Annotated in this window: 70 protein-coding genes and 1 pseudogene; 14 read left to right on the top strand and 57 right to left on the bottom strand. The window is 61.9% G+C overall.

Going from position 1 to position 47,445, the window contains the following annotated elements:
• From NKI61_RS20205 to NKI61_RS20155, 11 genes are all read right to left on the bottom strand, one after another.
• Positions 1-1,198 (bottom strand): hypothetical protein (locus NKI61_RS20205; RefSeq protein WP_352840446.1); only part of this gene is annotated, 1,198 nt, incomplete at its 3' end.
• Complete coding sequence (locus NKI61_RS20200) at positions 1,198-2,532, bottom strand: hypothetical protein (protein WP_352840444.1); 1,335 nt, start codon at positions 2,530-2,532, stop codon at positions 1,198-1,200. The genes NKI61_RS20200 and NKI61_RS20205, both read right to left, overlap by 1 nt.
• Before the next feature lie 25 nt (positions 2,533-2,557).
• The gene (locus NKI61_RS20195; protein WP_352840442.1) at positions 2,558-3,214 is read right to left on the bottom strand and encodes a hypothetical protein; all 657 of its coding nucleotides are present in this window, start codon (positions 3,212-3,214) and stop codon (positions 2,558-2,560) included.
• The gene (locus NKI61_RS20190) at positions 3,211-3,960 is read right to left on the bottom strand and encodes a hypothetical protein (protein WP_352840440.1); all 750 of its coding nucleotides are present in this window, start codon (positions 3,958-3,960) and stop codon (positions 3,211-3,213) included. The genes NKI61_RS20195 and NKI61_RS20190 overlap by 4 nt, the downstream gene beginning before the upstream one ends.
• A complete protein-coding gene (locus NKI61_RS20185; protein WP_352840438.1) occupies positions 3,960-4,499 on the bottom strand; it encodes a hypothetical protein in 540 nt (179 codons plus the stop codon). Before NKI61_RS20185 ends, NKI61_RS20190 begins: the two co-directional genes overlap by 1 nt.
• Positions 4,500-4,511: 12 nt before the next feature.
• Complete coding sequence (locus NKI61_RS20180; RefSeq protein WP_352840436.1) at positions 4,512-4,973, bottom strand: hypothetical protein; 462 nt, start codon at positions 4,971-4,973, stop codon at positions 4,512-4,514.
• Complete coding sequence (locus tag NKI61_RS20175; RefSeq protein ID WP_352840434.1) at positions 4,973-6,733, bottom strand: hypothetical protein; 1,761 nt, start codon at positions 6,731-6,733, stop codon at positions 4,973-4,975. The genes NKI61_RS20180 and NKI61_RS20175 overlap by 1 nt, the downstream gene beginning before the upstream one ends.
• Before the next feature lie 3 nt (positions 6,734-6,736).
• On the bottom strand, positions 6,737-6,958 hold the full coding sequence (locus NKI61_RS20170; protein WP_352840431.1) for a hypothetical protein: 222 nt from the start codon (positions 6,956-6,958) through the stop codon (positions 6,737-6,739).
• 2 nt (positions 6,959-6,960) lie between these two features.
• On the bottom strand, positions 6,961-7,413 hold the full coding sequence (locus tag NKI61_RS20165; protein WP_352840429.1) for a hypothetical protein: 453 nt from the start codon (positions 7,411-7,413) through the stop codon (positions 6,961-6,963).
• Complete coding sequence (locus tag NKI61_RS20160) at positions 7,410-10,595, bottom strand: phage tail tape measure protein (protein ID WP_352840427.1); 3,186 nt, start codon at positions 10,593-10,595, stop codon at positions 7,410-7,412. Before NKI61_RS20160 ends, NKI61_RS20165 begins: the two co-directional genes overlap by 4 nt.
• A 4-nt stretch (positions 10,596-10,599) precedes the next feature.
• Positions 10,600-11,262 (bottom strand): DUF6441 family protein, encoded by a 663-nt coding sequence (locus NKI61_RS20155; protein ID WP_352840425.1) that lies wholly within the window; start codon positions 11,260-11,262, stop codon positions 10,600-10,602.
• A 57-nt stretch (positions 11,263-11,319) separates the two neighbouring features.
• Between NKI61_RS20155 and NKI61_RS20150 the strand changes: the two genes are divergently transcribed.
• Complete coding sequence (locus NKI61_RS20150; RefSeq protein ID WP_352840423.1) at positions 11,320-11,733, top strand: hypothetical protein; 414 nt, start codon at positions 11,320-11,322, stop codon at positions 11,731-11,733.
• Positions 11,734-11,916: 183 nt separating this feature from the next.
• Here the strand turns inward: NKI61_RS20150 and NKI61_RS20145 are convergent, their stop codons facing one another.
• From NKI61_RS20145 to NKI61_RS20135, 3 genes are all read right to left on the bottom strand, one after another.
• Positions 11,917-12,423, bottom strand: a complete 507-nt coding sequence (locus tag NKI61_RS20145; RefSeq protein ID WP_352840422.1) for a hypothetical protein — start codon at positions 12,421-12,423, stop codon at positions 11,917-11,919.
• Positions 12,420-13,076, bottom strand: coding sequence for a hypothetical protein (locus tag NKI61_RS20140; protein WP_352840420.1), 657 nt, complete (start codon positions 13,074-13,076; stop codon positions 12,420-12,422). Before NKI61_RS20140 ends, NKI61_RS20145 begins: the two co-directional genes overlap by 4 nt.
• A 66-nt stretch (positions 13,077-13,142) precedes the next feature.
• Complete coding sequence (locus NKI61_RS20135) at positions 13,143-13,517, bottom strand: hypothetical protein (RefSeq protein ID WP_352840418.1); 375 nt, start codon at positions 13,515-13,517, stop codon at positions 13,143-13,145.
• Between the two features lie 55 nt (positions 13,518-13,572).
• On the opposite strand from NKI61_RS20135, the gene NKI61_RS20130 reads away from it, so the two are divergent.
• The gene (locus NKI61_RS20130; RefSeq protein WP_352840417.1) at positions 13,573-13,806 is read left to right on the top strand and encodes a ribbon-helix-helix protein, CopG family; all 234 of its coding nucleotides are present in this window, start codon (positions 13,573-13,575) and stop codon (positions 13,804-13,806) included.
• Here NKI61_RS20130 and NKI61_RS20125 read toward each other — a convergent pair.
• The 40 genes from NKI61_RS20125 to NKI61_RS19930 form a co-directional block, all read right to left on the bottom strand.
• Entirely contained in the window at positions 13,803-13,925 is a 123-nt protein-coding gene (locus NKI61_RS20125) for a hypothetical protein (protein WP_352840416.1), read from the bottom strand. The two genes, NKI61_RS20130 and NKI61_RS20125, sit on opposite strands and share 4 nt — an antisense overlap.
• Positions 13,926-13,987: 62 nt before the next feature.
• A complete protein-coding gene (locus NKI61_RS20120; protein WP_352840414.1) occupies positions 13,988-14,398 on the bottom strand; it encodes a phage pre-tape measure protein in 411 nt (136 codons plus the stop codon).
• Positions 14,399-14,413: 15 nt separating this feature from the next.
• On the bottom strand, positions 14,414-14,923 hold the full coding sequence (locus NKI61_RS20115) for a phage tail tube protein (protein WP_352840413.1): 510 nt from the start codon (positions 14,921-14,923) through the stop codon (positions 14,414-14,416).
• 121 nt (positions 14,924-15,044) lie between these two features.
• A complete protein-coding gene (locus NKI61_RS20110; RefSeq protein ID WP_352840412.1) occupies positions 15,045-15,500 on the bottom strand; it encodes a hypothetical protein in 456 nt (151 codons plus the stop codon).
• Positions 15,500-15,859 (bottom strand): hypothetical protein, encoded by a 360-nt coding sequence (locus NKI61_RS20105; protein WP_352840410.1) that lies wholly within the window; start codon positions 15,857-15,859, stop codon positions 15,500-15,502. The genes NKI61_RS20110 and NKI61_RS20105 overlap by 1 nt, the downstream gene beginning before the upstream one ends.
• Positions 15,856-16,179 carry a hypothetical protein gene (locus NKI61_RS20100; protein ID WP_352840409.1) on the bottom strand — a complete coding sequence of 108 codons (324 nt, stop codon included), beginning with the start codon at positions 16,177-16,179 and terminating at the stop codon, positions 15,856-15,858. Before NKI61_RS20100 ends, NKI61_RS20105 begins: the two co-directional genes overlap by 4 nt.
• A gap of 7 nt (positions 16,180-16,186) precedes the next feature.
• Positions 16,187-16,798: a hypothetical protein gene (locus tag NKI61_RS20095; RefSeq protein ID WP_352840407.1), complete on the bottom strand. Its 612-nt coding sequence runs from the start codon at positions 16,796-16,798 to the stop codon at positions 16,187-16,189.
• A complete protein-coding gene (locus NKI61_RS20090) occupies positions 16,798-17,184 on the bottom strand; it encodes a hypothetical protein (protein ID WP_352840406.1) in 387 nt (128 codons plus the stop codon). Before NKI61_RS20090 ends, NKI61_RS20095 begins: the two co-directional genes overlap by 1 nt.
• Before the next feature lie 4 nt (positions 17,185-17,188).
• The gene (locus tag NKI61_RS20085; RefSeq protein WP_352840404.1) at positions 17,189-17,401 is read right to left on the bottom strand and encodes a hypothetical protein; all 213 of its coding nucleotides are present in this window, start codon (positions 17,399-17,401) and stop codon (positions 17,189-17,191) included.
• Positions 17,402-17,411: 10 nt separating this feature from the next.
• Positions 17,412-18,065 (bottom strand): FkbM family methyltransferase, encoded by a 654-nt coding sequence (locus tag NKI61_RS20080; RefSeq protein ID WP_352840402.1) that lies wholly within the window; start codon positions 18,063-18,065, stop codon positions 17,412-17,414.
• Positions 18,062-18,268: a hypothetical protein gene (locus NKI61_RS20075; protein WP_352840401.1), complete on the bottom strand. Its 207-nt coding sequence runs from the start codon at positions 18,266-18,268 to the stop codon at positions 18,062-18,064. The genes NKI61_RS20080 and NKI61_RS20075 overlap by 4 nt, the downstream gene beginning before the upstream one ends.
• Positions 18,265-20,985: a methyltransferase domain-containing protein gene (locus NKI61_RS20070; RefSeq protein ID WP_352840399.1), complete on the bottom strand. Its 2,721-nt coding sequence runs from the start codon at positions 20,983-20,985 to the stop codon at positions 18,265-18,267. Before NKI61_RS20070 ends, NKI61_RS20075 begins: the two co-directional genes overlap by 4 nt.
• A 6-nt stretch (positions 20,986-20,991) precedes the next feature.
• A complete protein-coding gene (locus tag NKI61_RS20065; protein ID WP_352840398.1) occupies positions 20,992-22,014 on the bottom strand; it encodes a major capsid protein in 1,023 nt (340 codons plus the stop codon).
• A 60-nt stretch (positions 22,015-22,074) separates the two neighbouring features.
• Positions 22,075-22,407, bottom strand: coding sequence for a head decoration protein (locus NKI61_RS20060; RefSeq protein ID WP_352840397.1), 333 nt, complete (start codon positions 22,405-22,407; stop codon positions 22,075-22,077).
• Between the two features lie 42 nt (positions 22,408-22,449).
• Positions 22,450-23,751, bottom strand: a complete 1,302-nt coding sequence (locus NKI61_RS20055; protein WP_352840396.1) for a S49 family peptidase — start codon at positions 23,749-23,751, stop codon at positions 22,450-22,452.
• The gene (locus tag NKI61_RS20050; RefSeq protein WP_352840394.1) at positions 23,751-24,020 is read right to left on the bottom strand and encodes a hypothetical protein; all 270 of its coding nucleotides are present in this window, start codon (positions 24,018-24,020) and stop codon (positions 23,751-23,753) included. The genes NKI61_RS20055 and NKI61_RS20050 overlap by 1 nt, the downstream gene beginning before the upstream one ends.
• Complete coding sequence (locus NKI61_RS20045; RefSeq protein ID WP_352840393.1) at positions 24,010-25,653, bottom strand: phage portal protein; 1,644 nt, start codon at positions 25,651-25,653, stop codon at positions 24,010-24,012. The genes NKI61_RS20050 and NKI61_RS20045 overlap by 11 nt, the downstream gene beginning before the upstream one ends.
• Before the next feature lie 6 nt (positions 25,654-25,659).
• Entirely contained in the window at positions 25,660-27,642 is a 1,983-nt protein-coding gene (locus tag NKI61_RS20040) for a terminase gpA endonuclease subunit (RefSeq protein WP_352840392.1), read from the bottom strand.
• A complete protein-coding gene (locus NKI61_RS20035) occupies positions 27,563-28,075 on the bottom strand; it encodes a hypothetical protein (RefSeq protein WP_352840391.1) in 513 nt (170 codons plus the stop codon). Before NKI61_RS20035 ends, NKI61_RS20040 begins: the two co-directional genes overlap by 80 nt.
• A complete protein-coding gene (locus NKI61_RS20030) occupies positions 28,059-29,390 on the bottom strand; it encodes a site-specific DNA-methyltransferase (RefSeq protein WP_352840390.1) in 1,332 nt (443 codons plus the stop codon). Before NKI61_RS20030 ends, NKI61_RS20035 begins: the two co-directional genes overlap by 17 nt.
• Positions 29,391-29,771: 381 nt before the next feature.
• Complete coding sequence (locus NKI61_RS20025) at positions 29,772-30,083, bottom strand: hypothetical protein (protein WP_352840389.1); 312 nt, start codon at positions 30,081-30,083, stop codon at positions 29,772-29,774.
• Positions 30,084-30,135: 52 nt separating this feature from the next.
• Positions 30,136-30,375: a hypothetical protein gene (locus NKI61_RS20020; protein WP_352840388.1), complete on the bottom strand. Its 240-nt coding sequence runs from the start codon at positions 30,373-30,375 to the stop codon at positions 30,136-30,138.
• Positions 30,372-31,091 (bottom strand): hypothetical protein, encoded by a 720-nt coding sequence (locus tag NKI61_RS20015; RefSeq protein WP_352840387.1) that lies wholly within the window; start codon positions 31,089-31,091, stop codon positions 30,372-30,374. The genes NKI61_RS20020 and NKI61_RS20015 overlap by 4 nt, the downstream gene beginning before the upstream one ends.
• Complete coding sequence (locus tag NKI61_RS20010) at positions 31,088-31,537, bottom strand: hypothetical protein (protein ID WP_352840386.1); 450 nt, start codon at positions 31,535-31,537, stop codon at positions 31,088-31,090. Before NKI61_RS20010 ends, NKI61_RS20015 begins: the two co-directional genes overlap by 4 nt.
• Positions 31,534-31,968: a helix-turn-helix domain-containing protein gene (locus NKI61_RS20005; RefSeq protein WP_352840385.1), complete on the bottom strand. Its 435-nt coding sequence runs from the start codon at positions 31,966-31,968 to the stop codon at positions 31,534-31,536. The genes NKI61_RS20010 and NKI61_RS20005 overlap by 4 nt, the downstream gene beginning before the upstream one ends.
• The gene (locus NKI61_RS20000) at positions 31,965-32,300 is read right to left on the bottom strand and encodes a hypothetical protein (RefSeq protein ID WP_352840383.1); all 336 of its coding nucleotides are present in this window, start codon (positions 32,298-32,300) and stop codon (positions 31,965-31,967) included. Before NKI61_RS20000 ends, NKI61_RS20005 begins: the two co-directional genes overlap by 4 nt.
• On the bottom strand, positions 32,297-32,635 hold the full coding sequence (locus tag NKI61_RS19995; RefSeq protein WP_352840382.1) for a helix-turn-helix domain-containing protein: 339 nt from the start codon (positions 32,633-32,635) through the stop codon (positions 32,297-32,299). The genes NKI61_RS20000 and NKI61_RS19995 overlap by 4 nt, the downstream gene beginning before the upstream one ends.
• A complete protein-coding gene (locus NKI61_RS19990) occupies positions 32,632-34,110 on the bottom strand; it encodes a DnaB-like helicase C-terminal domain-containing protein (protein WP_352840381.1) in 1,479 nt (492 codons plus the stop codon). The genes NKI61_RS19995 and NKI61_RS19990 overlap by 4 nt, the downstream gene beginning before the upstream one ends.
• A complete protein-coding gene (locus NKI61_RS19985; RefSeq protein WP_352840380.1) occupies positions 34,107-34,673 on the bottom strand; it encodes a hypothetical protein in 567 nt (188 codons plus the stop codon). Before NKI61_RS19985 ends, NKI61_RS19990 begins: the two co-directional genes overlap by 4 nt.
• On the bottom strand, positions 34,673-35,014 hold the full coding sequence (locus NKI61_RS19980; RefSeq protein WP_352840379.1) for a hypothetical protein: 342 nt from the start codon (positions 35,012-35,014) through the stop codon (positions 34,673-34,675). Before NKI61_RS19980 ends, NKI61_RS19985 begins: the two co-directional genes overlap by 1 nt.
• A complete protein-coding gene (locus tag NKI61_RS19975) occupies positions 35,011-35,373 on the bottom strand; it encodes a hypothetical protein (protein WP_352840378.1) in 363 nt (120 codons plus the stop codon). Before NKI61_RS19975 ends, NKI61_RS19980 begins: the two co-directional genes overlap by 4 nt.
• Positions 35,370-35,729 carry a winged helix-turn-helix domain-containing protein gene (locus NKI61_RS19970; RefSeq protein WP_352840377.1) on the bottom strand — a complete coding sequence of 120 codons (360 nt, stop codon included), beginning with the start codon at positions 35,727-35,729 and terminating at the stop codon, positions 35,370-35,372. The genes NKI61_RS19975 and NKI61_RS19970 overlap by 4 nt, the downstream gene beginning before the upstream one ends.
• The gene (locus NKI61_RS19965; protein ID WP_352840376.1) at positions 35,722-36,540 is read right to left on the bottom strand and encodes a DUF6551 family protein; all 819 of its coding nucleotides are present in this window, start codon (positions 36,538-36,540) and stop codon (positions 35,722-35,724) included. The genes NKI61_RS19970 and NKI61_RS19965 overlap by 8 nt, the downstream gene beginning before the upstream one ends.
• A 3-nt stretch (positions 36,541-36,543) precedes the next feature.
• Positions 36,544-36,894 (bottom strand): hypothetical protein, encoded by a 351-nt coding sequence (locus NKI61_RS19960; RefSeq protein WP_352840374.1) that lies wholly within the window; start codon positions 36,892-36,894, stop codon positions 36,544-36,546.
• A 24-nt stretch (positions 36,895-36,918) separates the two neighbouring features.
• Positions 36,919-37,488, bottom strand: a complete 570-nt coding sequence (locus tag NKI61_RS19955; RefSeq protein ID WP_352840373.1) for a hypothetical protein — start codon at positions 37,486-37,488, stop codon at positions 36,919-36,921.
• 12 nt (positions 37,489-37,500) lie between these two features.
• Entirely contained in the window at positions 37,501-38,001 is a 501-nt protein-coding gene (locus NKI61_RS19950) for an HNH endonuclease (protein WP_352840372.1), read from the bottom strand.
• A gap of 52 nt (positions 38,002-38,053) precedes the next feature.
• Positions 38,054-38,452, bottom strand: a complete 399-nt coding sequence (locus NKI61_RS19945; RefSeq protein ID WP_352840371.1) for a hypothetical protein — start codon at positions 38,450-38,452, stop codon at positions 38,054-38,056.
• Between the two features lie 344 nt (positions 38,453-38,796).
• Entirely contained in the window at positions 38,797-39,003 is a 207-nt protein-coding gene (locus NKI61_RS19940; RefSeq protein WP_352840370.1) for a hypothetical protein, read from the bottom strand.
• A 148-nt stretch (positions 39,004-39,151) separates the two neighbouring features.
• The gene (locus tag NKI61_RS19935) at positions 39,152-39,304 is read right to left on the bottom strand and encodes a hypothetical protein (RefSeq protein ID WP_352840369.1); all 153 of its coding nucleotides are present in this window, start codon (positions 39,302-39,304) and stop codon (positions 39,152-39,154) included.
• Positions 39,305-39,437: 133 nt separating this feature from the next.
• Entirely contained in the window at positions 39,438-40,133 is a 696-nt protein-coding gene (locus NKI61_RS19930) for a hypothetical protein (protein WP_352840368.1), read from the bottom strand.
• A gap of 167 nt (positions 40,134-40,300) precedes the next feature.
• On the opposite strand from NKI61_RS19930, the gene NKI61_RS19925 reads away from it, so the two are divergent.
• Positions 40,301-40,555 (top strand): hypothetical protein, encoded by a 255-nt coding sequence (locus NKI61_RS19925; protein ID WP_352840367.1) that lies wholly within the window; start codon positions 40,301-40,303, stop codon positions 40,553-40,555.
• A 5-nt stretch (positions 40,556-40,560) separates the two neighbouring features.
• On the opposite strand, the gene NKI61_RS19920 is transcribed toward NKI61_RS19925, so the two are convergent.
• A complete protein-coding gene (locus NKI61_RS19920; protein WP_352840366.1) occupies positions 40,561-40,794 on the bottom strand; it encodes a hypothetical protein in 234 nt (77 codons plus the stop codon).
• A gap of 93 nt (positions 40,795-40,887) precedes the next feature.
• On the opposite strand from NKI61_RS19920, the gene NKI61_RS19915 reads away from it, so the two are divergent.
• A complete protein-coding gene (locus NKI61_RS19915) occupies positions 40,888-41,493 on the top strand; it encodes a LexA family transcriptional regulator (RefSeq protein ID WP_352840365.1) in 606 nt (201 codons plus the stop codon).
• Positions 41,494-41,496: 3 nt separating this feature from the next.
• Here the strand turns inward: NKI61_RS19915 and NKI61_RS19910 are convergent, their stop codons facing one another.
• Positions 41,497-42,186, bottom strand: a complete 690-nt coding sequence (locus NKI61_RS19910; protein WP_352840364.1) for an HNH endonuclease — start codon at positions 42,184-42,186, stop codon at positions 41,497-41,499.
• Between the two features lie 136 nt (positions 42,187-42,322).
• Entirely contained in the window at positions 42,323-42,649 is a 327-nt protein-coding gene (locus NKI61_RS19905) for a helix-turn-helix domain-containing protein (RefSeq protein ID WP_352840363.1), read from the bottom strand.
• A gap of 165 nt (positions 42,650-42,814) precedes the next feature.
• On the opposite strand from NKI61_RS19905, the gene NKI61_RS19900 reads away from it, so the two are divergent.
• The 10 genes and pseudogenes from NKI61_RS19900 to NKI61_RS19855 form a co-directional block, all read left to right on the top strand.
• Entirely contained in the window at positions 42,815-43,036 is a 222-nt protein-coding gene (locus NKI61_RS19900) for a hypothetical protein (protein ID WP_352840362.1), read from the top strand.
• Positions 43,033-43,311: a hypothetical protein gene (locus NKI61_RS19895; protein WP_352840361.1), complete on the top strand. Its 279-nt coding sequence runs from the start codon at positions 43,033-43,035 to the stop codon at positions 43,309-43,311. The genes NKI61_RS19900 and NKI61_RS19895 overlap by 4 nt, the downstream gene beginning before the upstream one ends.
• A complete protein-coding gene (locus tag NKI61_RS19890) occupies positions 43,311-43,721 on the top strand; it encodes a hypothetical protein (protein ID WP_352840359.1) in 411 nt (136 codons plus the stop codon). Before NKI61_RS19895 ends, NKI61_RS19890 begins: the two co-directional genes overlap by 1 nt.
• Positions 43,721-43,930: a hypothetical protein gene (locus NKI61_RS19885; RefSeq protein WP_352840358.1), complete on the top strand. Its 210-nt coding sequence runs from the start codon at positions 43,721-43,723 to the stop codon at positions 43,928-43,930. The genes NKI61_RS19890 and NKI61_RS19885 overlap by 1 nt, the downstream gene beginning before the upstream one ends.
• Entirely contained in the window at positions 43,930-44,145 is a 216-nt protein-coding gene (locus NKI61_RS19880; RefSeq protein ID WP_352840357.1) for a hypothetical protein, read from the top strand. The genes NKI61_RS19885 and NKI61_RS19880 overlap by 1 nt, the downstream gene beginning before the upstream one ends.
• Before the next feature lie 73 nt (positions 44,146-44,218).
• The gene (locus tag NKI61_RS19875; protein ID WP_352840356.1) at positions 44,219-45,277 is read left to right on the top strand and encodes a hypothetical protein; all 1,059 of its coding nucleotides are present in this window, start codon (positions 44,219-44,221) and stop codon (positions 45,275-45,277) included.
• Positions 45,277-45,804, top strand: coding sequence for a hypothetical protein (locus NKI61_RS19870; RefSeq protein WP_352840355.1), 528 nt, complete (start codon positions 45,277-45,279; stop codon positions 45,802-45,804). Before NKI61_RS19875 ends, NKI61_RS19870 begins: the two co-directional genes overlap by 1 nt.
• A 2-nt stretch (positions 45,805-45,806) precedes the next feature.
• Positions 45,807-46,709 carry a recombinase RecT gene (locus tag NKI61_RS19865; RefSeq protein ID WP_352840354.1) on the top strand — a complete coding sequence of 301 codons (903 nt, stop codon included), beginning with the start codon at positions 45,807-45,809 and terminating at the stop codon, positions 46,707-46,709.
• Positions 46,709-46,969, top strand: coding sequence for a hypothetical protein (locus NKI61_RS19860; RefSeq protein ID WP_352840353.1), 261 nt, complete (start codon positions 46,709-46,711; stop codon positions 46,967-46,969). Before NKI61_RS19865 ends, NKI61_RS19860 begins: the two co-directional genes overlap by 1 nt.
• Positions 46,962-47,445 (top strand): annotated as a pseudogene (locus tag NKI61_RS19855) (hypothetical protein); the annotation flags it as partial. The gene NKI61_RS19860 and the pseudogene NKI61_RS19855, both read left to right, overlap by 8 nt.

Genomic DNA, 47,445 nt, shown 5'->3' with positions numbered 1-47,445 from the left:
CCGAGAACGCTCCGGGGTCTTCGCTCGCCGCCGCCAACTCCCTTCGGCAGGAACTGCAATAGGCAGCACTACTGGTCGCGGCTCCGGACACCTCAATCGAATTGATATAATTCGTCGGATTGGCCGTCGTCGGATGTGCGCCGCTATCAAGATGCGCCGCAATCCACAGCGTGTTTCCAGATCCCCACGTTGGCGTGACGTTAGGTGGATCGATTGTCGAACTGAACGCAGCCTCGACAGCGCCATTGGCATTCGTGATGCGATAGGCGTTGGCAGCAGAATCCCGTGTACCGGTGGTCGTGACGATCCGCTGGGTTGCTCCTTCGGTCCCGTCAGAGACCTTCTTCAGCACCAGGCTCTTTGATCCGTTGGTCGCCACCTGCGTCCAGCCCGAGGGCAGCGTGAAGGCCGTATTGCTCGCCCAGCAATGGAAGATGATAATGAGCAGGTCGCCCGACTGGACACCTGCCGGCATGTTGATGTCGTGGTTGGTGACAGCCGGGGTAAACGCCGTCAAGGCGGTAGAGGCAACGATAGGGCCAGCCCAGGAGGATGCATCGACGAACTGGTCGATGACGATCGAGAACGGCCCCGCATCGGCGTTGTTGAACCAGAGGGCGATGCCGAATGTGGCCACGCCGGAAACGTTGGTGAAGGGGTCCGGCGTCGAGCCGGAATATTCGACGTTCCAGGCCGCCCCGTTGCTGCTGGTTTCGAAAAGATAGGTCGTGCCATCAGCCGATGTCGTCAGTCGGATGTAGTTCGGCCCTGCCTGCGTTCCGGCGGCCGCCGCACCACCGTCTGATGTCGTGTGGCCGCTATCCTTGTTCCAGCCATTGGGCGGCGTGCCATAGACCTTGTATTTGTGCAGGCCAGTGGTGCCGTCTCCACGCAGGCCGACGATGTGGAAATCGTTGGAATTCTTCAGCCCGAAGCCGACCATCGCCAGCTTGCCCTGCTGGGACAGCCGGGAGAAGTCCGGCGTGTAGCGGAAGGTATATTGCCGCCCAGCCTGGATCGTCGCCAGCGGGAACACGAACTTGCCGAACGATCCCGGCTTGACTTGGCCCTTGATCGTGGTGTCGCCGGTCGATGTGGTGGTAACGACCGGGGGATCGACAAAGCCGCCATCGCCGTCGCCGCTTGACCCTGACCACGCTCCGGGTCCGCGACGGCTGACCAGATAGGGCGCAAGCATCAGTTCGCCGCGCCCTGGAAGCCTTCGACGGTCGGCGTGAAGGTGGTCGAGCTCGCGCTCGACGTTGCCGCCTCCAAAGCCTGCAACTGCCACCAGATCGTTTGTGCGCCAGAACCAGGCGTGGTGATGATGCGCGCGCCTTCATCGGGGACCAGCACCGCTGCCGCGCCGTCCGAGAAGGTCCGGAACGTGCCCGACATAGTGCCGATGAAACCAGCCTTCTTGTTGGAAAAGGCCAGGTTGTCACCGCCGACGACGCCGGAACTTGCGGTCGGATCGGAATTGTAGAGCCACACCCTGACCGCCTTGCCGGCAAAGCCGGTGTCGTTCGAATCGAGCCGGAAGCGCTCGATGGTCAAGGGCTCATTGTTGAGATCGGCCACGGTGATGACGTTGGCCGTGACCGAGCCCGGCGTCGCGCTGTTGGAGACGGCATCATTGGCCGTGTAAGGCGTCTGGTTTGCCGCGCGGGTCAGTGCGGTGCCGGCTGCCACGATGAACTTGGTCTTGACCTTGCCGATGAGAGCCGTGCCGGCAGGAAGGGACCCGAGAACGATGGTGCCCGAAGTGATCAACAGTTTGACAATGCCGCGCAGATAACGCTGGATCGTCCCATCGGCATCAGTGATGACGGCAGCACCAGTGGTTGCCCCCAGAACGGCCACAGCAGGGTCGTCAGAGGCAAGCGTGACACGCTGGACAGTTGCGGCGACGGCACCGGCTCCTGCCGCTACGCCAGCCTGCCCGACGATCAGATTGACCTTTGCGCGGTCGCTCTCGTCCCAGTCGTCCAGAACGGACAGCGATGCGATGGCCGCGTCGTCTGAAGCCAGTGTGACCGCGAGCGAGTTCGCGGCTGTCTTGGTGCCGAGAGACGCGGGAACCAAGGCGATCAATGAGGTGATGCGTTGCGCGATGCGCTGAAGCCTGCCGTTCAACCCGCTCGATGCGGTATCGGAAGCTGGCGCGGTTTCGGTGAGCGAGCCAATCCCGCCCTCAACGCCGTCCAGATAACCGGCCAGCGTCGTGCCAAGATCGGCGTGAAGCGTGTCGAGTTTCGTGTTCGAAGACCCGATCAGGGTTTCGATGCCATCGACGTAGCCAGCCAATGTGTCGAGCTTGGTGTTTGTCGAGGCTATGGCGGTGACAGCAGGGTCGTCGCTGGCCAGGGTGACGCGCTGCACGCCCGCCGCGACGGCACCGGCGCCGCCAAGTGCATCGGTTGCCGAGCCATCGGCACCGAGCGAGACCTTGACGCGCTGATGCTTTACGCCGCCGATGTCGTCGGCAGCAACGTCGTCTCCCGTTCCCGGAAGGGTTACGTTATCAGCCATATTGGCATTCCTTCAGTGTTGGGCTTCAGGCGGTCAGGCCTGGCAGCAGCGAGTTGGCCACCGGCGCGGTGAGCGTGATCCTGCGATAGTACAAGCCATTGTTCGACGACGCTTCGAAGCCGCCGAGGATCGCCCGCATCATCGGCTGCATGACATTGGGTGTCGTGTCGACCAGCGCGTCGGCACCATCGATCGACATGGCGATGAAGCTGGGCGTGTAGGTGACGGCTATCTTGTGCACGCCAGGGCCGAAGTCGGTATCGGTGTCGACGCCTCGGTAATCCGAGCCTGAAGCATAGGTCCGCATGAACCCTGGAAACGTGCGCTCGATGTCGAAGCTGTTGGCGTCGGTGTCCTCTTCCATGTAAAGCGGGACGTCTCGATCACCGGCCGAAAGCGATTCCCATTCGATGTAGATCGTCCCGCCAATGGCGACGAACTCGGCGAGATCGGCGAGCCAGCCGGCAAGCGAGAAGATCGATCCAGCGGCATCGTGGTCGAGGATTTCCAAGCCACTGGCGCCGACACGCTCCGGCTTGTCGATGATGTCGGCCAGCGTCACCGGCGAGCCGTTCAGCGTATAGACCTCGTTGATGAAATCGAGCGACCACGAATTGGTGATCCCGCCACCGCCTCCCGACGAGGAACGACGGAGCGGCTGGGCTGCTACACCGGGCATCATGGCGCTACGTCCTGTCTTTTGAAGAGCACCCAGAACTGGCCTTCAGGATAAAGGCCTTCCTCGACAATGATTTTCGTGCCGATGGCGGCATAGGTCTTGCCAGCGATCTCGACCGTCATGCCGGCAACCGACAGCGATGCCGTCTCGGCGCTCTGGATGGTGGGAATGCCAAATCCGGGGCCGCTTGACTGGCCTGTCTCCCACATCTCAATCGTGGTTTCGCCGCCCGGCGAGGAGAACGGGCCGCCCGGCACGAAGCCTTGCGCCTTCAGAACGACGTTGCCCGCAAGCCCATCGGTGAAATGCTCGCCAGAGTGACCGGGAACAGTCGGCACCAGCGCCTCGCCCTCTTCGCCGGGCGCAAAGCTGAAGAACGGCGCCTTGAGGCCCGCACCATCAATCCCCTGCCATTGCCAGCGGGAGAAACCGTATGGCCCCGGGAGAGCCGGCTCGCCACTGACCGCTACTTCGCCAGAAATCTCATGCCACGATCCACCCGAGAACCGAAGAAATTCACCGAGCCCACCGTCAGTAGGATAGGAGTAGGTCGCCAGCGTCGTCGAATAAAAACTGAACGGGGCGATATAGGCTGGGCCACCGCCCGGCCCTATCTCCACATCGAAGATCGTCGCCACCGATATGGCGATGTTTGCGGCGATATAGGGCGAACCCCAATGCACGTTGACGATCTGCTGGAAGGGATCGAGTTCGACCGGATTGGCCAGCGAGCCATAGGGGCCAGGCATCAGGCGGTCACGTCTTCAGCGAGGCGGCCGATGAGATCCCAGACACCATCCTCGATAAACTTGCAGGTGACGACCGATCCCGGCCCAGCGGTCTGATTGAGAAAGCCTTCATAGCCGTTGACGGTCACGTCCGTCGAATCGGAAAAGATCAGCGTCCCGTCGCCGATCTGGCGAAAGCTGACCTCCATGTCGGCAAGTGCGGTCGCCGGCAGGTCGATGGTCAGATCGCTTGCGTCCTCATAGCGCCAGTATCGGTTGCTGTCGGTGTTCGAGACTGCATAGACGCCATCGGTCGGTGCATCGAGCGCTCCGACGATTGACGGGCGGAAGTTCGCTTGCGGCAGGGTATAGGGACCAAGCACCGTGGCGTCGGCCAGATAGATCGTCATCTGGGTGCCGACGACTGTGATGTTCGAAATGCCGGTCGCCACCGGCGGGTTGTCCTCGAGCTCGGTGATCCGCTCTTCGTGACCCTCGAAGTTGTCATCGACTTCGTCGGGGGTGAGGTTTGAGCCCTTGTCCCTGCGATAGATTGTCATCTGGTGATCCCGTCAGGAGGCTTCGGTGGTTTCGGAAGGCGCCTTCGACCAGTCGAAGTTGAAGCGCACATAGATGCCGGTCGTCCGGTTGCGGAACATGATCTTGGTCGCACGCTCGACCTCGACCCACTGCTCGGAATCATCAGGATTTTCGACCCGAAGCTTTTCGACGGCGCGGTCGACGTAATCGTAATCGATGATGACAATGCCATCATCCGGGTCGTCTGCCGGGTCTTCCGGCGGCCAGTTGACGGTCGTGCCCGGATTGGTCTGCTGCTCGGGCGTTGTCAGCGTGAACCGGGACGCCTTGCCGAAGCGGAAGTGCGCTTCGCCGCCAGCGTCCGGCTTGACCTTGGACAGCGCCCGCTTGAGCACGCCATCGCCATTGCCGCGGCTGTCGGTGATGGAAATCCGCGCGCCGCTGGAATTGTGGCCGGCGCGCCAAGGATTGGAAAGGCCCCTGATCTCGACCATCAGGCTGCCTCGAGGTCGATAGTCTTTGGCACAGCGAGCACGCTCACCTCAAGCGGATAGTTGGTGATGAACGGCCCGCCCTTGAGCACCTTGAAGTCGCCATCCACCTCGGTGAACACCTGGTTCAAGGCCTCGATCGCGGCCGAGATGTCCGGCCTGAAGGCGCCAAGCACCGCCTTTTGCGTCGGCAGCGGGTTGACGATGGTGATCTGCTCGACCAGCGTTGCCGGGTCCATCACGAGGAAGTCGACGCCGTCATCGTTCGGCGGCACCAGCAGATAATCCTCCGAGAGCGTGACCTCGCCCGCGATCGGCATCACGGTGCGCCCGGCATACGCCTGGTAACCGTCGTCGACATAGCCTTCCCCGACATACGTCGGATCGCCGGGAACGGTGGTAACCGTGTTCCCCTTGCCGACCGTGCAGCCGATGGTGAGCGAGGCGATCGACGAGCCGTTCGACGAGGTGATGGCATAGCCGATGATCTTGCCGGTGGCCTCGCCGCCGGGAATGCGGGGGTCGACGACGCGGGCATTCATGCGGCAGGACAAGGTCTCGACGAGGCTGGCGGTCAGTTTTGCCGAGAACGATATCTGCACCGCGCGCGAGCGCTCGAGGATGATGCGCCGCGCGCGGCAGATCAGGAAGTCGATGCTGCGCCGGCCGCGCTCGGTGGTGAGATAGGCGCGCTTGCGGACATCGACGATCGGCGGCGTGCCGTCGGGAAAATCCGTGGTCGGCTCATCGACCGGCTCGTCGGCATCGCCGGACGCCTTCATCTCGGTCAGATCCTGCCCTTCCGGGTCGGTCAGGATCGCCTGGCAGTCGGCGACCAGTGTGAAGGACAGCGTCTCCTGCCGGTTGCGGGAAACGTCATAGTTGGCCTTGAACACCGGCTTCATGGTCCAGACCGGAAACTGCCCGGTGCCGTTGGTCATGACGATCTGGTGATAGTCCTGCGGCACGACGAAACCGTCGGTGCGCACGATCGAGCCGTCGCCAAAGGACCAGCCGCCGCCAATGCGGTCATCCTTCTCCGGGTAATCCTGCATCAACCCGTCGCCGGTCAGCGACTGGATCGAATGGCCGCTGCCCGATCCGGCCAGCGAAAAGGCGGCGAGCAGTTGCGGTGTGAAGTCGACGGTGCCGGTCGCGACCTGCGCCCAATTGATCTCGGCCGACACCTTGATCGAGCTCAGCGGCGGCTCGCCGGGATCGACCGACAGGCTTTCCTTGATGAACGCGTCGCCGAAGTCGATCAGCCCATCCTCGCCATTGAGGATGTCAGAAGCTGTCACCCCCAGATCGACGCGGCCGATGTGCCAGGCGTGGGTGTAGCCCTCGAGCACGGTGTCTGGATCCTCGCGCGCATCGGCGTTGATGAACATCGGATCCCAATTGGGCGCGACCTTCATCGCATCGGACAGCGCCCGCTTCAGCGCATCATAGGCGGACGGCCGCGCCAAGAAATTCAGGGTGACGGCATTGCCCTGGATTTGCTGCGGCACGCCTACGAGACGGCCGAACAGCACCGGAATGACGCCGGCGGTCGGGTTGCTCTCGTCCTGCCAGGACAGCCAGGCCCATTGCTTGCGGCCGGGCGCCAGCAGGCCGACGCGCGGGTTCCTGACCGTGACGTCGAGGCTGGCGAAGCCGCCTTCCTTGTGTGGCAGCGAGATCGAGACGATGTCCTCGTCCATGACCTGGTGCTCGATGCCGAAGGTGGTCTCGGTCTCGTCGACCCAGGCGAAGAACCACATGGGTTAAGCCTGGCCAAAGGGGCGGGGATTGCGCGGGTTTGCATGGGCATGCATCGCCAGCGCCTCATCAGGCGAAAGCTTCAGTTCGGTTTCACCGATGCCGACGGCTGACAACATGCATGCATGCTCGATGAGTTGGAGACCATGCTCCCGAGCCCACGCAGCTTGCTCCTCAACGGTTTGTGAAAGGAGCAGGGCTTGCCACAGATCGCCAAGGTTTTTCATTGTCATACCTCTTCGAGATCGAGCGACCAGGCTTCGTCGCCATCCCACTCCACAACGCTCTTGCGGAATCCCACGACGCGCATGGTCAGGCGAGGCCGGTAGAAAGTGAAGGCCCCGTCGATGCGCGTTCCCGGTTCGGCGGTGTTACCGGCGACGTCGCGCTCCGGCGACCCGGTGGCGGTGAGATAGGACAACTCCACCACGCAGTCGACGGTAAGCTCCATGCCCGGCCAGATGCCCGACAGCGCGGGCTGCTGCTGGTCGGTGCAGGAGATGTTCGACTTGTATTTCCGATAGGTCCCGTCGGCGAGGTCGATCAGCGTGCCGTTCACGGTGCGGGCGAGCTGCGCCGCGCCGTCGACCGGCTCAAGCGTCTGGGTGATGTTGCGCGCGCTGTAGGGCGGCACGCCGATCGGATCGAGGCGCAGTTCAGTGAGGTTGTCTTCACTGATCATTTGCCAGGCCTCCGGCCAGCCGATGTCAGCGCCGCACCGATAGCGTATTGCTGGAACTTCATCACCGGGTCATTCTCGCCGATCAGATCGACGACATCCTGCAGGGTCGGGCCGTACTGGAGTTTCACGGCGACCATCTTGCCGGAAAGGCCCATCCCGCCGGTCAACGGAGCCTTGACGCTACCGCCGCCAGCGAGGCGCTGAACAGACATCGTGCGATCGAACCCACCCACCGCGCCGCCAATGGAGAAACCGCGCAGCGACTTCCAAAAATCCTTCGGCAGCGCCATGCTGTTCAGTGCGTGGAACAGGCCCGGACCGTAGTAAGCCACGGCCTTCGCCTTGGTGATGAACTCGCCCAGCGATGCCCAGATCGGAATGCTGTCGCTGGTCGCGGTGCCGCGACCGGTGCTGAGATGACCGCCCTCGGCGAAACCGCCCTGCGAGCCGCCGCCCGACGAGGAGGATGAGGACGACGCTTGCGAGCGCAGGCGTTGGGCTTGGGCGACTGCCTCGCGCAAGGCCGCAATGATCGAGGCGATTTCCGAACGGATTCGACCGGCAAGGCTGCTGATCACCGACGACAGGTTGGCAAAGCCGCCCTGGATCAGAGCGCCAAGGCCGGAGAAAATCTGAGAAAAGACCGACGGCAGCGCGGTGAACGGGCCTGAGATTGCTGCCGCTGCCTGCTGGGCGCCGCTGGTGTCAATGCCCGAGAGAGCGCTGTTCACCCCGCTAACGGCTTCCTGCGTGGCGGCCGGCATCTTCTGGACGTCGACGATCACGCCGTCGACCGCCGTGCCGATCGCCGAACCGAGCCCGCCGCCGACATCATCGGTCGGATTGAGCGCATATTTCAGACCGAGCGCTGCCTCATCCGCGGCAGGCTTGATGCGCTGGATATCCGTGACGATCCCATCCACGGCAGGCGTGATGGAGTTGGTCGTCAGCGATTCCGGAACGGTCCGGATATGGCTGGCGATGTCGTCGGCAACCGCCTTGACCTTGGCGCCGGTGGCCTTTGCGCTCTCGCCTACGCCATCCAGTGCAGCCTTCGACTTCTCGGCGCTGGTGGCAACGCCATTGACGACATCGAAGACTTCCTTGGAAAGCTGGCCGCCAGCACCGCCGCCTCGGAAAACGGTGATCTGATGGCCAAGGTTTTCGACTTTCTTGGCTGTGTCGTCGAGCGCGGCATTCGCCTTGGTCGCGGCCGCTACGGTCTCGTTGCCATATCCAGCAATGCTGAGCGCCGCTTGCTTGGCCGCAAATTCGCTATCGGTGAGCTTGCCGGTTAGCAGGCCGATGAAATTGGCACTTTCACCGGCGTCCTGCGTCAGCTTATGGGCGTTTTCGGTGATGTCGAGGAACTGTTGAGCCAGCTTGCCGAGTTCTGGATTGGCAGCGCCAATCTTGGCGACTTCCGCGCGGAACGCCTCGACGTCCTTTGTGCCTTGAAACTGCTTGAAGACCTCGAACAATTGATCGGCGGCGTGAGGCAGAAGGCCGTCGAACTGCTGGATCGAGTTGACCGCCTCGTCGATCGCGCTGCTGAGGCCCTTGCCGGCCGCTTCCTGCGACAGCCTGGCCTGGATAAGAGCAGCATCCTTGACCTGCTGCGACATCTCGGCGACCTTGCGGCCCGCCTGGTCATAGGCGCTGCCGACTTTGCCGATAAGTTCTTCATGGACGCGCAGCGCCGTTGTGGCTTCGCTGGTGCGCGTTGCCCACAGCGCGATTGTCACACCGACCAGCGCCAAGGCTGCAATGATCGGATTGGCACCCAAGAACAGCAGCGCCGTCGAGAGCAGCCGAAAGCCACCGACCAGCGCAGCGACACCCTGCAGCGTCACGCCGAACGCGCGCGTCATCAGGCCAAGACCGAACAGCAACGGGCCGATGGTCGCAACGACACCGGCAATGATCGTGCCGAGGTTGAGCATTTCCGGGCTGAGTTGCGCAAGCGCTGTCGTCCAGTCGGTAAGCTGGATGACGATGGTGGTGGCAAAGTCGAGGAAGCCTGAATCGCCGATCGCGATGCCCAGATTGCCAAGCGATTCGATTAGCTTACCGAGTTCACCGTTGAAGCCCTTGACGCGGGTTGCGGCGATGTCGGCTGAATCCGTGTTCTTCAGCTTGGCCATCATGGAGTCGATGCCCTTGCCGCCTTGCGTCATGAGAGCAATGGCAGTGCGAAGGGCGTCGGTGCCGAAGATGGTGGAAACGGCGTCGTTCAAATCTTCCTGCGAGAGCTTGCCGAGCTTGTCCTGAAGCTCCTGCGCGATCTCCGACATCGACTTCATCTTGCCGGATGCGTCGAAGAATTTGAGCCCGAGCTTTTCCATCATCGCCGCCGCCTGCTTGGACTGCGGGACGAGGCGCGTCAGGAATGTCTTGAACGAGGTGCCAGCGTCGGAGCCGGATGCGAACGACGAAGCCGTCGCGGCCAACACCGCGTTGAACTGCTCGAAGTTGACGCCAAGCGCGCCAGCCGCGCCGCCGGCCTGCCCGATGGCCAAGCGGTAGTCGTCAAAACTGAGCTTGGACTGGATGGTCGCGCCGGTGATCTGGTCGACAACGGCAGGCAGTTGCGACGCGCTCAGTTTGAACTGATTGATGACGTCGCCGATAACTCCTGCCGAAGCAGCCAGTCCTGTATCGTTGGCCGCCGCGAGGTCGACCATTGCCTTTGCAGCGCCGCCCATGATGGTCTGAAATTCGATGCCGACCTTCGCAAGTTCCGTCATGCCCTCGGCTGCTTCAGTCGTAGAAAAGACTGAAGCCACGCCCAGCTCTTTTGCCTTGTCCCTTGCTTCGTTCAACGCCTCGCCGGCGATGCCAGCGTTGACAGCGAAGCTGTTCATCGCCTTCTGGAAATCGCCGGACACCTTCAGGACGCCCGCGCCAACACCGACGATCGGAAGCGTCAGCGATGTTGTCAGTGACCTACCGACATCTTGGATCTGCTTGCCTGTCTTGGCAAACTGCACACCCAGCGACTTTATTTGCGCTTCGGCCTGCTTCAAAGAACTGAAAAAACCCGGAGGCAGCCCCTTGGTCGCAGCTGCGGCGGCCTGCAGATCCTTGAACGCCTTGCGGCCGGCGGCGCCGAATTCGGCCAATTCGCGCTTGAGTTCGGCACCGCCGTCAAGCTGAATTCTTTGTTTGATCGTTCCGGCCATTTGGCTACTCGTCGATGAAATGTTGGTAGTAGTAGGCAGCGAGCTTTGCGGCGTTAGCCTTGGTGATCGCGCGGAGATGGAACTTCTGCTTGATGTCGACCTGGCGGATGCCGACGAAGAGCGGGACGGCAACGCGCGGCCCGGAACCGGACGCGCCTTTGCGCAGCTTGGCGTTGGTGACCTTGCCGAAGCTTCCAGACTTCTTCGCTCGGGCCGAGACGCCCATGCGTGCTGCTAGCAAGGGCGGTTTGCCCGGTCGCCGGATTGGAAAGAGCGGCCCGATCTGGCTGATGTAGAGTGATGGCGTTATACGCTTTCGGCCAATGCGCTTCGGCGTTGACGGCAGCGGCAGCCAAAGCGTCGGATCGCCGTGGATGACGCCGCCGGTTTCGAAGATGTCGGCATAATCGATCTTGTGGCGAACCATCGCGGCCGCATCGGCCGAGACCTTGCCCCCGCTCGGATAGGCATCAGACCGGAAGGAATTAGCCCATGCCCGGCTGAAGCCAGCCGAGATGATATTGGCCCTGCCTTCCACCTTGATGTTGTTGGCAACCTGCCGCATCGCCATGGTCGCAGCCTTGGCGATTGGCTTGTATTTGCCCTTCATCGCCTTGATCCAAGCGTCGCTCGGATCATCGACTTTGATGCGCAAACTGCCTGCCATCAGTTGCCCTCATCGAGATTTTGCTGAATCTTGCCCGCTGCAAAAGGGGGTAAGGCAATGAAATTGGTGATTCTGCTTGTTCTGTCGGCGCTCTTGTCCGGCTGTTCGAAGGAAAAGACGCCGGGCGATCTCGGACGTTATGCGGCCTTGAACGAGGTGGCCTTTGGCACTCTCACAAATAAGGACAACTACCGCGCCGGTCAGTTCATGGCCGCGTGGTACAAGGCATGCCAGATGGCCAGAGACGAGATGAAGGGCTCTCCCTTCCTGAAAACAATCGGCGATGACGCGCTCAATATGTCCAAGGCCAATGAGGAATTTACCGCCGCCTATGTGGAGGGACTGCATAGCGACCTCTCGATAGCGGCAAGGAAGCCACTGCAGAGATTTGTCGTTCAACAGTGGTGGCACTCTGGAACGGGTTGCGCGACCATCCTCAAAGAGACACCATCATGGGCTCTCGAAAGATGATCGCGCTGTTGCCTGCCTAGGCAAGCCTCGCCTCGCCAGGCCTCGACCGGCCTTACCAGACCTCGCCTTGCCTGCCTCGCCAGGCCGGGCCATAACTGACCGCGCCCAGCCTCAACTCGCCTTGCCTGCCATGAAATCCCGAAGGACGCGAGGTTGTAGGGAACTCTCGCCGTAACCCTGATTTCAGTTCTTATATTTAATGCTTTTTTCGGCCTCGTCTATGACATCGAACAAGCCCGCAAACTCTTTCAGATCCTTGTAGCGCCGCCGCCATGCCTGCAACTCGCCCCAGGCGCGCTGAAGCACAAGCTTGCGCGTCTTGGTCTGGCTCATCGCGTGCGAGGCTTCGCGATAGTGCGGCGCCGACGGCTCATTGACGTGCACGAACATTTTCGTTCGAACTGCCGGCTTGACCCTCTCCTCATCAACGTAGATTGCCACCACGGACCTGATCAGGCCGCGCGCCTGCGCCAGTCGATGTTGCTCTGCCGCTGCGCCATCGTCCCACTCGAAGAATGAGTGCAGCGGGCTGTTATCGTGCCTGGCGTCCGCAAGAACGTCCTGCGGTGTCAGTTCGCCTTTGAACTGCTTGCGCAGCAATTCCAGATGCTCGCCGACTGCCTTTGCATTGGGATGAGCGCCGGACTGGAACCGGGCGCCCTCGCTGAATTCGTAGCCGCCGATCCTCATTTCAGCGCCTCCAGATCGCGTTCCGTCGCGACATGGAACAGCCCATACTGACCGTCTTTTTCGGGGCGCCATTCGCCGACACCGACCGCGAAGCCGCCGGTGTTCAGCAGGTTGAGGATTTGCGCCTCGCTGAGAACGTTGGCGTTGTAGCGCACCAAGATTTTCGTGTGCCACTTCGGAAACTCGGCCCGATAGCGAAGGTCTGCCGAGCCCATGCCGACCCTGACCATGTCCTCGCGCATCTGCGGCGCGCCGCCCTCGATCCTGACAAGATTGACCCGCGACAGTGAGCCGGCGAAAGCGCCTTTGATGTCGGCATCCTCGCCGAGAATATGGAAAGCCTGCCGCGCCTGAATTTTGGTGATGCCAGCGACCGACGTGCCGGCGGTGACTGCAGCAGCCTTGAAGGCAACAGAGGGGAAGCCATAGCCGCCATCGGCGAGGCGGTACATAGATGCCTCGAAATCCGACTTCGGGTCTTTCGCTTCCCGCGCGCCCTTGGGCGCCTTCGTCTGCTTGTCGAGCATTTCCTTCTTGGCCTTGCTCGACCATGCGTGGACGATCAGCGGGCTATCGCCGATCAGCGTCACCTCCATCAATCCGACGTTGAGCGGAGGCAGTTCGATTCCGACTTCCTTTTTGGCAATGGCCATTTCAGTCTCCATTCGCGCTTAACCGCCCTGCCAGAGGCGGAATTGGTGATGGTCAGAAAGAGGCTGCTACCGTTCGTGCAGCGGTCGAAGATCTAGGCCGACGGTCGAGAGCACCTGCAGTGCCCTTGTCTCCGGCGACGGGATGGTTTCCCATGTTGATCCGGTCTCGCTCCCAACCTTTCGCAGCGGGAAATGGAAGTGCGCGGCGAGCGTGTTGCAGGGCACCCACCGAGAAGCTTTGAGCCGGTCTTGGCCGGGATAGATGTCTCCCATGAGGATCAGCCGCTCGAAATAAAGCCACTCATTGTAGGCTTGGAGCAGATCCATTCGTTCCACCGCCGGGACTGGGGAAGCTATAACCGCGGCCGGCAATGCGACGAGCGGAATTGCAGAAAGGGTTGAGAGCGCGGCGCGGCGCGTGATATTGGCTTGAGCAGCCATGGTGAGCCTCCAAACAGGTTCGCTTCGGTTAGGGCCGCTTTGGTGGTGACACACCTTGGCGGCCCGACTATTTCGTGATATCAGCAAACTCATGTCTAAGTCAACTGGTGATATCACGAAACGCAAACGTCCTCCTGCGGCGGGCACTCCTGTCCTTGTCCGCCTTCAGCCTGACTTGCTCGGCCCTCTCGACAAGGCCGCAGCCGAGCTTTCCGAAGCCTCCCGCCCCGAAGCCATCCGTCGCATCATCAAAGACTGGTTGATCGGCCACGGCTATCTGACGCACTAGCCCTTCCCGAGTTTGTCGATCAGCTTGTTGACGTCCTTGTGATCGCCGCGCGCCGCCGAGAAACCATCGGCCAGGGACTGAGCTCGTGCGCGCTTTTTCACCCGCTCGGAAAAGTACATCCGACCGACGAGTTCGCGCGGGGTACACCGCCAGAGACGGGCCTCGTCGTGCCCGCGCTCGATCAGTTCCGTGATGGTTTCCGCGATTTCAAAGCCGGCACCGTGGGCGATGCTGCGCCGCCGACCGTGCCCAGCAGAGCGGTCAGCGTTGCCATGAAAGGGCCAGGGCCGCGCGGCATGGTCACCCGGATGATGGCAGCCAGGAGTTCGGCCTTTTCGTCGAGCGCCAGATTCTTGGCATTGGCCTCGTCGATGTTCGACACCCCAGCTGCAATCAGCGCGGCAAGGATCTCATCTGACATCGACAGCAGATGGTCTATGTCCCACTTGCCCGTTGCCCACATCTTGCGGAGTTCGGGGAAGCGGGTCAGCAGACCGACAATGCTTTTGGCGGCAACACCGCAGACTTTCACTTCTGCGCCGCGAACCTCGACAGTTTCGGTCAGCGGCGCAATTGACAGCAGATCAGGCATAAAGGCTCCTTTGGTTTACTCGGCGTCCGTCACGGTGATGGTGCCGAAGGACGTGCCGGCGGTGGATTCAACGGAAAGGATTTCGCCGGTGATTTCGACCTGACCCCAATCGTCGCCGATCAGCGACAGGCTTCCGGACGGGCCGAACGAAACAGACGGCATCGAGACAGTCACCTGGTTGCCGATGTCGTTGGTGCCGGTGAAGGTCAGGGCGCCGGTGATCTCGCTCTCTTCGAACATCTCGAAGACGCCAGAGGTGGGATCGCCGCCAAGCATGAGCAGGGCAAGATTGTCGGCCGTGATTTCATCCAGCACGATGCGGATGGTCAGGGTCTTCGACAGGGTAACGGAACGATCCTTCTGCTTCACGCCAGCACGCGACGAGAAGTGATCGAGCTTTTCGATTTCCGGCGTAATCTCGACTTCGGGCGCATTGCCAAGGTCGCGCGGCGAACCGCCGGTCTTGGTGAACGACAAGGTGCCCTTGCCGACGAAGTAGTTGAGAACGTTAGGTGACGTGGCCATAAAAGTAGCTCCTTCGGTGGGACGGACGTGTCATCGCGACAGGCCAGGAAAATGTGCAGTTTCCATCGGTGGGACTGGCAAGCCTCACGGCTGGCCTTTGACGCCGCTGCACCGGCGAATTTCAGATTGTTCCGTCGACCACGCGGCCGGGGAACAGGATGTATGGAATGGAAAAAGACATGCCCATTTCGCCCATCATCGAGCGACCCCACGCGAGCGAGGTCTGCGAGGCAAGTAGGCGGGCGCCAAGGCCGTTTGTCGTCATCGCTGTTAGCGTTGCGTCGGTAGCGACCGCATCGATCAGTTCCGCGCGGTAGCCGTTCAGGACGGTGCCGATCGACTTGACCGCTTCTGGCAAGACGACAAACAGTTGCGGTGTCATGATCATGCGGCGCGGTGCCAGTGGACCACGGCCCGGAGGGTCGCCCTCGTCGGCTCCTTCGTCGGCGTCGAGCACGATAATCGCGGGCAAGTCCGTCTCGTCCGGGCTGCTCATGTTGCGGAACACCTTGCGGATACCCGCCACGTCGCCAGCGATGGCCACCAGGCGGTCAAGGATTGCTTCGCGCGTGTCCATCAAGCCAATTCCGTCAACAGCAACAGAACTTCGCCCTTGCCTTCGCCTGTGGGCGCCGGCTTGAGCAGGTGGTTGCGCACAGTCCAGGTCTTGCCGTTGATCTCCAACGATGCCCCGCGAAGGTCAGCAAGATCGATGCCCGCCAAATCCGTGGCCCGCACCGCCGCGGCAGGTTCAACGGTCTGCACTTCGCTTGAGAACCGATTGCGGCCGGCCTCATTACCTTCAATGACCAAACCCGCCGTCTTGTCGATCGCGCGCAGCGCCATCGGAGGATCACCGCACGTCACGGTCAGCACCGCGTCGACGGCTATCGGCGACGCATAGAGCGCGGCGTAGTGGATATCCCAGATGCTCATGAGCCATGCCTCGTCTTGGGGACGAAGTTGAACTCCCAATGGCCGACACGATCGGCACCGGCATCGACGTCGATGTGGGCGACATAGGTGGTGCCTGCGGTCATCTCGACGCCATCCTCGATGATGCCGCGGTAGAGGCCGTCGCTGACAGCGACATAGGCCATGGCTTCCGGCCAGGTCTGGCCAGTCACTTCCGCGCCGGCCTCGTCCTTCACCGTGACGGACACCGTGGCGTCGTTGACGAACTCGTCCTCGATTGCGCTTTTCAGGCCGTCGAGTTCGATGACGTTGGTGTTGGCGACGTAGACGATGCAGGTCATGGCGCCCTCAGTGGAAGGTTACGTCGTCGGTCTTGACCGTGCCCGAGAGCGCCAGCCTGGTGGTGAGATCACCATCAAGCGCGGCTTCGATCTCGGCACGGCCGGAAAGCAGCGGCCGGATATCGACACCAGCCAGGACAAGGGTTGCGATGAACCGGCGAAGGGCGGCGTCATCGACCAGGTCGATCAGCAATTCATCGACGGCCTGGATGAACAGCGTGACCCCTCCGGCCTCGCCCACAAGCACCGCGATGTCGTCTGTCCTGTCGAGCGATGCGAGGATGGCAAGGGCCTCGCCGAGCGCCACCGGCGCGCTGTCAGAGCGGTTGAGGCTGGCGAGGATGGCATAAGCTTCCGTCAACGCCAAGTTCAATGCATCCGTGCGGGTCACGGACGCCAGCAGGGCCGCAACAGCGTCCGAGACGGTCACGGCAAGCGCATCGGACCGCGACAGGCTGGCGGCGATGGCTACGGCCTCTGCAAGCGTCGGCGCGAGGCTATCTGCCCTGCCAAGCGAGACGAGGATGCCGGCACTTTCCGATAGCGCAACCAGAACACCATCGGATGCCGCGATATCGATCGGCGCCGAGTTCTGGTTGAAGAGGAGGAGGAGCGACATTACGAGCCGATGCTGACCGTGATGTCGACCGTGAGCAGCCAGCTTTGCGCCGACGTTTTCGTGCCGAGATCCTCGACCTTGCGGCTGAGCATCGTCGCGGCGGCGGCGGCATTGAACAGCGCCCATTCCTGCCAATGCCAGTTGGCATCGCCGGTGCCGAACAGGCTACGGAAAGACAGCACGTTGGTTGCCCGGCTGGGATAGGTCGCTTCCATGCCCTTGCGCAGCTTGTTCGATGCCGCCTGAAGATCGGTCTGCGACGCTGCGAAGGCGGTCGCGGAATCGCCGACGCCCAGATAGGCATTGCTGGCATCGAAGGCCGTGGGCGGGCCGTCGTCGATGATGGCGGCGGCAATGTGATTGCGGCCTGCATTGGTCAGGGGCATGGCTCTATCCTTTGCCTTCGATCGTTTCGACCGGCGCCAGGCCGGCTTGATATTCGCCTTCGAACTTCTGCAGCCGGAAATCGATGCCGACGGAGATGGTCGCCAGGTCGCGCTTGCCGGCAGCGACCTCGGCCAGGGCGGCTTCGATCTGCGCGGCCTTGTCGGGCGCGAAGATACGAAGCTGTTGAGCAATGGCGCGCAGGCGATCGATCGACATCAGGCAATCCTCACCAGATCAGCGCCTGGTCAGCAGCGCGAACGAAGATCATGTTCGAGCCGCACCACGAATGTGGGACGAAGCCTTTGACCGCCATCAGCGCCGCGAGCTCGTGACTTGTGTCGCCGCTGCCATTGTCGGCCTCGACGATGACGACGCGTGGTGGATGATCCTCAAACTCGGCGCTGTTGAGAACGTCGACATCGAGACCTTCGATATCGATTGACAGGAGATCCGGCCAAATCCCGCCAGCATGCTGGTCGACGATGCGGTTGATCCGCATGACCGGCAATTCAACGCTGCGCACGATGCCAAGCGTCATCGCGGTCGCCTTGTCGAAGGTGAAGCGGCCAGGATCGGCGGCGACATGGTGGAAGGTCATCCAGCCGTGGACCGGCGCAACGCCGACGCACAGGTTGATATCGTCCGGCCGCGCCTTCAGGAAAAGCGCGTGCTGCGCCTCGTTCGGCTCCACATTGATGCCGCGCGAGCCGCGCTCGTAAAGCAGCGCCGTGTTCGACAAATCGAACGGGTGATAGGCGCCAACATCCAGATAGGACGGCCGCTCGATGCCGAGCCGCTTGAAGATGTTGAGCACGGCCAGATCGTCGCCGTGCTGCGCATAGGTGCGACCGCCGAACCACTGATCGCGATGGCCGGTCAAAGTTTGGCGTCCATCTCGATGCTGTCGGTCGCGACGTTGTAGTGCAGAGAGAAGGCGAGGCCGCTATTGATCATTGCCAATGCAACAGGCGCGAAAAGCGCCAGCGTCTGTCGGGCTTTCTCACCCAGAGGACCATGCGGGATGATAGTCACCGACCTGCCTTCGATGTCGGCGTTGATGTCGATTTCTACCTGACTGGTCATTTCCGCCCCTCGGCAACCGCCGCTTCGATCCAGTTGAAGTGCTCGCCGATAACCGTGTGATGGCCTTCGACGTCTGTCAGGTCGGCATGCGCGGACTTGTGGACCTCGCACCCGGCGATGTCCTCGAAACCGGCGAAGAACAGGCAGGCCTCGAGCAGCGCCTGCGACCAGATCGCCTTGTGGCCGTGCGCGTGGATGATGGCGTGCATGGCGCCGCGGCGGTCGGCCGAGGGCGCCCATTTGCTCGCAAAATCGAAATAGTCCTGGTCGCCGCGCCGCCAGATGTTTTCGAGGCTGGGCACGCAGATGCGGATGATGCCGCCCGGCTTCAGCACGCGCCGGGCTTCAGTGAAGAAGCGCAGCGCCGCATGATAATCGACATGCTCGACGACATGCTCGGCATAGATGAAATCGGCGTGGTCGTCGGCAAACGGCAGCCGCTTCTCGATGTCGACTTCGGCGTCGAAGTTCCGCCAGCCGTCGAGCCTGTTGGTGCCGCAGCCGAAGTTCAGCTTGATCGCATCCGCGACCGGTCCTGCCGCCGGCTCCTGCGCCACCGTAGAGGCCACGAAGGCCTCATAGGCCTCCGGTGTCGCATGCGTCACCCAATCGAGCTCGGCGACGTTGCCGGCCGTGATCTGGCCCCTGTCGCCGCGCTCTGCCTTGAGCTGCAGCATCTGCAGGTCGGCGCCCAAGATGTCGAAGATAGCCTGTTCCGGATAGGGTTTTGCCTGGCGGTTCCACCAGTCGTATTTCTCGATGAACTTCGACTGCCAGAGATAATCGACGCTGAAGAACATCAGCCCGGTTTCGGCCCAGCCGGTTTCGTTGCGCTTGGTGCCTTCGACCGGGACCGACGCTGCCTTGACGCCGGTCGCCATCATCTGGCGGATGATCGGCAGCACCGGCCGCTTGAACAGGCTGTCGCCCTCGATGTGGACAACGTAGTCATATTGGCCGTCGATCGACATTTCGAGGCCTTTGCAGAAGGCCCTACCCCAGCCGTCTTTGCCACCGCGCGCCAGGTGCCCAATGTTGTCGGGGAATGCGTATTTCTCGGCGCCCTGCTCGACGGCGAGCAGTGGGACCGGCGACGCGCTGTCGACCAGCAGAAGATCGACGGTCGTGCCATTCACTTGCCGGTGCAGCGCTTCCCATTGAGCGGCAAGGCGCTGCTTGCCCAGCGTGTCGACATAGGTGGTGCCGAACACCAGAACCCGCGGCAGCTTGCCGTGCTTTTCCGCGAAATCTTCTACCTTCGGCAAAGCCTCGGTCAGGTCGATTGTCTTGTTGCACTGGTGGTGCCGGTCGAAGCACTCGCAGGGTTTCGCCGGCTCGATCGGCAGCGTCGGAGCAAGGTGCTTGCCCACGATATTGGTGAAGCGGAAGCTTTCATTGCCGCCATAGACGCAGATGTTCGGCGTGCCGACAGCCTGCGCCAGGATCGGCGTGAACCCGGCATTGCCGAAGACGAGCGAGGCCTCAGCGAACAGCCCTGCCAGCGTCTCGAAATCCGCCTCGCCCTTGTGCAGTTTCAGGTCGGCGTCTTGTTCCTCGCCGACGATGTGCTCGCCCTTTTGCGTCAGATCGCAGACGGAAACGGTGAAGAACCGATCCTTGATCGAGCGATAGAGCGCTGCATAGGCGGCAACATCCGGTGACCGCGACGGGCACGGCCATGTCGCATTGAGCACGATCGGCCGATAGACCAGGATCGGCTTGCCGCCGGTGTCGCCGACCAGTTTGCGGGCCGCCGCGCGCCAGGCCGGCTTGACCGGCAGGCTGAAATCGGGCCGGGCCGGAACTTTCAGGCCGACCGAGCCGAACATCGCTGCAAGCAGCGTGCCGTGCCTCTTGGTCTGGGCATGATCGTAGCCGATGCGCTTGTCGGGCTGCCTGACCAGCTTTGTCGCGCTGACGTTGCGCCTGTCGCGGATCCGGGGTGGTAGCCTGTCCGATATGGTGACCCTGAGCCCTTCGGCCTCGAGGTCATGGTAGATGGCCGTGTAATAGGTCTGGACCTCGACGCTGTGGGTCTTCATCATCTCGCGCAGCACGGCGCGCTGATGCAGGCAGTCGCCCATCCCGTACATGCCCAGCACGACGAGCGAAGGCTTTGACAGACGCTGCAGCATGGGTTCCTTCACCGCTTCTTCAAGCGTCATCTTCGGCCAGATATCGAGATTTGAGACCGGCGAGCAGTTGATCACCGGCACCGGAATGGAGGCCGCCACGGCGCGGAATTCTGCCGCGTGCTTGCCAAAACTGTCGCCCTTGAACGGCCAGGGATAGGCATCGGTGTGATGATGCCGCTGCCCCTTGACGATCTGCCCGTCGACGCCGAGCAGGACGATCCTGGAAGCCCCGAAGTGCACCGCCAGATTGATGGCGCCGGTGACGCTTGTGGTTTCCAAGGCCAGGGTATCGGGCCGGGTCGCGATGCCCTTGCCAGGGGCGATCTTCTTCAGGTTCTTGATGCGCTTGTCCGACCATGCGCAGGTCGTGACGACAAGCCCGCCAAAGTCAGGATGGAACTTCGTCCACCATCTGGTGTCGGCGAAGAACAGCACGTCGGCTTGTGGATAGGTCTTCCATGCCGAGTTGATGGCGATGACCCGCCGCCCCGATAGGAGCGACAGGTCCTGGCTTAGAACGGAGGCGCCGCCCGCGAGGATGAAAACCGTTTCACCGGTCCATTCTCGCGGGACAGCCCACATTCAAGATCAGGTGTTCTTGGCCAGGATCAGAACCTTCGGGCGCGTGCAGTATTCCATCGCGTTCATCTGAACCTCGATGCGGATGCCCTTGTCATTGGGCATCGGGAACTGCTTCATGTAGAGACGCTTGCCGAGGGTATTGACGGTCTCGATGTAGTCGGCCGGCGCATAGGCGGTGCGGAACAGGTTCGGCACGCCTTCCGGGAAGATATGCGCCTTCAGCGGGTCGATGTAGGCGGTGGCGCCGACCGATCCGCGGTAGTTTTCGAAGATGATCCCGCCGAACTCGAAAGCGCCGTAGCTCTTGCCGTTCGTCTCGATATAGCCCTCGCGAAGGATCTTGGCCTCCGTCCAGCCGTCATACGTCGCCCTCACTTCCGGGTGAGCGATCAACTGGTCGAAGAACGTATCGCCGCAGAACGCACGCGCACGGCCCGTCCAAGGCACGCCCTGGAGGTTGGTGGCGATCAGGCGGATGACGGATGCGCACTTCTTGCGCAGCGCGCCGCCGGCAGGGCTGGCGTTGTCGAGGTCGAAGTCGACTTCCGCTTCCTGTGTGACGCCAAACTCGGTGAAGAGATTGACGGTCGAGGAATCGGCGTAGGTGATGATGCCCTTGACGGCGCCGATGCGGGAATATTCCTGCGTGGCTTCAAAGGACTGGCCGAGGATCATCATGCGCTCGTCGACCTTGCCCATGACGGTTTCGACTTCCGTTTCGGAGCCGAATGCGCGGATGCCCTGGACTTCCTCAGCCATGATCGCATCGTCGACTTCGAAATGCGGAATGCCGAGGTAGCGCAGGACGCGCTTGCTCTTGTCGATCGTGACGCCGGGACCGCCGCGCGGGGTCGGTTCGATCAGGGACAGAATGCCGTCTTTCTGTTCGATGCCGATCGCGGTCGTGGCGACCGAATTGGGCGAGAAGAGACCCATTTCGCCGATGCGGCCGGGAACAAACTTGGGAGTGTTGATCGCGTCCGTCAGCGAGAGCACGCTGAACGGATCAGACTTGAAGATGTCCAGCATGAGGGTTCTCCTTAAGAGCTGGGTTGAAGGGAAGGTCGTGGAGAGCGGGTCGGAACCCGATCAGTCGCGGCAGATGATGCCGAGCGTGGCGAGGCCGGCGATCGCGGCGGCATCGAGTTCGCCGTCGGTCGCTTCGGTCGAGGTCAGCAACTTCTGGTTCACCTCGGCGTCGCGGGCGATGTAGGAGACCGCCTGGTCGAGCACGGTGTCGTAAAGCAGGATGCCGACGACAGTGCCGGACCCGTTGTACGAGACCAGTTTGCTGGCCGTGGACTTGACGACCGAGCCGGCCGGCAGGGTTGCGCCGCCAACGCCGTTCGCACGGGAGCGGGCGCCGTTGGCTTCCGAGAGGATGAATTCAGCCGCATGTGCGGTTTCCGTGTAGGTGACCATCAGGGCCACTCCTTTCAGGGTGTTGGTGTTGAGGGACTGCGATTAGCCGGCGCGCTTGGCCCGGAAGTCACCCCAGCTATTGGCCTTGGGTGCCTGCTGCTGGGTACCGGCGCGGGCCAGCGAATCCGGCTGGGCTGCGCGATCCGCGAGAGCCGCCGAAGCGCCTTCCGCGACATTCTTGACCGCGAAGGCCGCGACCTTGTCGGCCGCCATCTCCGGGCTTTCCGTGGCCAGTTCGAGCGCGGCGGTAAGACGGGCCGCGTTGCCCTTGATGCCCTCGGCGCTGATGATGGCAGCGAGGCGGGTGCGTTCCGCTTCGGCGCCGGCCTTGGTGCCTTCGGCGACACCTTCTGCCTTGCCTTCGGTGCGAGCCTGCTTCACGGCCGCGTCATGGGTTGCTTTCGGAATGCCCGCGTCTTCATTGGCGGCGGGCGCGCCGTTGTTCTCGCTCATGGAAGTTCTCCTTGGTTGCGAGGTTGAGCGCCCAGAGGCGCGGGTCAGGTCCGTCAGGACCGATTCGAATGAGCCGAGACGATCGGCGAGGCCGGCGTTGACCGCCTCTTCCCCGATGCGAATGCCGGCCTTGAGGTCGCGGATCGACTGCTCTGAGAGTTTGGGCCGATGGGAAGCCACAAGCTTCACGAAGCCTTTCATGATCTGATCGACTTCCCCCTGGAGGATGTCTTCGTCCTTCCGGGATAGCGGTTCGAAAGGATTGCCGACTGCCTTCTCCTCACCGGCCTTGAAGACCGTCGATTTGATGCCGGCATTGTCCAACTGGCGGGAGCGGTCATGGTGAACCAGCACCACTCCAATTGATCCAGCGATGCCGCTTTCGGTAACGACGATCTCGTTCGCGCCGCTGGCGAGGCCGTAGGCTGCAGATGCGGCCATGGCGTTGACGACGGCAGTCACCTTCTTTTCTTTGGAAATTTCCCTGATGAGCCGGGCCGTTTCGTTCATCCCGATGGCTTGGCCGCCCGGCGACTGGATGTCCAAAATGATGGACTTAACGTCCTTGTCGGAAACCGCATTGCGAAGCTGCTGGGCAATTCCCTCATAGGAAGTGAGCCCGGAACTCGCGCCCAGCCATGCGCCGCGATTCACCAACTCGCCCAGGATTGAGACAACGCCGACTGAGCCTTCCTTGCGGTAGCCTTTCCAACGCCGCGTATTGTCGTCCGCTTGTTCCTGGCCCTGAAAGCGATTTGCCTCAGGAGCGGTGCCCAGCATACGAGCACGCACGTATCCGCCGATAATTTCGGCCTCATGCTGCCGGAGCAAAAGCGGACAGCCGAAAAGCTGCGACGCAACGCGCGCAAAAAGCAGATCATCATTGGACATCAGGCTATCCTTCGGAACCCGGCCCGCATGGCAAAGCGTGCCTTGCGGCCGCCCGTCGATTGCGTGCAGGCGTCTTCCGCTTTTGCGATTTCACGATCGAGCGCATTGAGGTTGGCGGCGCTGAACTGCATCCGTGTCTCGCCATGCTGCGACATGGTCACGGTGCCGCCGGCGATGACCGTGAGACGGTGCGCCTTCAGCACGGTGGCCAGCGAGCATGGATCGTCCATGTCGACCGTGATGCCGCCGATGACGACGTTATTTGTCATTGGGCTGCACATCCTTGCCGGCCGGCTTCTGCGCGTCCTTTTCGGCTTGCGCGTCTTCGGCGGCGATCTCGTCCATCATGTCGATGTCCGTGCCGCCGTTGGTGACGCCGCCGTGAATATCGAGGTCTTCGCGCATCGCCTTTTCTTCATGGCGGGCGCGGTAGACATCCTCATGGTCGACACCGAGATCAGCGCAGATCATCTCGTCGGACATGACGCCCATGTTGCGATAAGTCTGGTGCGCGGCCGCGGCCTTGACCTCATCGGCAACCGGCTTGGCCGGGCCGCGCCAGTCGATGCGGCAGATATCCGACTTGTTCGCGATGAACGCGGCGACACCGCCGGGCAACGGCATGTCGCCGCGGTCGATCTCTTCCTCGAGCCAGGCTTCGGCCAAGCGCTGCGGCATCGGCGTCGCGATGTGCTTCCGGCGATAGAGCAGCAGCGGCCACTGTTTCGCGATGCCCATGCGGATCGAGGAGTAGGATTCGCCGCGATGATCGCCGGTCAGGTCAGGCAGGAGCGCACCGACACAGCGGGCGATCTCGCGAAGCAGGAAGTTCGCGAACGCCTCATAGGTCGAATTCGGATGTTCCGACCGGTTGAAATTCAGCTTTTCGCCCATCATGAGATGAGCGATCTTGCCGTTGCGACCGAGATCGATATTGACGTTCTGATGCCAGCCGACCTTCTGACCCATAAAGGAGTCGAAGCGGGAGATAACACCATCGGCCCCGCTGGCGTCCTGCTCGTCCTGATCCTTCAGGGCGTCGAGAATTTCGGAGGTCGGATAATCACTTTCGACCGTGGCGGCGAAAATCGCCTGGATCATTGCGGCCGACAGCGTCGCGTTGGACAACTGGTCGTAGTCCCTGAGAACGCGCAGGACGGGCGCCAGCGGCGTGATGCCCCTGATCTGGCCCGCCGCACCATCGAACACATGAACGATCACAGGGCGCCCGTATGCGTCACGGGCGGGCTTCTCGACCTCGACCTTTTCGTTCCACTTGCCTTTGAGTTCGAACAGATACCCGGCCGGCGCCGCGTTCTGGTCGAGGAAGACACCATGTTCGAGCCGGCGCATGATGTCGGTGCGCTGCGAAAGCCAGTGCGACGGCAGCAGCCGAAGCTTGGTCCCGGTCTTCGATCCCTCACGCTTGATGAACGGGATTTCCGCAAGGATCTCGCCGGTGGCAAACCACTGCCGAACCGAGGCCGCCTGCATCTGGGCCAGCGAATACCGCCCGCCGGCATCGACCTCATAGGGGTTGCCGGAATAAGCGGCAAAGCGCTTTTCGGCGCGGGTTGCCCATTCTGAGGTCTGTTTCGCATCGAAGCCGAAGGCCGACAGATCGGGGCGGAAATTGGCCTGGAGACCATCGCCGATCATCAGCGACATCATCTGCTCGACGACGCCGGCGATCCATCCGCTGTTGTGCAGCGCATCAACGGTGCGCGATGCCGCCTGCACCCATGAGGCGCGGACATCATCGGACGCATCGCGAAGCACCGGCGGCTGCGTGTTGAAGATCGACACGCCGGTCTGCTGTGAACGCAGATAGCCCGCCGACGGCTGCGGCCCGGCCGGCACGGCGATGATGCCGGCTATCCTGTTCCGCAAGCCTTCAAGCATTACTTGTCACCTGTTCAGGGCCGCCGCATAGGCAGCCATCTTGTTCTGTTTCGGCGCTACGGGTGCCGGGATTGCGTCGTTCGGCGCGCGCGGCGCTTCGGCAATGCGCTGCGCACCCAGGAACCAGCCGGCCGCTGCCTGCATCGCCTCGATGTCGAAGAAGTGGTTTTCCTTGCTGCGCTGCACCCAGACAGGCTTGCCGCCGGGCCGCTTGATGCGCGCCTCGCTCACCAGCTGCTGCAGGTAATAGTCCGGCGCATCGTCCGGCAGATAGAACGCTCCGGGCTCGCCGATCGGCCACCGCAGCCGCTCGTGCACCGCGCTCTTGAAATAGTCGGTATCGACGTGCAGCAGTTCGATGCCAACCGTTTCCAGTTTGCCGCGCCAGTTGACGCGCGCCTCGATCTGCTTGGGAAGGATCGGCTTCCCCTGAAGTCTGTCCCTGCCCTTGGTCGGCCGGCAGAGCCGGGCATGTCTCTGGCAGAACGAATAGACCCGGTTTTCGGGAACCTGCTTCGGATTGCCAGGCCGGAAACCGGAATCGATCAGCGCCAGCCGGATCGGATGGCCGCCGTAGCGGTCGAGCAGAACGTCTTCAAGGTCTTCCCAGACCTCTTCCTCCGCCGTGTTGCCGTACAATTCCCCAAGCTGCACCAGGCAGGAGGTCGACCGATGGCCCCACCCCCTTATCCCGAAGATCAGACGATCCTTCTGGACGTCGCAGGCCAGCGTAACGAACTTGACCCAGGACGGAACCTCGCCCAGCACATAGGGCTGCTCCGGGCTCTTCAGTTTCTCCAGTTCGCGCCATTCCGGCACGTCACCGGATCCTGGTGCATAGAGCTCGCCCATGCCGCCATTGACGACAGCCTGGATTTCCGCGGCTTCGCCGGAGCGAACAGCCTCGACATATTCCGCCGCGCGCTCGCCCCATGTCTGGAACGGTGAAGCCAGCCCCGACACCCAGAAGGAGATCGTGACGCTTTCCGGGACCGGACCCAGCACCACGCCATCCGGTGTGATCGACTGCCCCGGCGCGACATAGACGCCGCGCTCGTTCATGCCGGGCTTGCTGTCGTCGGTGATCTCGCACCCGCACCGCGGGCAATCGATGTGCGCCGTCTTGCTCGCCAGCGTCGCCGTCGACTTCAGGTCGCGACCGTCTGCCGATTTCGGCTTGTCCCACTTCAGGCATTTGAAGCGCGGAATGAAATATTCCGAACAATGCGGGCACGGCCAGGCCCAATGATAGCGCGTCCCAGACTGCCAAATCCGCCAGATCGTCGAGGAAATCTCCTGCGGATCGATCTCAGCCCAGAATTCCAGCCCGCTTTCAGGATCGACTTCCACGTCGGACGGCCCTTCGCTCGGGGTGCTGGTGATGTAGTGGACGAAATCCGCGTAGGTATCGCCGCGTCGATCGACCAGCCGGATCGGATCGCCCGCCCCCTTGACGTTGGCCATGAGCTCGTCGGCCTCATCGGTCAGAGCGAGGCCGAACGGATCAGACTTCAGCGCCGTCGATGATCCACCGTGCGCCAACCGAAGCGGCACACCGGAGATCAGCTTGCGCAGCACCTTCATGCGCTTGCCGCGCGCCACCTTGCCCCGGAGAGCCTTGGTGTTGTCGAGCAAGTCCATCACCCGCGGTTCCCACTGGTCTTGCAGGAACTGCTTGGTCGGCCCGAGATAGAGCGTCGGCACCGGCGCCGTATCGAAGCGCTCGCCGATAATGTCGAGCGCCCCGTCGGACTTGCCCATCTGGGAACCACACACCAGCGCAACCCGCTTGTGCGTCCTGGCATGGACGGCACGAGATGGGGCGATGATGTATGGCGTCAGGCTCGGATCACGCGGCCCGGGAACACCGGCCGTCGGCGGATAAACTCGGTTCTGGCGAGCCCACTCGTCAGGCGTCGTCCTCGTCGTCGGCTTGATCAGCCGGGAGACCCGAGCGTAAAGCCTGTGCGCTTTCGGAGAAGCGGTCACTGAGGCGAAGCCGCTCGGCGTCGCAGATGGCTTCGATGCGCTGCCGTTCACGGGGTTCTCTGGTTATGCGCGCCGGCAGACCGCCGATCGACTGCAGGAAGTCGCCTGTCACCTTGTCGAGCGCGGCCACCGCCTCGCCCATGTCGATGGCAGTCCGGTCATCGCGGGCCAGGCGTCGTTCGATCTCGGCGGCTCGTGCATCGCGAACCCGCGAGTCCGCAGCCGATTTTGATGTGCGCCGGCCCTCATCCTTGAGGCAGGCGATGTAGCCTTGAACGACTTCGATCAGGCTCCACCGGTCGCGGGCAACCTGTTTGAACCATCCCTGCGTCGATAGTTGCCGGACGTAGCGCGGCGTTACCTGGATCAGTTTCGCGGCGGTCGCGGTGTCAATTGTGTTCGCCGGAACCTTGCCCTCACTCGGCTGCTTCAACGACGCGGCTCCGCTCGGCGGCGATCATGTCGAACGTCCGTCCGTCGCCTTCCAGCGTGGCTTGCTCGCCGGTGAAGGATTGCCAGCGCGTGACCGCGACATCGACATAGGCCGGATTGAGTTCGATGGCGTAGACGACGCGGCCGGTCATCTCGCCGGCAATGATGGTGGTGCCCGAGCCGCTGAACGGCTCGTAGACGGCCTGGCCGGGCTTGCTGTTGTTCTCGATCGGCCGTTTCATGCACTCGACGGGCTTCTGCGTGGAGTGGCCGGTCTCGGATTTCATAGGTTTGTCAATTGGCCAGAGCGTCATTTGCGACCGGTCACCGACCCAATGTCCCGTTCCGCCTTTCTTGACGGCATACCAGCATGGCTCGTGCTGCCAGTGATAATGGCCTCGGCTGATAGCGTGGGTGTTCTTGGCCCAGATGATCTGCGAGCGCATTTCGAATTCGCAAGCCTTCAGGCTCTCAGAGACCTCCCCGGCATAAACACCGGCATGCCAGACATAGGCAACGTCGCCAGGGAAAAGCACCCATGCCTCGCGCCAGTCGGATTGGCCATCGTTATCCACCTTGCCTATCGCGCTGGCGCCGTAAGGTGTCCCGTCGGGGCGCTTGGCCACGTTCCGCCAGTTGGCGTCATACTCCACCCCATAGGGCGGGTCGGTCACCATCAGGTGCGGCTTTACGCCAGCCAGAACCTTCGCCACGCAATCGGCGTCGGTCGAGTCCCCGCAGATAATCCTATGCGAACCGAGCAGCCAGACGTCGCCGAGCGCCGAAACCGGGATAGCCGGCGGCTCAGGCACATCGTCTGGATCGGTCACCCCTTCGCTGCCGCCAAGCGCGGCCGCAAGTTGATCTTCACTAAATCCCGCGAGCGAAAGGTCGAACCCCTCGCGCTGCAGCCCCGCCAGTTCATCCCGCAGCAGGTCCATATCCCAGCCCGCGTTCAATGCGATCTGGTTGTCGGCCAGGACATAGGCTCGCTTCTGCGCGTCCGACCAGCCGGAGCAGTCAATTACCGGGATCGTGCCGACCGGAAGTTCCCGACCGTCGGGCAACCGGATCGAACCGCCGTCCTCATAAATCTTCAGCGCGGCCAGCCGGCGGCCATGCCCCGCGATAACCATTCCCGTCTCGTCGACCAGCGCCGGATTGGTCCAGCCGAACTCGCCGATCGATGCGACGATCTCCGCAACCTGCTCCTCGCTATGCGTCCGCGCGTTCCGATCGAACGGCTTCAATTTGTCGAGGCGCCGGGCGCTGACCTGGTACGCAGGCCAGTCTTTCGCGGCAGATTTACGGGCCATCAGTCACCGGTTTTTCGGGGAACGGAAGTGAGATTATGGAATTTCCAAAAATGCGCGAGGATCGGGCTACGCCGTCCCGCATACACTTTTGTGCGGTGCGAAAGGAACCTAGACCGGGGGGTGCACTGCACAAATGTTGCAGGAATGTCACACCGTTCCTATTGCGCCGCACAATGGTTCGGATTTGAACTGTTCGACATTGAACGGTCTAGGTCTAACTGCACCTCGGGTTGGTAGCCCACTCTCGCATCGTGCAGGGCTGATGCCCGCATGCTGATAGAGCCAGCATGGCAGCGAGGATGAGGATGCGCATGGGCTACCCTGAAACTGAAAGCCCTCGCCGGTATGAGCGGCAAGGGCTGCTTTGATCTTCTACCGATGTCAGGCCGCGCTGATGTGCGGGTCGATATGCGAGTAGGTCATCTCGGTGGCGAGGCGCCATGCAGCAAGCGGCTGGTTGGATACCGTGTAGGCACCAGCATGTGCATCTGTCGGCTTGTCGACTGCGGCTTCAGCCGCGAGGATCGCATCGACCGACACGACATAGGCAGGCAGGCTGAAGTCCGGCATCTGGTAGGATGCGCTGGTGTAGCCTGGGCCATAGTCGAGTGACGGCGAGGGCGAGAAGAACGTCAGCGCGGCGACGAACGCCAAGCACGCAAACGGCAGTCCGAAAAGCATGCGGTATCGCATCTTAGTCTCCTGTTGTCGGTTCGCCGCGATTACCCGCACGGCCGGGATTGGTTCACAGCGTCCCCGTCACCACCCGTGCACCGCTGCGCGTATCGAAGTGGACCAGTGGCGCCCTACCCTCACGCCACATGTTGAACGGCTCGTCGGCCTTGACCTTGGCACGGTGGCGCCATCTGCCGTCAATCCGACCGACATCAAGCTGCTCTTCATAAAGCGAGCCCAAGGTGACCAGATCAACCCAGCGAGCGCCAGGTACGTCGAAGTGTTCCCGGCCTGACAGGTCGCCCATCACGCCGCCTGCTTCCTGCGCTGCTGCTCCCGCTGGCGGCGGGCCTGGTTGCGCTTGGATGCCCAACTGAAATCGTCATGTTCGGAGGAAAGGATCTTGGCGAAAGCGCCATCTGCGATCCAGGAGTTGAGGCAGTCTCGCTCTCCCGCATCTTCCGGGATTGTGGCACAAATATCACTGATTTCGTGGGTAGGTTGCAACAGCCTGATTTCCGCACTTCCGCTATGCTGTGATGCGTTGCGAACCAGAATGGCTGAAATTCGCGCCAAAGCCCGATCTTTTCTTGCGCGGCCAGTGTTCGGATGGATGCCCTCGACCTTGAAACACCAGCGCCGGAATGACTTGCCGCCGACCTTGGCTCGAGCCCATGCGAGGAGCGCGCGGCGCTCATTGTCATTGCCGACCGACAGCAGCCATTCGTGCAGTGCCTCGAGTTCGCTGATCTCATGCGCCGACGGCATGAAGCCGATGCGCTCCCAGAATGCCTTGCGCTCGGCCGCCAATGGGTCTTCATGCTCGTCGAGCCAATCGCCTTGGATCAGCTTGCCCTTCTTGATGACGCGCTGTTCCCTTGCCTTGCCCCACCCGTTCTTGTCGGCTTGGTCGTGAACATAGGGCAGTTGCTGCGCTCGTAGCGGTGCCGGGCCGACATGCTCATGGCTGGCGCGCTCGATCTCTGCGGCGCGGATGAACCGTTCTGCGATTTCCCCGATATTCATGATGCCGTCACCCTCCTGTCATCAAGCAAGTCAGGCTGATCCGCCCATTTCCCGAACCGCTTATATAGCCTCTCCTGCACCATGCCGGCCAGCGCCGGCCTGATCTTGACGAAGCCGCGCAATTGCTGAGCAACGAACTGGAGTTCCCCGACCGGCGTTGCATCCCAAACCTCAAACCAATCGCTCGGCCGTTCCTGGTAGACCTTGGCATAGGCCCGCAACAGGTCAGAGGCTGCCCATAATCCGCTTTCGTCGAGCAGCGCCTTGTTGTTCGCGGTCTCGGCCAAGGTGCGCATGACGGCCCGCGCATGGTGGATGCCGAAGCGTTCGATGATGCGCTGGATCGATGCCACCGCGCGCGTCTGCCCTATGTCTGGATAGCGGTTCGCCGGGATCACCTCGATTCCGAACTCGCTGCAGAGGGCGATGACGCGCGGGTCCATCATGCGGTGGCTCGCTTTGCATGCCGCCGGAGCGCACTAAGAATCGTGGTGTGATCCCTGTCGGCGAACAACCGGCCGAGTTGCGGCAATGAGAGGCACGGCTTGGCGGATTTGACCGCTGCCATGGCTTCGTCGCGGACCATGACAATGCGCCGCTTTCTATTCCTGCGCATGAGGTCGGCATAGGTCAGCCCGTGATTGTGCGCGATGTCGGCGATGATCTTTTGCGCCGCTGTGCGGGGTGTGAACTTGAGCACAACCGCATTGCGGATCGACAGGCCGGCGGCAGGCTTTACAGGCGGCGCCATTGCCGCAGGCGTGACCACAGGAGGGCGTTCCGGTTGCTGCGCCTCAATGGTCGGCAGCGGGCGTCCGCGCTGCTGTGCGATGCGCTGTGCGCCGGCCATGGTGCGGGAATAGCTGAATACCATCATGCTCGTACTCTCCTACGCTCAATCCTCACTGCTTTGCCTTTGACGACGATGGCGCCCAGCGCCTGCTCCTGCTCTGCCGCGCGCTGTGCTGCCTTCTGCTCGTGCCATGCTCGGACGTCGAGCACATCGCAGGGCTCGGTGACCTCGCCTCGGATCGGCGGATTGAGCCTGGCGCGCACATAGTCCTTTGCCGCGGTGATGGCCTGTCCGGCGGATGGGAACTTCTCAGCGCCGGGGATCAGGCGAAACGGGCGATCGGCAAACAGGCGATAGCTCGCCCTGTAGCCGCCGGGGACCGGGAGATAGTGGTATTCGGGGAGGAAGTCGCTCATGCTGCCAGATCCAACGGTGCGAGACGGTAGAAGCCCTTGATGCCCGTGCCGCCGTGCTGCTTTGGAATGGTCCAGCCGAAGCGCTCTATGACCTTGCGTATCTTGTGGATGCGAACGGCGACGTTGTTGCTTATGCTCTCAGGGCCGCCGTCCGGGTCCAGTTGGTAAAGGATATCGAACAGGCGATCCCGTGAGACTGACTTGGGGTACACCCTCACCATCTCGGCGACCATCTGACGCTGTTGGTTTGTAAGCGCTGCGCCAGCCAGCCCGTCGATCGGCGCGCGGCCGGCTTCCATTGGGCGATTGCAGCAGGGACAGAGCGCGATCATCACTCGAACCCCTCGAAAGCCGGCGCCGCGTCTTCCATCAGCGATTTGAACAGCGTGAACTCGGCCTCAAAGCCGATCTGCGGTGATTGGCCTGGCTCGCCGCGCCGGCGCTTGTGGTTGATCACCGCCGCCTTGCCGCGCGATTCCTCCATTTTCTGGATCATGATCTGCTTCTTGGTCAGCACGCCGTTTTCCTGGTCAGCCTTGGACAGCCGCTCCGGCGGCATGGTCGGCAGCATTTCCCGGTAAAGCGGCTCCGGCCGATAGAGCGAGAACCAGACATCAAGCGCCTGCTTGATCGACCCACCGCCGTATGCATCGCCCATAACCGGCCGGAAGGCGGTTGCTCCACCGCTTGATTGCCACCGGCGTTTCCAGTCGTCATTGCGCTGGATGAGGATGACGACCGCGACGTTGAGCGTCTTGGCCAACGCCTTCAGCCCGCGATAGAGCGCGTTTACCCGTTCTGCGAACATATCCTTCGGATTCGGTAGCGTGATCATCTTGGCGTGGTCGATGATGATGAGGTCGAGCCCCTGGCTTTTCACCATGGCTTCCGCCTTGATCCGAATGTCCGTCAGCGTGCACTCGCCGAAGCCGACGATGTAGAAAGGCAGATCGGCCGAGGTCATCATCTCCTTTTCGAGGTCGCCGCTCTCCTTGGAGTTGAGCGTGTAGGCGTCAATGCGGCCCAGCGAGATATGCGCCTGCTGTGCAGCGGCTTGGAGCGCTGCTTCCTCGTCGGTCACCTCGATAGAAAAGAACGCGCTCTTGAAGCCCTGTGAGGCGGCGAAGCGGCATTGCTGCAGGCTGAACGATGTCTTGCCGCCTCCACTGTCCGACATAAGCCCGATAAGATTTCCGCGGCGGATGTCGCCGAGCGCCGATGTGATCTCCGGCAGGAACCATGGAATGCGTGACGAAGCGTCGCCGCTGGACTTGGCGGCCTTGGTGACGGCGTTCGGCAGGATGACGCCATACTGGACGCTGGCGGCCCGCTCGTTGCCTTCCCTGGCTATGCGGGTGAGCTCGTCGGCAGTCGCTCCGATGATCTTCTCTGGCGTCATATCCACCGGCATGTTGCGGGCGAGCGCGTCCAAATCCTGGGCGGCTGCTATAAGCTGGTGGCGCGCCCACATCTCGATGATGCCGCGGGCATAGTCATAGGCGCCGGATGTCGTGATCGCATCGGAAAACAGCCGGATGACGTACTGGTTCATCGTCAACTCGCCGACCATCTGTTCGGCTGGGATGTAGGGCTTGATCGTGATCGGGTTGACCGGTCGGCCTTCGGCAATCATCGTTGCCATGACTTCGAACAGGTTGCCGTGCAGCTTTTCGAAGAAGTGGTTCGGCTTCAGGAAACCGGCGACGCGCCAATAGGCATCGTTGGAATGCAGGATGGCGCCGAGCAGCGCTTGCTCTGCCTCAACGATGTCGGGCAGCGGGGCTTTGAATTCACGCTGATGCGCGTTCATGCGGCCCTCGCCGTCATCATCCGGAATGTTTGGGTCGTGGCGCCGTAGAGCGCGATGCACGCGGCCTCGGCCTGGTCGTCATTGCGCACCGCGATTTTCAGCATGTGGCAGAACTCCTTGGCCTTCTTTTTCGCGTCGTCCCGGCCGAGGTTGCCGTTCTTCAGGATTGCCGCTCGCCATGTCTTCGGCTGCACCGGCTCGTAAGGAATGCGCCGGGCGCGCGCCGCGTGCCTGATGTGGCCTTGGATATCGCGAAGGATAAGCTGGTCGGCGTTGACCGTGACGCCCTGCACCTTGTGGCCGCCGAGCAAGTCTTCCTTGCCCTGCTTGGCAAACGACCGGATGACCTCGGCCGCCGCTTCCCAGATGACGAACTGCGGCCGATGCGCCTTGAACAGCTTCTCGATCTCGTCGCAGAAGATGGCTGTCTTCGCTTCGGTCGACATGTTGGTTTCAGGCCGGGACGTGAATGAGCCGATCAGCATGCTGCCATGCGATGGCGGTTCGTAGACTGCCCAGCCGGTGCGCGCGATCGATTGGTCGAAGGCAAGGATGATCGCCATCAAGCACCCCGCCCTGGCACGAACAGGCATATCGTCCGGCTGTCGTTGAGCCCGCCGACGCTGCACCAGTGAAACTTGCCGTCCGGGCTCATCTTGACCTTGGGATCGGTCATCGGGATGAGTTCATGCGTCTTGCGGATTTCGTAGCCGCGGGCGCCCTCGATTATGTCGGCGTCGGGAACCTCGCGGCAGTCGATTCCGCTGCAGCAATTCTGCGGGTATGCCCAGCCTGTCGGCGCATCATGCGGCCACGCTTTGCCATGTGTCCCGACAAGCACCAGGCCTGCGAGAAGGCCGGCAACGGTGATCGCCCCGGCCATTGAGTGAAAGGGGCGGGTCATAAATGCAGCCTCGCGCGGCGCGGATCGGCCGGAATTGGATCGCCCATGAGGCGCTGGGTGAGCGTGCGGGTGTCAGGCGGTACCTCAGCCAGCCTTGCCGCGCCGTCTTCCTTGACGCTGATGGCGGTGGCATTCTCGCGGCCGCCGATGCGCTTGTATGGTGCGCGCCTCAGCCTGGCTGCGCTGTTGACCTGCATGCGGCGCTCACGGGCATAGTCAGCGTCGAGCGCCAGCTTGACCGTCTTGTAATCGCAGCCGAAGCGCTCGCCGAGGCGCGGATATGACCAGCCAAGGGAGAAAAGAACCTTGGCCTCAGCGATCTGTTCTGCTGTGAGATGGACCCCCGCCCGGCGCGTCATGCTGCGATCCTTTGTTGATGATTTGACCGGTCACGAAGGGAATAGCCCTGACCCCACACGGTCTCGATCTGGACGCCGAACGGCTTGAGCTTCTTGCGGATTTTGCAAACGAAGACGTCGACGATCTTTGGCTCGGGCTCATCGTCGGCACCAGCCGAGTAGATCGCCTGCATGATGGCGGCCTTCGTCGCGATCTGCCGTGTCGTGAGGAACGCGAACAGGCGAGCCTCGCTGCCTGTCAGAAGCCATTCCAGCGGAACGCTGATGCTTGGCGGGACCAATGCATCCTCCAACTGGCGGATGCGCTCGCGAAGCGTTTCTATCTCTTGCTGCTGCCGGATCACGAGATCATCCATTTCTCGCCTTCCGGCGGTTCATGTAGATGACGCTGGCAAGGGCTCGCCAAAGTGGCACCTTGCGCTCAGCTGAGAAGCGGGCCGCCTCCTGATCGATCGTCGATGCATGGGCGGACAGGATCAGGGCGATGCGGTCCGGCAGCATCTCGCCCTTATATTCCGCCGCGAACAGAAGGTGCTCCACCGCCTTGATTGTCGCAGCGGCGACTGGTGCAGCACCGGACTTGGCGCATATCTCCAAGACTTCGCGCGCGCCCTTGGCATGCCTGCGGCTGACCAGCCCGCCAATTGTGGTGATGGCAAGCGTCTCGCCGGGCTTGAACTTCGCGAAGGATGGCGGGTTGCGAAGGATGGTGACGCCGGCACGCGCGCACACCTGTGCAATCGTCACTGCGCTATCGTCTCCGGCTGCTACCATCGCATTGTGAAGCTGCGTCGGCGTGACCGTGATGCGGTCTCGGTTGTGCCGGACGAACGCATTGGCGCGCGCCTCCTGCTCCGCCGCTTTGACCACCAAGACCGGTAGCAGATCGATACCGCCGTGCGTCACCGCGCCAATGGCGGTGTGCTGCCCGTCGATAACCTGGAGCTCGCCGTCAACCTCAACAACAACCGGCGGCTTGAATGCCCTCCAATCCCATTCCGTGACGATCTTGCGGATCAGTTTGACCGAACGCTCTGACAGCCCACGCTGATACTTCTCGTCGACAGAAAGCGACGCCGGCGGCACAAGCCGCATTTCTGGCGGCTCCGTGGTGATTGCGGCCGGAACGATGTCCGGGAATTGCAGAGCGGCGATCTGGCGGCTCATGGGTTATTCCGCCGCCAGCAAATCGACAGCGGCGCGATTGTACCGGGCCAGCTTCTCATCGGCCGCGAGTGCACGTTCGCCGATCTCACGGTTGTTGGCGCGCTGCTCGGCGATCAGTTCCATGGCGGCCTTGTGGCGGGCGATCTCGGCCTTCTCGTCGACGCGGAACCCGGCCTCTTTCAGCTTCATGCTCCGGCGCGTATCGGCGGCGCGCTGGCGATACCGGCCCTCTGCCTGGCGATGAACGGAGGCGAGGCGTTCTACCTCCTCCTCCGGATTGGGTGGCTTGAAGTCGATGACCTTGCCGCCAAATTCAGCAGCGAGTCCCTCGGCGATGTGATTTGCCATGTTCATGATGGTCCCCCGGTTGGATGTGGATTATTCGGCGGCTTGCTTTGCGGGATCGGCCGCATCGAACGGATCTTCCTCGCCGTCGGCAGCCTTGATGATCTCGTCGCCGCTCGGCTCCTCGAACTGGCTGGCCAAGTCCTTGTTGATGAACTCGGTGCCGTCGTTCATCCCGCGCTGCCATGCCTGGCCTTGCGGGCTGTCTGCGCCATAGGGATTGCCGGCATCCTTGCGCAGCTTGCCGGCGGCCAAGCCCTCTCCATAGGCGCGCTCGTCCGCGGGCGTCCGGTCGGCGTCGAACATTTCGATCTGGCGGGCGACGCCATGGCCGAACATGCGGGCAATGCGCAGGCGCCGCGCCATGGTCGCGATGACCTCGGTGGCGTCTTTCTCGTCGAGCTCCATGGCCCATTTCACGTCGGCCTTGGTGAAGCCGATGTTCTTGATCCGGTCATAGATACCGCCGATCTCGCCCATCGCGCCGGCGATTTCGGACCTGTGTTCCTTGATCTGGCGGAAGCTGTTGAGGAAGGTGATTTCCTCCCAGATTTCCCGATCCGTTTGGCCATTGACCTTTGACTGCTTTGTAGTCTTTGCCATATTGCGCGCTCCTTACGCCGCTTCTTGCAGCCACGCCCACGACTTGCCGTTGGCGATGATGCTGACGTTGCTCTTGCAAATGCCGAATTGCGCTGCGATCAGGCCGATCGCTACGCCTTGCCGATGCAGGCGGATGACTTCACGCGCCTGGGCTTCTGTGAGTTTGGAAAGGCCTTGCCGCTCTCCGCGATTGGCTGTGCCGTGCTGAACGCGATCAGCCATGTTTTCTTGGCCTGTCGCCCAGCGGAGATGATCAGGATGGACGCAGGCCTCGTGGCCTTTGCCGCATGAATGGGCGGCCTCATGTTCTGGCGTCGGTGCCGGGCCGTGAATGGCCTCGCACATCCACCTGTGAGCATATCCCTTGCGGCCGCCGACCCTGATCTGGCCGTAGCCGGCGCTGTTGCAGCCGAAGGGGAACGTCAGGCATCCATCGCCTTTCCAACCGACATGCGCCTTCAGCCACGCGAGCAGAGCACCAGGCGAAGCGCGGCGCTCGGTCTGGCCGTTCACTGCACTTCGCTTCGCTGCTTTCGCCATTTACTTTTTCCTCTGTCGTGCCCGCTCAATCATGAGCATGATTTTCTCTGCCGCCCGTCTCACCAGGCCTGCGATGAACCGCATCTCGTCTTGCCTTCAGTTGGAGCCGTTCTTCGCGCATTTGCTGCGCCGCGGCCTCGTTTCCTTCACAGATGGCCTCGTACCAAATCCGAAGACGGCGGTAGAGCTCACCCCCGATGTCCCTCATCTCCTCGATTTTATATTCAAGCCGGAGAAGCTTGTTCTCGTTCACTCCAAGGTCGTCGGCCAAACGAGACCTGGCCGATCCATTTCTGTCTTTCCGCCCGCGATATTCGGCATCCATTAAGGCGTCGTAATATTCGCGGCCCTTGTGTAGAGCGGTCGTACTCATCTCACTCTCGCTATGACTTTTGGCAAACTTGCCAACTCTCTTGTCTTTCATTGTTGAACCCCAACGAGTTACCTTTTGATCGTTGGGAACCAGCCGGAATCTCCGGCCAACACGGTAGAAAAGGAATGTCCAATGGATCGAACCGCACGCTTGCAGGCTCAGAGGTCGGTCCAGTTGGAGCTACAGTTTGGGGGGCGCCAATTTCCGCCCCGCGCGGCAAATGATGACGATGTTTTTTCATCAGCACCCGGCCTGACGCGCAGCGTCTTCAACGGAGTGCTGGACTACCGGGGCGAGAAGAAACCGAAGCTCGTCCGCCTGGGTCTCACGCTTCGCGATTGCGTAGCGCGATGCGGCCCAGCCGATGCCTATGCCGAGTAGGAATGCCGCGGCGATCATTTGCCCACCGCCTTCAAAATGTCGCTGGCGGCCATGTGGACGGTCGACACGATGATTAGGCCGAGAACGACCGTGATGTCGACATTCTCAAGCCATGCCCAAGCCGCTCCACAAAGGAACGACCATGCGAAGAATTTGTAGCCGCGCGCCGTCATCGGGCCAACCTCGGCGCCGAGCGCACGGTAAGGCCTGACTGCCAGCACAACTCACGAATTTCCTCGGGTGAAGCGATGATGCCTCTGCCGCTCACGCGCTCGACAATCTCAGCAGCCGTCCGACTGGAGCGAGCGAGACCGACGACGAAGTCGACGTCGGCCATCGACCATTTGAAATTGGTGGCGCCGGCGGCTCTCACGGGCGCCTCCCGGTGTTGCGCATGACCCGCTTCGTCGCCTTGCGCGCTTCAATCTTTTGCCAGGCTTCATGCTCACTGCGGCCGGATGCGGTGCCGACCTCAGCATCGAAGACGAGGACCGTTCCGTCTTGCGTCCAGATCGCGCTCATAGAACCCCCCGATCCCGATAGAGTTCGCGAAGCTCGGACGCTGCCACGCGGCGCTGCAGGCGATGAAGCATCAGCATCGTTCCGGCTTGCGACATCAGCAGCCCAAGGACAGCGAGCATCGGCCAGACCTGGCTCATGCTGCGGCCTCGAACAGCCCGAGTTGGTCTTTCGCGACTGGCGGCGTGTCGGCGTCGGTCTGCGGGAATTTGCGGCAGGCCAATTTCCAACTTATCCAGCGGATGGGAACTTGATGGGCAGGCCGCTTGTTGCTCTCGAAAATGAACCAGCAGAAGCACATGCCGGCATTCGACAGCTTCGGGCCGTCGTACCCGTGGCGATGCATCATCGGCAGGCGTTCGGAGATAAGGTGCACGCGGCGCAGGCCGACGTGCCGCCACCAGTTCATCCGGCCTTCGCTCTCCAGGAAGGCCAGCCGGCACAGCAGCGCGACATATGGCGACATCGCCACGGCGCGCTCGACAAACTGCTCGATGATTCCGAAAGGCGGATTGGTGACGATGCCGAAGTCCGGGTTCATCTGCTTGATGCTGGCACCCCACTCGGCGCCGACGTTGCTTGTGAAGTCGATGCCGCCCTCGCTGTCGGGACAGCCCCAGTTGTTCAGATCCGTGGCGAATACGCTGAACCCGCGATTGCGCAGGGGCAGCACCAGCGCGCCATTGCCGGCGGCGGGCTCCCATATGGCGCGCGGCAGTCGCTTGCCTTCAGCGACCAGCAATGGCGGCAGGGCGGCATAGGGCGAGGCGTAGAAGTCATCGCCGCGGACGGCGGCGCTGGCCGTCTTGTTTCCAGTCAGCAGGCCGCTCATGCTGCAACCTGCCAGTTGCATTCGGTAACGTCGCGTTCAGCATGTTGCGAACACGACTGTGCATAAGCTGAAATATTTCGCGACTTGTGATTTGTGTACGGTTTCGTACCGTGCATCCTTGCCTCGCCGGCAACCAGAACAACAACACCGGCAGGGAGGCAGTAATCATGGCAAGCGATATTGTGGAGCCGGCCGCTGTGCCGGAGTTTTTTGTTTGCGGGGTCGGTCGCATCGAGAACATGGGAGCGAATTCCCGCCATGTTCTGGTGACGGAGCGCCGCGTCGGCGGCCGGATACTTTACGTTCCGAAGGTCCACATCATTATGTCGAACGCCGACTGTCAGATGGCGATCTTGAAGACCGCGCGCGAGATGGCTGTGAACATGGTCGGGTTCGATTCCGAAATGCCCGCCATTCACTGAGGCGCTCATGCGGCGACCGCGAAGAAGTCGGCCGGCGACAGTTCGATCGAATTTTCCTTGGCATAGGCGAGCAGCTTCTCGGCCTCTTCCTGCGGGACGCGGCCGCCAGTGCCGCCGCGCTCCTTCGGATACATCCAGCGATAGACACGCGAGACGTGTTTGCCGGTGATTTCGGACACCTTTTCGATGCCGATTTTTCCGATGACTGACTTCGCGGGATCGAGATGCATTTCGCTCATGGTTTGCATCTTTGCGATTATCGCGAGTTTCTGTCAAGCAGAATTTGCGAACTTCGCGATAGGAATTTTTGCGACTATCGCGATTATGCCGTCATGAACGATCCGCAGCGCGATATCAGGGTTTGGTTGCATGACGAGCTGTCCCAGCGCGGTCGCGGCGTGAAGGTCGCCTTGGCGAAGCGTCTCGGCATCCGTCCGGACGCCATTACCCGCATGATGAACATGGACCCCAATAAGGAAACTCGGGAGATCCGCGCTCACGAGGCCGACGCTATGCGCAGGTTCTTCGCAGATGAGGCATTGGCCGATGACCCGGATCGAGACAGCGTGCCACTCGTCGGCTATGTCGGCGCCGGCGCGGCGGCTCACTTCTATGCTGACACGCAAGGCGAACTTGAACGGGTGCCTGCCCCAGAAGGCGCCACACAAGACACTGTGGCGATGGAAATCCGCGGCGAAAGCCTGGGCGCCCTGTTCGAGCACTGGCTTGTCTACTATGACGAAATACGTTCGCCCGTGACGACAGATATGATCGGCCGCCTATGCGTCGTTGGCCTGATCGACGACCGCGTTCTCGTGAAGAAGCTTCAGCGTGCCAAGTCGCCAGGCCTGTTCCATCTTCTTTCGAATACCGAGGCCCCTATCCTCGATGCCGAAGTTCTCTGGGCGGCGAAGGTCAAAAGCATGGTGCCGAGGTAGGTTTTACTGCCTCGGCGTGAGCTGGTCGATGATCATCTGCTCGAGTTGCGAGCACTCCGGTTCCGGTTCAGGCGGCTCCTCTCGCCAGTCGGTCGTGTCCCACGCACCCTTGCCCTGGTTGCACTCGTCGCACAGAACCTGAAGGTTGGACCGGTCAAGCCGAAGGTGCCAGAACTTTGAGATCGGCTTGATGTGGTCGACCACAATGCGGACAGCATGGCCGGACACGTCCATGTCCTTCGGACCGGCGCCGCAGCATCCACACTTTCTGCCCTGCTCTTTCAGCACCTCCATGCGAAGCGTCCGCCACTCCCATGAAGCATAGAAAACATCCTTCGTTTGGCGGCTTGCGCTCTTGGTATCGTTTTTCGGCTTCGGCACGAAAGCGCGAGCCTGTCGCGCAGCGCGCTCGACGTTGGGCATCGGTAGGTCGTCATATGCAGGTGGGAGCTTTTTGAAACCTTCCGCCATCCAATGTCGGTGAAGGTTCACGACCAGATACCGATACGCAAACGCCGTTCCTGCCGTTGGGAGCAGGCTCGGCTTCAGAAGCGGGTCTTTGTTGAAGTATCGACGGATGCCGACCTTCAATGTTCTGGTCCGCTGGATGTGATAGCTCTTGCCGTAGACGACGAAATAGAACGCCTTCACGGCCCGCTCGAACTCCTCTGGGGTATGCTGGTCATTGCTCAACTTTCAGTCCCTTCCGTAGAGCTATAGTACTCCCTCTCCAGAGCTTGATATGAACGAAGAGAAGTACCGTTATTATGATCTTACCGTTATTAGGGGTGTCACCAGCGACACCCGGCCAAAGTGTCACCAGTGACACTTAGACGGCCCAAGGGAATATCAACATGTAGTGGTTGACGGCGCGATTTCGGTACCCGCGACGCACCTGGTCGCGGTCTAGCAATCCCTCTTCTCGGAGTTTTTTCACTGCTCGCTTCACCGTCTCGACGCTGAGGTTAAGATCGGCCGCGATAGTGGTCTGTTGGTGCTTCGTGTGGCCGTCACGGCGGTTCATATGGAGGGCGATGAAGATGCCAACCCGCTGGCAATCAGACGACAGATAATCGCGCCCAAGGACGTGGCGGACCCACTCGTCGCGGTTCCGATACCACTCGCCGGCCGGCGTTAAGACCGGCTCGTTCTTCATCCAAGCTTCCATGGGTTCTCTGGGTCGCGCCCGATAGGCCGGGGCTTTTCTTTTGCGCCATCGCAAAAGCATAGTCAAACAATTTTGCGATTATCGCGATATTCCGCTTGACGTTCTTTGCGATTATCGCGAATATGCCCTCGACAACAAAGAGGAGCAGCCGCCATGAAGATGATCACCGACAAGCGGACCCTTACCGAGCGGGCGCAGACCCTGGCCGAGTTTCTGCAGGCCATCGAAGACGCCGGCGTCGACCTCGCCGCGGTCCACATCGAGGACGAAAGCGGCAATCGGTTCGGCGTCGCCAAGATGGTCGAGGAAGCGAAGGACGACGGCTCGACCGTGGTCGATCTCGTTCTCTGCATCGCCGATCAGGTGGCGGCATGAAGGCCGCGTCGATCCCCTTCACGCAGTTCCTTCGCCCGAATGGCCGGCTGGTGTCGGTATCTATCGAACGCCCTGCAGAGGTAGCCACGAAGGCCCAAGCCATCATTGCAGCCGGCTATCGGTTCGAGTGCGAAGAACTCACCACCGGCGACGTTAGCCTGACTGTTGCCAATGACGATGACGGCGATCTGGAGATCGAGGTCGTTCCGAACGGGCCGACCGTGCCCGCCGCCGTCGACCGCTTGGTTGAACGCGCTTTCAAGGCGGTGCTCTGATGAACACCGCAGCCCACACCTTCCCGAACACGCCATCCGCAACATGGGAAGAGACCCGCGAAAATTATTGGACGGTGACGCTCGGCCACGAATCCCGCGCCATCTCCAAGGACGGCACGAACTTCATCGCCTGGATCGGACACCGCGACACGCACTGGTGTTTTTCACGGGCGCTGAAGGCTTGCGTCGACGACATCGAATGTCGGCTGGCTGAAGCGGCACTGGCACAGGCTGAGCATGACGAGGCCATTGCCTCACTGATGCAGATGACCGGCGCCGAGAAGGCCCGGCTTATCGCCAAGCTCGAACAGGAGCGGGACTGGCTCGACCATTCCGGCAGCCATGTCGACGTCGTGGCGCGCAAGGCTGAGAAGGATCGCCAGATTTCAACGCTTCGGAGGATTTCGTGATGGATGCGTTCCTGAAAGCCCTTTGCATTAAGCACGACCTGACCACCGTTTCGGTCGCGCTCTACACCGAAGTCAAGACGGTCCCCTTCACGGTCTATCTTCATTGGGGTGAACGCCAGTGCGTCGGTGGCAATGGCAACACCGTCGATGAAGCCCTCGCCTGCGCCCTCTACCAGATGGGCGAGACCCGCGCGCCGAGGGCCGCGTGATGGCCCAGACCGGATACGCCGCCGTCTATAACGGCCACATCTTCATCGACACGGTGAGCCAGCACGAACGTGCGGCGATGGTGAACTGGCTTGTTGTCCACGCCGGGTTCGCCGTCCCGCAGGGAATGGGCGATTTCGCCATCCGTGACCATTTCGCAAGGTTAGCCGGCCCGATGGATGTGACCGTCAAGCCGGTCAGCGTGGAAGCCGCCTGATGTACCGCCGCCGCGACCTCATCCTCTTCGCAGCCCTGTTTTTCGCGCTGCCTCTCATCGCCGGAGCAATCCTATGAACGACACGTTTCAATCTGCCGGCGCCGTAGCGTCGAACGTCGTCAACAGGTGGGCTTGGTGGCGCGCGGCCCTGTCCGGCAACTTCGGGCCCATCCACAGCGAGCCACAGCAGGGCTATTACCGCGTCCGCGGCAAAGACGGCCAATGGGAGCCGGTTGCCATCTGGGTCGACGAGGGCGGCGCTTGGCTGGCGTACAGGTCCGGTCGTGAGGTTCGCGACGTCGAGCAGCTTTGGACCTATGCCTGCCGCTTCCCGATCGAGCATGCCGTTTATGAGAAGGCTATGGTCGGCGGCGGGTTCGATGACGAGCCGCCTGCGCCGATCGGCGACAACAGCGGCGACATCGATCCGTTCGAAGCCCTGCGCATCGAATACCTCGGCGAGAAGGAACAGGCCGAGGAGTTCATGAAGCAGCCGGTCAAGACCCAGGCGCAGGCCGACAAGGTTGCGATCTGGTCGAAGCGGCTCACCACGATCAAGACCAAGGCCGAAGGGCTGCACAAGGTCGAGAAGCAGCCGCACCTCGACGCCGGCCGCGCGGTCGACGACAAATGGCGCGATCTGAAATCCGAACCGGACGAACTCGCCAAGCAGTTGAAGGCGCACATCAAGCCATTCCTACAGGAACAGATCCGCGCCGAGGAAGACCGCCAGCGGAAGGCGCGGGAGGAAGCCGACCGAATCCGCCGTGAGGCTGACGAGGCGCGCATCGCTGCCGAGAAGGCCATGGCGAAGAAGGTGGCCGACGGCATTTCAGACGCCGCCGCCATCCAGGAACACAACAACCGCATGGCTGAAGCCGAGCGCCAGGCGCGCGCCGCCGAGCAGGAAGCTGAAGCCCGCAAGGTCAACGCCGGCCGCACTGGTGCCCGAGTGTCCATGCGCACGGTCAAGGTTGGCGTCGTCACCGACTACGCCAAGGCCGCGGCCGCGCTCGTCGGCATGCGCCACAAAGACCTGATCGAGATCATCGACAAGCTTGCGCAGCGCGCGGCCACCGCCGGCATGCCGTTCGATGGCATGGAAATCAAGGAAGAGGAGCGCGTGGTTTGATGAACACGGATGGATTGACCGAGGCGGGCATCGCCGATCGCTGGGTAGACGGCAAGAGAGAGCCTAAGCAACTCTACAAGTGGAAATGCGTCCGCTGTGGCGAGGAAGGTCGCAACTCCTTCATGGAACCGATCGGCACCCGCATGATGGAAAAGCGCATCTGCCATGGTTGCGACTATTGGGAGCAGTTCGAGAAGCGGCTTGAGCGTGAGCACCCGCAAATGACCATCATCGCCGGGCACGTCTACTCGCCGGGAAACCGAACCAGCGGCGAGTTTCGCGGAATGTCTGGTCGGCGTTTCGACATTGAATACATCGAGCCATCCATCCATGCCGGCAAGCAGATCACCACGTTCGACCTCTGGTCTGGCGGATCGATGATCGACAGCCTCAAAGCCAAATATCCAGACACCGCGAAATTTCTTGGCGGTGCTGAGAAGGCCCACGTCGGCGAAACGACATGCTGGAGCCCGTCAAATCACCGCAGCGAGCCCTACCCGCTGCCAATCACCATTGGGATCAAATGACCATGAACGCCATCGTCACCCCCGCCGAGCGCCAGCCGCGTTCCGTCCTCGTCGACATGTCCACCAGGTTCGGCATGGAGCCGGCCGCCTTCGAAGCCACAGTGCGCGCCACCTGCATGAAGCCGGACAAGAACGGCAAGGTTCCGAGCCGCGAGGAGTTCGCCGCCTTCCTGCTCGTCGCCAAGGAATACAAGCTCAATCCGCTGACCAAGGAAATCTACGCCTACCCCGCGAAGGGCGGCGGCATCGTGCCCATAGTTTCGATAGACGGCTGGGCAAATCTGATCAACTCGCATCCGTCAATGGATGGTGTCACGTTCGCGATGGACCACGACGAGGCTGGCGCACTGGTGTCCTGCACCTGCAGGATCTACCGCAAGGACCGCTCGCATCCGATCGAGATCACGGAATATCTGAGCGAGTGCATCCGCGCCACCGACCCTTGGCAGATGAAGCACCGCATGCTGCGCCACAAGTCGCTGATCCAGTGCGCGCGCTATGCCTTCGGCTTCTCGGGCATCTATGACGAGGACGAGGGCGCCAAGATCGCCGAGATGCGCGACGTCACGCCCCTGACCCGGCCACAACCGCCAGTGCCGCCGCCGTCGGCGCAGATCACCGGGCCGGCTGAAACCATCGACGCCGATACCGGCGAGATCATCGACGAGCGCGAGACTGTCACCGAAACCGGAGAGGCGACGGACGCCATTGTCGACGAGACCGAAACGCTCGGCGACTATTTCACCAAGCTTGATGAAACGATGGGCGCCGCCACCACGGCAGCCGACATCGCCGAAATCTGGAACGACTTCGATCCCCTCGCCAAGTTCGAAGGCGACGAGGACAACCAGGCGCTCGCCACATCGATCAAGCGCAAGCACGTCCAGCGCGTGGGGGCGAAGTGATGAGCAGCGGCGGCCCGGCCTTCCCTTGCAGCAACGAACAATTCACGCTCGGCAATCCACAGACCGGTGACGCGTGGCCGGGCATGACGCTCCGCGACTGGTTCGCAGGGCGAGCACTGACTGGGCTCCTCTCGGAACCGCAGCCGGAAGACGGCGAGCCTGATCTTGGCCTTGGCAGGGATTATGCCGCGAACGCTGCGCAAGCCGCCTATCGGATAGCTGACGCCATGCTCATCGAGCGGAGCATCATCAATGGCTAAGGCAAACGAAGCCCCGGCTTTTCGGATGATCGTCGAGAACGGTCATCTCGTCCCGGCCGCCGCATGGGAACAGGAACGGCTGTCGACCTATCGCAACCGGTCGACGGTCAACGTCCAGATCACCCAGGTCAAGAACCGGAAGTTGGAGCGGAAATATTGGTCGATCTTGCACCAGGTCATCAAGAATTGCCCGGTCAAGCAGCGCACCGCCGAAGACCTGCATAAGGCTATTCGCCTGAAGCTCGGCATCGTCGATGCGTTCTTCACCGTCGATGGCAAGCTGCGTGTCGATCTGAAGAGCACGACCGGCATGGACGACCCGGAATACACCGCCTTCTATGAGGAGGCCATGGTGCTGTTGCAAGACATCACCGGCGTCAACCCTGAGACGCTATCGGCCGAGTCCGCCGACGTCGGCGAAGATGAAATTCAAGATCCGTCCGGCGCTGTTGCCCCTTCTCTGGACGGTCAAGGCA

Origin of the sequence: Mesorhizobium sp. M0514 (genome assembly GCF_040321145.1) — a bacterium.
GTDB lineage: Bacteria > Pseudomonadota > Alphaproteobacteria > Rhizobiales > Rhizobiaceae > Mesorhizobium.
Note: the sequence above shows the minus strand (reverse complement) of the source record. Positions and strands in the feature narration are given on the sequence as shown.

What these genes read in the sequence shown, in the direction of transcription:
- NKI61_RS20200 (WP_352840444.1), bottom strand. Translation starts at nt 2,532, where the DNA reads ATGGCTGATAACGTAACCCTTCCGGGAACGGGAGACGACGTTGCTGCC.
- NKI61_RS20195 (WP_352840442.1), bottom strand. Translation starts at nt 3,214, where the DNA reads ATGATGCCCGGTGTAGCAGCCCAGCCGCTCCGTCGTTCCTCGTCGGGA.
- NKI61_RS20190 (WP_352840440.1), bottom strand. Translation starts at nt 3,960, where the DNA reads ATGCCTGGCCCCTATGGCTCGCTGGCCAATCCGGTCGAACTCGATCCC.
- NKI61_RS20185 (WP_352840438.1), bottom strand. Translation starts at nt 4,499, where the DNA reads ATGACAATCTATCGCAGGGACAAGGGCTCAAACCTCACCCCCGACGAA.
- NKI61_RS20180 (WP_352840436.1), bottom strand. Translation starts at nt 4,973, where the DNA reads ATGGTCGAGATCAGGGGCCTTTCCAATCCTTGGCGCGCCGGCCACAAT.
- NKI61_RS20175 (WP_352840434.1), bottom strand. Translation starts at nt 6,733, where the DNA reads ATGTGGTTCTTCGCCTGGGTCGACGAGACCGAGACCACCTTCGGCATC.
- NKI61_RS20170 (WP_352840431.1), bottom strand. Translation starts at nt 6,958, where the DNA reads ATGAAAAACCTTGGCGATCTGTGGCAAGCCCTGCTCCTTTCACAAACC.
- NKI61_RS20165 (WP_352840429.1), bottom strand. Translation starts at nt 7,413, where the DNA reads ATGATCAGTGAAGACAACCTCACTGAACTGCGCCTCGATCCGATCGGC.
- NKI61_RS20160 (WP_352840427.1), bottom strand. Translation starts at nt 10,595, where the DNA reads ATGGCCGGAACGATCAAACAAAGAATTCAGCTTGACGGCGGTGCCGAA.
- NKI61_RS20155 (WP_352840425.1), bottom strand. Translation starts at nt 11,262, where the DNA reads ATGGCAGGCAGTTTGCGCATCAAAGTCGATGATCCGAGCGACGCTTGG.
- NKI61_RS20150 (WP_352840423.1), top strand. Translation starts at nt 11,320, where the DNA reads ATGAAATTGGTGATTCTGCTTGTTCTGTCGGCGCTCTTGTCCGGCTGT.
- NKI61_RS20145 (WP_352840422.1), bottom strand. Translation starts at nt 12,423, where the DNA reads ATGAGGATCGGCGGCTACGAATTCAGCGAGGGCGCCCGGTTCCAGTCC.
- NKI61_RS20140 (WP_352840420.1), bottom strand. Translation starts at nt 13,076, where the DNA reads ATGGCCATTGCCAAAAAGGAAGTCGGAATCGAACTGCCTCCGCTCAAC.
- NKI61_RS20135 (WP_352840418.1), bottom strand. Translation starts at nt 13,517, where the DNA reads ATGGCTGCTCAAGCCAATATCACGCGCCGCGCCGCGCTCTCAACCCTT.
- NKI61_RS20125 (WP_352840416.1), bottom strand. Translation starts at nt 13,925, where the DNA reads ATGTACTTTTCCGAGCGGGTGAAAAAGCGCGCACGAGCTCAGTCCCTG.
- NKI61_RS20120 (WP_352840414.1), bottom strand. Translation starts at nt 14,398, where the DNA reads ATGCCTGATCTGCTGTCAATTGCGCCGCTGACCGAAACTGTCGAGGTT.
- NKI61_RS20115 (WP_352840413.1), bottom strand. Translation starts at nt 14,923, where the DNA reads ATGGCCACGTCACCTAACGTTCTCAACTACTTCGTCGGCAAGGGCACC.
- NKI61_RS20110 (WP_352840412.1), bottom strand. Translation starts at nt 15,500, where the DNA reads ATGGACACGCGCGAAGCAATCCTTGACCGCCTGGTGGCCATCGCTGGC.
- NKI61_RS20105 (WP_352840410.1), bottom strand. Translation starts at nt 15,859, where the DNA reads ATGAGCATCTGGGATATCCACTACGCCGCGCTCTATGCGTCGCCGATA.
- NKI61_RS20100 (WP_352840409.1), bottom strand. Translation starts at nt 16,179, where the DNA reads ATGACCTGCATCGTCTACGTCGCCAACACCAACGTCATCGAACTCGAC.
- NKI61_RS20095 (WP_352840407.1), bottom strand. Translation starts at nt 16,798, where the DNA reads ATGTCGCTCCTCCTCCTCTTCAACCAGAACTCGGCGCCGATCGATATC.
- NKI61_RS20090 (WP_352840406.1), bottom strand. Translation starts at nt 17,184, where the DNA reads ATGCCCCTGACCAATGCAGGCCGCAATCACATTGCCGCCGCCATCATC.
- NKI61_RS20085 (WP_352840404.1), bottom strand. Translation starts at nt 17,401, where the DNA reads ATGTCGATCGATCGCCTGCGCGCCATTGCTCAACAGCTTCGTATCTTC.
- NKI61_RS20075 (WP_352840401.1), bottom strand. Translation starts at nt 18,268, where the DNA reads ATGACCAGTCAGGTAGAAATCGACATCAACGCCGACATCGAAGGCAGG.
- NKI61_RS20070 (WP_352840399.1), bottom strand. Translation starts at nt 20,985, where the DNA reads ATGTGGGCTGTCCCGCGAGAATGGACCGGTGAAACGGTTTTCATCCTC.
- NKI61_RS20065 (WP_352840398.1), bottom strand. Translation starts at nt 22,014, where the DNA reads ATGCTGGACATCTTCAAGTCTGATCCGTTCAGCGTGCTCTCGCTGACG.
- NKI61_RS20060 (WP_352840397.1), bottom strand. Translation starts at nt 22,407, where the DNA reads ATGGTCACCTACACGGAAACCGCACATGCGGCTGAATTCATCCTCTCG.
- NKI61_RS20055 (WP_352840396.1), bottom strand. Translation starts at nt 23,751, where the DNA reads ATGTCCAATGATGATCTGCTTTTTGCGCGCGTTGCGTCGCAGCTTTTC.
- NKI61_RS20050 (WP_352840394.1), bottom strand. Translation starts at nt 24,020, where the DNA reads ATGACAAATAACGTCGTCATCGGCGGCATCACGGTCGACATGGACGAT.
- NKI61_RS20045 (WP_352840393.1), bottom strand. Translation starts at nt 25,653, where the DNA reads ATGCTTGAAGGCTTGCGGAACAGGATAGCCGGCATCATCGCCGTGCCG.
- NKI61_RS20030 (WP_352840390.1), bottom strand. Translation starts at nt 29,390, where the DNA reads ATGGCCCGTAAATCTGCCGCGAAAGACTGGCCTGCGTACCAGGTCAGC.
- NKI61_RS20025 (WP_352840389.1), bottom strand. Translation starts at nt 30,083, where the DNA reads ATGCGATACCGCATGCTTTTCGGACTGCCGTTTGCGTGCTTGGCGTTC.
- NKI61_RS20015 (WP_352840387.1), bottom strand. Translation starts at nt 31,091, where the DNA reads ATGAATATCGGGGAAATCGCAGAACGGTTCATCCGCGCCGCAGAGATC.
- NKI61_RS20010 (WP_352840386.1), bottom strand. Translation starts at nt 31,537, where the DNA reads ATGATGGACCCGCGCGTCATCGCCCTCTGCAGCGAGTTCGGAATCGAG.
- NKI61_RS20005 (WP_352840385.1), bottom strand. Translation starts at nt 31,968, where the DNA reads ATGATGGTATTCAGCTATTCCCGCACCATGGCCGGCGCACAGCGCATC.
- NKI61_RS20000 (WP_352840383.1), bottom strand. Translation starts at nt 32,300, where the DNA reads ATGAGCGACTTCCTCCCCGAATACCACTATCTCCCGGTCCCCGGCGGC.
- NKI61_RS19990 (WP_352840381.1), bottom strand. Translation starts at nt 34,110, where the DNA reads ATGAACGCGCATCAGCGTGAATTCAAAGCCCCGCTGCCCGACATCGTT.
- NKI61_RS19985 (WP_352840380.1), bottom strand. Translation starts at nt 34,673, where the DNA reads ATGGCGATCATCCTTGCCTTCGACCAATCGATCGCGCGCACCGGCTGG.
- NKI61_RS19980 (WP_352840379.1), bottom strand. Translation starts at nt 35,014, where the DNA reads ATGACCCGCCCCTTTCACTCAATGGCCGGGGCGATCACCGTTGCCGGC.
- NKI61_RS19975 (WP_352840378.1), bottom strand. Translation starts at nt 35,373, where the DNA reads ATGACGCGCCGGGCGGGGGTCCATCTCACAGCAGAACAGATCGCTGAG.
- NKI61_RS19970 (WP_352840377.1), bottom strand. Translation starts at nt 35,729, where the DNA reads ATGGATGATCTCGTGATCCGGCAGCAGCAAGAGATAGAAACGCTTCGC.
- NKI61_RS19965 (WP_352840376.1), bottom strand. Translation starts at nt 36,540, where the DNA reads ATGAGCCGCCAGATCGCCGCTCTGCAATTCCCGGACATCGTTCCGGCC.
- NKI61_RS19960 (WP_352840374.1), bottom strand. Translation starts at nt 36,894, where the DNA reads ATGAACATGGCAAATCACATCGCCGAGGGACTCGCTGCTGAATTTGGC.
- NKI61_RS19955 (WP_352840373.1), bottom strand. Translation starts at nt 37,488, where the DNA reads ATGGCAAAGACTACAAAGCAGTCAAAGGTCAATGGCCAAACGGATCGG.
- NKI61_RS19945 (WP_352840371.1), bottom strand. Translation starts at nt 38,452, where the DNA reads ATGAAAGACAAGAGAGTTGGCAAGTTTGCCAAAAGTCATAGCGAGAGT.
- NKI61_RS19935 (WP_352840369.1), bottom strand. Translation starts at nt 39,304, where the DNA reads ATGAGCGCGATCTGGACGCAAGACGGAACGGTCCTCGTCTTCGATGCT.
- NKI61_RS19930 (WP_352840368.1), bottom strand. Translation starts at nt 40,133, where the DNA reads ATGAGCGGCCTGCTGACTGGAAACAAGACGGCCAGCGCCGCCGTCCGC.
- NKI61_RS19925 (WP_352840367.1), top strand. Translation starts at nt 40,301, where the DNA reads ATGGCAAGCGATATTGTGGAGCCGGCCGCTGTGCCGGAGTTTTTTGTT.
- NKI61_RS19920 (WP_352840366.1), bottom strand. Translation starts at nt 40,794, where the DNA reads ATGAGCGAAATGCATCTCGATCCCGCGAAGTCAGTCATCGGAAAAATC.
- NKI61_RS19915 (WP_352840365.1), top strand. Translation starts at nt 40,888, where the DNA reads ATGAACGATCCGCAGCGCGATATCAGGGTTTGGTTGCATGACGAGCTG.
- NKI61_RS19905 (WP_352840363.1), bottom strand. Translation starts at nt 42,649, where the DNA reads ATGAAGAACGAGCCGGTCTTAACGCCGGCCGGCGAGTGGTATCGGAAC.
- NKI61_RS19900 (WP_352840362.1), top strand. Translation starts at nt 42,815, where the DNA reads ATGAAGATGATCACCGACAAGCGGACCCTTACCGAGCGGGCGCAGACC.
- NKI61_RS19895 (WP_352840361.1), top strand. Translation starts at nt 43,033, where the DNA reads ATGAAGGCCGCGTCGATCCCCTTCACGCAGTTCCTTCGCCCGAATGGC.
- NKI61_RS19890 (WP_352840359.1), top strand. Translation starts at nt 43,311, where the DNA reads ATGAACACCGCAGCCCACACCTTCCCGAACACGCCATCCGCAACATGG.
- NKI61_RS19885 (WP_352840358.1), top strand. Translation starts at nt 43,721, where the DNA reads ATGGATGCGTTCCTGAAAGCCCTTTGCATTAAGCACGACCTGACCACC.
- NKI61_RS19880 (WP_352840357.1), top strand. Translation starts at nt 43,930, where the DNA reads ATGGCCCAGACCGGATACGCCGCCGTCTATAACGGCCACATCTTCATC.
- NKI61_RS19875 (WP_352840356.1), top strand. Translation starts at nt 44,219, where the DNA reads ATGAACGACACGTTTCAATCTGCCGGCGCCGTAGCGTCGAACGTCGTC.
- NKI61_RS19870 (WP_352840355.1), top strand. Translation starts at nt 45,277, where the DNA reads ATGAACACGGATGGATTGACCGAGGCGGGCATCGCCGATCGCTGGGTA.
- NKI61_RS19865 (WP_352840354.1), top strand. Translation starts at nt 45,807, where the DNA reads ATGAACGCCATCGTCACCCCCGCCGAGCGCCAGCCGCGTTCCGTCCTC.
- NKI61_RS19860 (WP_352840353.1), top strand. Translation starts at nt 46,709, where the DNA reads ATGAGCAGCGGCGGCCCGGCCTTCCCTTGCAGCAACGAACAATTCACG.